At 65.4% G+C, this 57,671-nt stretch carries 49 protein-coding genes and 1 pseudogene (1 of these 50 running past the window's edge); 32 read left to right on the forward strand and 18 right to left on the reverse strand.

What is annotated here, in order from left to right; genetic code table 11:
• Positions 1 to 641 precede the first annotated feature (641 nt).
• Positions 642 to 1,031, forward strand: coding sequence for a hypothetical protein (locus NA8_RS23310; protein WP_063052484.1), 390 nt, complete (start codon positions 642 to 644; stop codon positions 1,029 to 1,031).
• Between the two features lie 125 nt (positions 1,032 to 1,156).
• On the opposite strand, the pseudogene NA8_RS35275 reads toward NA8_RS23310, so the two are convergent.
• The 4 genes and pseudogenes from NA8_RS35275 to NA8_RS23330 all read right to left on the reverse strand — a co-directional run.
• Positions 1,157 to 1,333 (reverse strand): annotated as a pseudogene (locus tag NA8_RS35275) (thiolase family protein); the annotation flags it as partial.
• 68 nt (positions 1,334 to 1,401) lie between these two features.
• A complete protein-coding gene (locus NA8_RS23320; protein ID WP_063052486.1) occupies positions 1,402 to 2,202 on the reverse strand; it encodes a crotonase/enoyl-CoA hydratase family protein in 801 nt (266 codons plus the stop codon).
• Positions 2,199 to 4,373 (reverse strand): acetate--CoA ligase family protein, encoded by a 2,175-nt coding sequence (locus tag NA8_RS23325; RefSeq protein ID WP_063052487.1) that lies wholly within the window; start codon positions 4,371 to 4,373, stop codon positions 2,199 to 2,201. The genes NA8_RS23320 and NA8_RS23325 overlap by 4 nt, the downstream gene beginning before the upstream one ends.
• Positions 4,374 to 4,383: 10 nt before the next feature.
• On the reverse strand, positions 4,384 to 5,157 hold the full coding sequence (locus NA8_RS23330) for an enoyl-CoA hydratase/isomerase family protein (RefSeq protein WP_063052488.1): 774 nt from the start codon (positions 5,155 to 5,157) through the stop codon (positions 4,384 to 4,386).
• A 302-nt stretch (positions 5,158 to 5,459) separates the two neighbouring features.
• Here NA8_RS23330 and NA8_RS23335 point away from each other — a divergent pair, with 302 nt between their 5' ends.
• Complete coding sequence (locus NA8_RS23335; protein ID WP_218019499.1) at positions 5,460 to 6,884, forward strand: amino acid permease; 1,425 nt, start codon at positions 5,460 to 5,462, stop codon at positions 6,882 to 6,884.
• A gap of 379 nt (positions 6,885 to 7,263) precedes the next feature.
• Entirely contained in the window at positions 7,264 to 8,163 is a 900-nt protein-coding gene (locus NA8_RS23340) for a MurR/RpiR family transcriptional regulator (protein ID WP_063052549.1), read from the forward strand.
• A 160-nt stretch (positions 8,164 to 8,323) separates the two neighbouring features.
• Here the strand turns inward: NA8_RS23340 and NA8_RS23345 are convergent, their stop codons facing one another.
• Entirely contained in the window at positions 8,324 to 9,259 is a 936-nt protein-coding gene (locus tag NA8_RS23345; RefSeq protein WP_218019500.1) for a LysR family transcriptional regulator, read from the reverse strand.
• A gap of 1,413 nt (positions 9,260 to 10,672) precedes the next feature.
• On the opposite strand from NA8_RS23345, the gene NA8_RS23350 reads away from it, so the two are divergent.
• The 17 genes from NA8_RS23350 to NA8_RS23425 all read left to right on the forward strand — a co-directional run bounded on the left by NA8_RS23350 (position 10,673) and on the right by NA8_RS23425 (position 30,051).
• Positions 10,673 to 11,809 (forward strand): cupin domain-containing protein, encoded by a 1,137-nt coding sequence (locus NA8_RS23350; RefSeq protein ID WP_063052490.1) that lies wholly within the window; start codon positions 10,673 to 10,675, stop codon positions 11,807 to 11,809.
• Positions 11,810 to 11,863: 54 nt separating this feature from the next.
• Entirely contained in the window at positions 11,864 to 13,972 is a 2,109-nt protein-coding gene (locus tag NA8_RS23355; protein ID WP_063052491.1) for a hydantoinase/oxoprolinase family protein, read from the forward strand.
• A gap of 23 nt (positions 13,973 to 13,995) precedes the next feature.
• Positions 13,996 to 15,945 (forward strand): hydantoinase B/oxoprolinase family protein, encoded by a 1,950-nt coding sequence (locus NA8_RS23360; protein WP_063052492.1) that lies wholly within the window; start codon positions 13,996 to 13,998, stop codon positions 15,943 to 15,945.
• Complete coding sequence (locus NA8_RS33980; protein ID WP_063052493.1) at positions 15,932 to 16,222, forward strand: hypothetical protein; 291 nt, start codon at positions 15,932 to 15,934, stop codon at positions 16,220 to 16,222. Before NA8_RS23360 ends, NA8_RS33980 begins: the two co-directional genes overlap by 14 nt.
• Positions 16,219 to 17,211, forward strand: a complete 993-nt coding sequence (locus NA8_RS23370; RefSeq protein ID WP_063052494.1) for an NAD-dependent epimerase/dehydratase family protein — start codon at positions 16,219 to 16,221, stop codon at positions 17,209 to 17,211. The genes NA8_RS33980 and NA8_RS23370 overlap by 4 nt, the downstream gene beginning before the upstream one ends.
• 3 nt (positions 17,212 to 17,214) lie before the next feature.
• On the forward strand, positions 17,215 to 18,003 hold the full coding sequence (locus NA8_RS23375) for a fumarylacetoacetate hydrolase family protein (RefSeq protein WP_063052495.1): 789 nt from the start codon (positions 17,215 to 17,217) through the stop codon (positions 18,001 to 18,003).
• Positions 18,000 to 18,935 (forward strand): ornithine cyclodeaminase family protein, encoded by a 936-nt coding sequence (locus NA8_RS23380; protein WP_063052496.1) that lies wholly within the window; start codon positions 18,000 to 18,002, stop codon positions 18,933 to 18,935. Before NA8_RS23375 ends, NA8_RS23380 begins: the two co-directional genes overlap by 4 nt.
• Complete coding sequence (dapA, locus tag NA8_RS23385; RefSeq protein WP_063052497.1) at positions 18,932 to 19,846, forward strand: 4-hydroxy-tetrahydrodipicolinate synthase; 915 nt, start codon at positions 18,932 to 18,934, stop codon at positions 19,844 to 19,846. The genes NA8_RS23380 and dapA overlap by 4 nt, the downstream gene beginning before the upstream one ends.
• 18 nt (positions 19,847 to 19,864) lie before the next feature.
• Positions 19,865 to 20,974, forward strand: coding sequence for a zinc-dependent alcohol dehydrogenase (locus tag NA8_RS23390; RefSeq protein WP_084467034.1), 1,110 nt, complete (start codon positions 19,865 to 19,867; stop codon positions 20,972 to 20,974).
• A 73-nt stretch (positions 20,975 to 21,047) separates the two neighbouring features.
• Positions 21,048 to 21,962 carry a PDR/VanB family oxidoreductase gene (locus tag NA8_RS23395; protein ID WP_063052499.1) on the forward strand — a complete coding sequence of 305 codons (915 nt, stop codon included), beginning with the start codon at positions 21,048 to 21,050 and terminating at the stop codon, positions 21,960 to 21,962.
• Positions 21,963 to 21,973: 11 nt separating this feature from the next.
• Positions 21,974 to 23,176: a cytochrome P450 gene (locus NA8_RS23400; RefSeq protein ID WP_063052500.1), complete on the forward strand. Its 1,203-nt coding sequence runs from the start codon at positions 21,974 to 21,976 to the stop codon at positions 23,174 to 23,176.
• 9 nt (positions 23,177 to 23,185) lie between these two features.
• Positions 23,186 to 24,838 (forward strand): long-chain fatty acid--CoA ligase, encoded by a 1,653-nt coding sequence (locus tag NA8_RS23405; RefSeq protein WP_063052501.1) that lies wholly within the window; start codon positions 23,186 to 23,188, stop codon positions 24,836 to 24,838.
• 79 nt (positions 24,839 to 24,917) lie between these two features.
• Positions 24,918 to 26,363, forward strand: a complete 1,446-nt coding sequence (locus tag NA8_RS23410) for an NAD-dependent succinate-semialdehyde dehydrogenase (RefSeq protein ID WP_063052502.1) — start codon at positions 24,918 to 24,920, stop codon at positions 26,361 to 26,363.
• Positions 26,360 to 26,548 carry a hypothetical protein gene (locus NA8_RS33985; RefSeq protein WP_157106873.1) on the forward strand — a complete coding sequence of 63 codons (189 nt, stop codon included), beginning with the start codon at positions 26,360 to 26,362 and terminating at the stop codon, positions 26,546 to 26,548. Before NA8_RS23410 ends, NA8_RS33985 begins: the two co-directional genes overlap by 4 nt.
• Complete coding sequence (locus NA8_RS23415; protein WP_063052503.1) at positions 26,545 to 27,951, forward strand: FAD-binding oxidoreductase; 1,407 nt, start codon at positions 26,545 to 26,547, stop codon at positions 27,949 to 27,951. Before NA8_RS33985 ends, NA8_RS23415 begins: the two co-directional genes overlap by 4 nt.
• 56 nt (positions 27,952 to 28,007) lie before the next feature.
• Positions 28,008 to 29,111, forward strand: coding sequence for an SDR family NAD(P)-dependent oxidoreductase (locus NA8_RS23420; protein ID WP_063052504.1), 1,104 nt, complete (start codon positions 28,008 to 28,010; stop codon positions 29,109 to 29,111).
• Between the two features lie 55 nt (positions 29,112 to 29,166).
• Complete coding sequence (locus NA8_RS23425; protein WP_063052505.1) at positions 29,167 to 30,051, forward strand: hypothetical protein; 885 nt, start codon at positions 29,167 to 29,169, stop codon at positions 30,049 to 30,051.
• A gap of 376 nt (positions 30,052 to 30,427) precedes the next feature.
• Here NA8_RS23425 and rbsD read toward each other — a convergent pair whose 3' ends face one another.
• The 5 genes from rbsD to NA8_RS23450 are packed head-to-tail and all read right to left on the reverse strand — an operon-like array spanning position 30,428 to position 34,520.
• Positions 30,428 to 30,814 (reverse strand): D-ribose pyranase, encoded by a 387-nt coding sequence (rbsD, locus tag NA8_RS23430; protein WP_063052506.1) that lies wholly within the window; start codon positions 30,812 to 30,814, stop codon positions 30,428 to 30,430.
• 24 nt (positions 30,815 to 30,838) lie between these two features.
• Complete coding sequence (locus NA8_RS23435) at positions 30,839 to 31,783, reverse strand: ribokinase (protein WP_063052507.1); 945 nt, start codon at positions 31,781 to 31,783, stop codon at positions 30,839 to 30,841.
• Positions 31,780 to 32,550, reverse strand: a complete 771-nt coding sequence (locus NA8_RS23440; RefSeq protein WP_063052508.1) for an ATP-binding cassette domain-containing protein — start codon at positions 32,548 to 32,550, stop codon at positions 31,780 to 31,782. The genes NA8_RS23435 and NA8_RS23440 overlap by 4 nt, the downstream gene beginning before the upstream one ends.
• A gap of 9 nt (positions 32,551 to 32,559) precedes the next feature.
• The gene (locus tag NA8_RS23445; RefSeq protein ID WP_245663961.1) at positions 32,560 to 33,528 is read right to left on the reverse strand and encodes an ABC transporter permease; all 969 of its coding nucleotides are present in this window, start codon (positions 33,526 to 33,528) and stop codon (positions 32,560 to 32,562) included.
• Positions 33,525 to 34,520: a sugar ABC transporter substrate-binding protein gene (locus NA8_RS23450; protein ID WP_245663962.1), complete on the reverse strand. Its 996-nt coding sequence runs from the start codon at positions 34,518 to 34,520 to the stop codon at positions 33,525 to 33,527. The genes NA8_RS23445 and NA8_RS23450 overlap by 4 nt, the downstream gene beginning before the upstream one ends.
• A 187-nt stretch (positions 34,521 to 34,707) precedes the next feature.
• Between NA8_RS23450 and NA8_RS23455 the strand changes: the two genes are divergently transcribed.
• Positions 34,708 to 35,691 carry a LacI family DNA-binding transcriptional regulator gene (locus NA8_RS23455; RefSeq protein WP_245663963.1) on the forward strand — a complete coding sequence of 328 codons (984 nt, stop codon included), beginning with the start codon at positions 34,708 to 34,710 and terminating at the stop codon, positions 35,689 to 35,691.
• A 153-nt stretch (positions 35,692 to 35,844) separates the two neighbouring features.
• Here NA8_RS23455 and NA8_RS23460 read toward each other — a convergent pair whose 3' ends face one another.
• The gene (locus tag NA8_RS23460) at positions 35,845 to 37,287 is read right to left on the reverse strand and encodes a flavin-containing monooxygenase (RefSeq protein ID WP_063052511.1); all 1,443 of its coding nucleotides are present in this window, start codon (positions 37,285 to 37,287) and stop codon (positions 35,845 to 35,847) included.
• A 201-nt stretch (positions 37,288 to 37,488) separates the two neighbouring features.
• On the opposite strand from NA8_RS23460, the gene NA8_RS23465 reads away from it, so the two are divergent.
• The 7 genes from NA8_RS23465 to NA8_RS23490 all read left to right on the forward strand — a co-directional run bounded on the left by NA8_RS23465 (position 37,489) and on the right by NA8_RS23490 (position 42,625).
• Positions 37,489 to 37,815, forward strand: coding sequence for a hypothetical protein (locus NA8_RS23465; RefSeq protein ID WP_063052512.1), 327 nt, complete (start codon positions 37,489 to 37,491; stop codon positions 37,813 to 37,815).
• A 25-nt stretch (positions 37,816 to 37,840) separates the two neighbouring features.
• Positions 37,841 to 38,209 carry a hypothetical protein gene (locus tag NA8_RS23470; protein WP_063052513.1) on the forward strand — a complete coding sequence of 123 codons (369 nt, stop codon included), beginning with the start codon at positions 37,841 to 37,843 and terminating at the stop codon, positions 38,207 to 38,209.
• A gap of 929 nt (positions 38,210 to 39,138) precedes the next feature.
• Positions 39,139 to 39,294 (forward strand): DUF6131 family protein, encoded by a 156-nt coding sequence (locus tag NA8_RS34455; RefSeq protein WP_169810549.1) that lies wholly within the window; start codon positions 39,139 to 39,141, stop codon positions 39,292 to 39,294.
• 196 nt (positions 39,295 to 39,490) lie between these two features.
• A complete protein-coding gene (locus tag NA8_RS23475) occupies positions 39,491 to 39,694 on the forward strand; it encodes a hypothetical protein (protein WP_063052552.1) in 204 nt (67 codons plus the stop codon).
• Positions 39,695 to 39,894: 200 nt separating this feature from the next.
• Complete coding sequence (locus NA8_RS23480) at positions 39,895 to 40,713, forward strand: RNA polymerase sigma factor SigF (RefSeq protein WP_063052553.1); 819 nt, start codon at positions 39,895 to 39,897, stop codon at positions 40,711 to 40,713.
• Positions 40,714 to 41,150: 437 nt separating this feature from the next.
• Positions 41,151 to 41,564, forward strand: a complete 414-nt coding sequence (locus tag NA8_RS23485) for a hypothetical protein (RefSeq protein ID WP_063052514.1) — start codon at positions 41,151 to 41,153, stop codon at positions 41,562 to 41,564.
• Positions 41,565 to 41,884: 320 nt separating this feature from the next.
• A complete protein-coding gene (locus NA8_RS23490; protein ID WP_084467035.1) occupies positions 41,885 to 42,625 on the forward strand; it encodes a TetR/AcrR family transcriptional regulator C-terminal domain-containing protein in 741 nt (246 codons plus the stop codon).
• 316 nt (positions 42,626 to 42,941) lie between these two features.
• Here the strand turns inward: NA8_RS23490 and NA8_RS23495 are convergent, their stop codons facing one another.
• Positions 42,942 to 43,694 carry a TetR/AcrR family transcriptional regulator C-terminal domain-containing protein gene (locus tag NA8_RS23495; RefSeq protein ID WP_245663964.1) on the reverse strand — a complete coding sequence of 251 codons (753 nt, stop codon included), beginning with the start codon at positions 43,692 to 43,694 and terminating at the stop codon, positions 42,942 to 42,944.
• A gap of 304 nt (positions 43,695 to 43,998) precedes the next feature.
• Here NA8_RS23495 and NA8_RS23500 point away from each other — a divergent pair, with 304 nt between their 5' ends.
• Positions 43,999 to 44,937, forward strand: a complete 939-nt coding sequence (locus NA8_RS23500; protein ID WP_063052516.1) for a tyrosine-type recombinase/integrase — start codon at positions 43,999 to 44,001, stop codon at positions 44,935 to 44,937.
• Positions 44,938 to 45,071: 134 nt separating this feature from the next.
• On the opposite strand, the gene NA8_RS34740 is transcribed toward NA8_RS23500, so the two are convergent.
• From NA8_RS34740 to NA8_RS23520, 4 genes are all read right to left on the reverse strand, one after another.
• A complete protein-coding gene (locus NA8_RS34740) occupies positions 45,072 to 46,715 on the reverse strand; it encodes a serine/threonine-protein kinase (protein WP_063052517.1) in 1,644 nt (547 codons plus the stop codon).
• Positions 46,716 to 46,797: 82 nt separating this feature from the next.
• Positions 46,798 to 47,487: a DUF5995 family protein gene (locus NA8_RS23510; RefSeq protein WP_063052518.1), complete on the reverse strand. Its 690-nt coding sequence runs from the start codon at positions 47,485 to 47,487 to the stop codon at positions 46,798 to 46,800.
• Positions 47,488 to 47,545: 58 nt separating this feature from the next.
• Positions 47,546 to 48,256, reverse strand: a complete 711-nt coding sequence (locus NA8_RS23515) for a DUF8020 domain-containing protein (protein WP_157106874.1) — start codon at positions 48,254 to 48,256, stop codon at positions 47,546 to 47,548.
• 194 nt (positions 48,257 to 48,450) lie between these two features.
• The gene (locus tag NA8_RS23520; protein WP_218019501.1) at positions 48,451 to 49,848 is read right to left on the reverse strand and encodes a flavin monoamine oxidase family protein; all 1,398 of its coding nucleotides are present in this window, start codon (positions 49,846 to 49,848) and stop codon (positions 48,451 to 48,453) included.
• Positions 49,849 to 49,981: 133 nt separating this feature from the next.
• Between NA8_RS23520 and NA8_RS23525 the strand changes: the two genes are divergently transcribed.
• Positions 49,982 to 50,548 (forward strand): TetR/AcrR family transcriptional regulator, encoded by a 567-nt coding sequence (locus NA8_RS23525; RefSeq protein WP_157106875.1) that lies wholly within the window; start codon positions 49,982 to 49,984, stop codon positions 50,546 to 50,548.
• A gap of 912 nt (positions 50,549 to 51,460) precedes the next feature.
• Here the strand turns inward: NA8_RS23525 and NA8_RS23530 are convergent.
• On the reverse strand, positions 51,461 to 52,717 hold the full coding sequence (locus NA8_RS23530) for a 2OG-Fe(II) oxygenase (protein WP_157106876.1): 1,257 nt from the start codon (positions 52,715 to 52,717) through the stop codon (positions 51,461 to 51,463).
• 1,052 nt (positions 52,718 to 53,769) lie between these two features.
• On the opposite strand from NA8_RS23530, the gene NA8_RS23535 reads away from it, so the two are divergent.
• Positions 53,770 to 55,800, forward strand: a complete 2,031-nt coding sequence (locus NA8_RS23535) for a polyprenyl synthetase family protein (protein WP_063052522.1) — start codon at positions 53,770 to 53,772, stop codon at positions 55,798 to 55,800.
• 227 nt (positions 55,801 to 56,027) lie between these two features.
• On the opposite strand, the gene NA8_RS23540 is transcribed toward NA8_RS23535, so the two are convergent.
• Positions 56,028 to 56,897: a DUF6924 domain-containing protein gene (locus NA8_RS23540; RefSeq protein ID WP_063052523.1), complete on the reverse strand. Its 870-nt coding sequence runs from the start codon at positions 56,895 to 56,897 to the stop codon at positions 56,028 to 56,030.
• A gap of 613 nt (positions 56,898 to 57,510) precedes the next feature.
• Between NA8_RS23540 and tsaA the strand changes: the two genes are divergently transcribed.
• On the forward strand, positions 57,511 to 57,671 hold the 5' end (the start) of the coding sequence (gene tsaA, locus NA8_RS23545; RefSeq protein ID WP_063052524.1) for a tRNA (N6-threonylcarbamoyladenosine(37)-N6)-methyltransferase TrmO. It continues 244 nt past the right edge of the window; 161 of the gene's 405 nt are visible here — the first part of the coding sequence; it begins with the start codon at positions 57,511 to 57,513; its stop codon lies off the right edge, out of view.

Raw genomic sequence — 57,671 nt, forward strand, 5'->3', positions numbered from 1 at the left:
GGCATTCCAAACAGCCTGTTCGGTGGATTGGGAGACAGAACCTAGCCTCGAGGTGGGCTGATCCCGCGGACGCTGGAGATCTCCGACGGCGGCATCGATCGACTTGCTCGGTCTCCACTGTTGCCAGACATGGGCAGTCCAACCCGTCGGCGAACCGCCGTGGGTGCTTACGCTGCAAGCCGAGCGGTCCGCGAACGAGGCGCCGAAGCACTCGAAACCTTCCCGGGCCGGACCGTGAGAGCCCTGGCGGTGGCCAGGAGAAAGAGAGTCCGAAGTGAATTTCCTGTCGATTCTGTCGCTGCTGCTCAGCGCAGGAAGCAGCGTACTGTCCCTCGGCAGCAGCGCGCTCTGATCGCGACGACCCGGCCCCGCTGACGCGCTGATCCGCACCGGGGCCGGATGGCCCGACATCTATCGAAAGAACTGCTCCCGCATGGTGCCCGGCCGGTAAGAGCTTCCGCGCCGTGCGGCACGGTTCCGACCACGGTCGGATCGGTCGTGCGCAGGCGGTTGCGGGTGAACAGGCACCAAGTGGATGATGCGGGCCTCGCCATCTTGACCCGCTCCGAGGCGATGGCGTATCGCTGATCGGGTGTCCGGGCCCAGCGTTTGTAGCGCCCGATCGGTTACATTGGGCCGTGATGGGGCCGAACACAACAGCGCACGAGGTGCCCGCCGCGCGCGCGTTCCGCTGGCTGATGGCCGTGGGCGCGCTTTTGGCCGCCGTCGCCCTGCTGCTATTGTCGCTGCTTCCTCTCGTGCCTTCGGAGGCGGCCGCGATGACAGCACTGCATCTGGCACTGCTGAGTTTCGCCGTTTCGGCCGTGGCGCTGGGTTGGTCGACGCGCTCCGGACTGCTCGGGCGAGTGGTCGGGCTCAGCGCAGCGATGGTGTTCGTCGCCGGCTCGTTTCCCTGGCTGATACCGAACTGGGGAAACTCGGCAGTCGCGGTGCTGCTGGGCGCATGGGGAGTATCCCTCGCACTTAACGGCTCGACTTACACCGGGGACTCCACGAACAGCGGCAGATGACCTTCGATGATACCGCCCTGCCTGGACCAGGCAATCCCACTGCGCAATAAGAAGTTACAGCTGGTGTCCCGATCGAGCACGCCGTAAGCGTCGCCGAAATACTCGTCCCACCTGCGGAGAGCGTCGCCGAGTTTTCGCGCTGTTGCTTTGCTCATCACCACGACTGCGGCCGCTCCGTCGGAGAGTTGTGCGGCAGATCCTGCGGTGATGGTGTCGGCAGCGTCGAAAGCGGGCGATAGTCGCGCCAGCGATTCGGCGGTAGTGCCTGCCCGAATACCTTCGTCCTCGGAGAAGGTGATCGGAACCTCGGCGATACCGGAGCCCGTGATGCCGCCGCCGATGACCTCGACTCGCAAGGGTGTGGTGGCGCTCATCGACCGCTGAACTGTGGGGTGCGCCGCTCGAGCATGGCCCTGACAGCCTCGTTATGGTCTTCGGTGTGGTGGGCCACCGCTTGCATGGCTGCCGAGAGTTCCAGAATGCTTTCCAGACTCTGATGCTGGCCTTCGCGCAGCAGCCGCTTGGTCATCCTCAGCACGTGCGGAGGGTTCGCCGACACACGTGTCGCGAGTTCGTGGGCGGCGCTGAGGAGGTCCTCGGGATCGACGACAGCCGAAACTATGCCCCACTCGAGTGCGGTCTGTGCGTCGATAGCGTCACCGGTGAATGCCATCTCACAGGCTCGAGCCATTCCGATGGCGCGGGGCAGCAGCCATGCGCCTCCGTCACCAGGGATGATGCCGAGCTTGACAAAACTCTCGGCGAATTTCGCTGTAGTGGAGGCGATACGCAGGTCGCACATCATCGCGAGGTCGCAACCCGCTCCGATCGCGGCCCCGTTCACGGCGGCGATCGTCGGGATCTCGCAGTGGTAGAGAGCTTTCGGGATCCGCTGGATCCCGTGCCGGTAGCTCTGGCGCAATTCGGCGGGGGAGCCACCGAACATAGCTTGTTTGTCACGCATGTGCTTGATGTTGCCGCCGGAGGAGAAAGCCGGGCCGGCGCCGGTGAGGATCGCCGCTCGCACGCTCGGGTCGCGGTTGACCGTGGCGACGGCGTCCTCGAGCGCTGCGATGGTCTCGGCCTCGGAGACGGGGTTGCGAAGCTCTGGGTTGTTGAGAGTCCAGACAACAGTGTCGCCGACGCGTTCGATAAGCAGGGGGGTGCTCAAGTAAGTGCTCCGAGGGTGTTTGCGGAAAGGACGATGCGCACGTCGACGGGGACGATGCCGGTGTCGGATGCGATGACGGGGTTGAGGTCGAGCTCGCCGATCTCCGGGTGCGCTGCGACGGTGTCTCCGATGCGGACGAGCAACCGTGCCAAGGCTGCCCTGTCGACCGCGGGCAGGTTTCGGTAGCCGTCGAGCATGCGGGAGGCGATGGTCTCCTGGATCATCTCGTGGGCTTCGGCCTCGGTGAACGGTGCGGCACGGAAGGTGACGTCTTGGAGGGCCTCGACCATCACGCCGCCGCTGCCGAAGGCCACTACCGGGCCGAAGATCGGGTCGTGGGTAGCACCGATGAGCAGTTCGGTGCCTGTGCCCGCCATCGGAGTGACGATGATGCCTTCGATGATTGCTTCGGGCACGTTTTCGGTGACCGAGCGAATGATCGCCTGTGCGTCTTCCTCTGCACTGGCGGCGGTGACGTTCAGTTTCACGCCACCGACATCGGACTTGTGGATCACCTGTGGAGACACGATCTTCAATGCGCATGGCTTGCCGTACCCCGCGACCGTGGCGGCGACCTCGTCGACCGCGCGGGCGAAGGTCCATTCGCCGATGTCGATGCCGGTCTCCTCGATGAACCTGCGGGCGCGGGGTTCATCGAGGAGACCGATTCCATAGGGCGCGGGGAGGGCGGGGGCAGGAAGTACCAGGGTCGACCGCTGCGCCGAGGTGGCCAGGCGCTGCCCGCGTCGGTGCAGGGCGGCGACAACGCGGACGGCGTGGTCGATGGAATTGATCACTGGAACCCCACCGGCCCGCAGCCGGTCATGGTTGGAGACAGTGTCGGCGGCATAGCAGCTCTGGACCAGCAGCGGAACTTCATGGGTAGCGCTCAGTTCGAGGAGTTTGCCTGCGGTGGCGTCCTCGGCGTCTCTGAGACTCGCGTCGAAACGCAGATGATAGCCGCCATACAGACCCACGATGAGCACCAATCCGACTGCCGGATCACTCATCAAAGCGTCGACGGCATCGATGAACACGGTGGGGTCGGCGTCGGTGGCTCCGGCCACGTCTACAGGGTTGACGACCGATGCCGACCCGCCGAGCAGATCCCGCAGGACTTGTCGGGTGCGGTCACCGAGCTGGGCGAGTTCGATACCGCAAGCGGTCAGTGCGTCGGCGGCCAAAGTGGCGTGGCCGCCGCCGTCGGAGAGAATGGCGACCTTGCGTCCAGAAGCGATCGGAGAGATGGTGGCCAGTGCGCCTGCGACGATGGCCAATTCGTCCGAGCGGTCAACGAGTTCCACGCCTGCCTGCCGCAGCACCGCGGTGGCGATGGCGTCGGACCCGGCGATCGACGCGGTGTGCGAAAGCGCGGTGCGCCGACCGACCTCGGAGCGTCCGCCCCGCAACACCACCACCGGCTTGTCCTGGACGGCGCGGGCCGCGGCGATCAGGAACGCGCGTCCGTCCGTGAAGCCTTCCGAGTGGATGGCGACGGCCCCGGTACCAGGGTGGCGGACGAGCTCGGTGAGGCATTCGTCGTAGCGGACGTCGGCTTGGTTGCCGAGGCCGACGTAGGCGTGGAAACCGGGGCCCTTGAGCGCGCGGTTGTCATTGACCAGGGATAGCAGCATGTTGCCACTTTGGGTGATTACGCTGATCGGCCCCTCGGGCACGCCTTCCAAGCCCACCAGATTGGCGCCAGTGGAGACGTTGAGCAATCCCGAAGTGTTCGGTCCGATGACTCGGACACCGGTTTCGGCGATCGCTTTGGCCAGTGCTTCGTCGAGTTCCGCGCCCGAGTCTCCGGTTTCCTTGAATCCGTTGGCCAGCACTACTGCTCCGGCGATTCCGACTGCCGCGCAACGGCGCAGGGCCTCGGGTACCGCGGCACCGGGCAGAGCGATCAGCGCGACGTCGATACCGTACGGCAGTTCGTCCACCGAGGGGACGACCTCGAGACCATGGATCCGGGTGGCTTTCGGGTTGACGGGGTATACGGGATGCTCATACCCGGCTTGCTGAAGTGCGCGCACGGCCTGAAAGCCTCGCTTGCTGGGATTGAGGGACGCCCCGACGATCGCGATCGAGTGTGGATCGAGAAGGCGTTCGAGCGCTGTGCGCGATGGTGCCGAATGAGTGGCCACCGCGGCGGGGTTGGGCTGTGCCATCGTGTGAGCTCTACTTTCCGTGGAAGATGGGGATCCGGCGCTCGCTGAACGCTGCTACGCCCTCAGCCCAGTCTTGCGTGCCCATCAGCGCGATAAGCTCCTGTGGTTCGGTCTCGAGCGCGACGTCGAGGGGATCGTTGCGCCGCAGCGCCGCCTTCATCCGAGCCAGCGACAGCGGGGCTTTGCTGGCGAGAGTGTTTGCGAGTGTGTTCGCCGTGTCGATCAACGCGTCGCCTGCAACGGCTGAGTGCGCCAAACCCCAGTCGTATGCCTGGCGGCCGGTGAAGCGCTCGCCGAGGACCAACATGTCGGTGGCGCGCCTCAATCCGACGAGGCGGGGGAGTCGGTTGGTGACGCCGCCGCCGACGAATGTGCCGATCCCGACTTCGGGGAACCCCATGTGGGCGTTCTCGGCGATGACGAGAAAGTCTGCGCTCACTGCCATTTCGGCTCCGGCGCCGAGGGCGTAGCCGTTGACCGCGGCGACTACCGGAGTGTCCATCGTCTGGATCTGCTCGCACGCCCTCTGGCCGAGGTCCAGGTAGTGTGCCTGTTCTTCGCGGCTGCGGGTGCCGGACTTGTGGGCTTTCAGATCGGCGCCGACGCAGAATGCGCGGCCGGTCCCGGTGAGGACGACCGCGCGCACGTTCGGGTCCGCGTCCGCCGCGACCAGTTCCTCGATGAGCGTCTGGTACAGCTCTTCGCTCACCGCGTTGAGGCGGTCGGGACGGTTGAGGACAAGGGTCACGGTCGAACCGGATCGGGTCGTCAGGACGGTCGTCATCGTGTCAACGCGTCTTTCTAATCGAACTGTTTATCAATACGTTTCGGCTACATGTCACCAGCGATGCGAGTTCGTCCGGAGCGCTGCCGTGCATCCCGGTCGTCACTTGCTCTCGGAACTGCGCGTGCCGGGTGCCTCGATCCGGACGGCCGTGGAGTTCGACCACAGCCTGGGTCTGCAATGAGAATTGCATAGCGTACTGACTTGTGCAAGTTTGCTTGCAAACACGGAGTGTGAGGTGTTCCATGGATCGGGCAAACAGTTAGCTGGGGCACATCCCCACGTTCTAGGAAGAAGGCATCGTGCCAACTTCGCTGTCCAACTCGGAAACTCTCGACCACTCCATCAGCACTCGTCAGATGACCATGATCGGGATCGGCGGTGTCATCGGCGCCGGCCTGTTCGTCGGCAGTGGCAGGGCGATCTCTTCTGTCGGCCCGGGGATCGTCCTCGTCTATCTGTTCACCGGACTTCTCATCATTCTGGTGATGCGGATGCTGGCCGAATTGGCCACCGCCAGCCCCGACACCGGTTCGTTCTCCACTTACGCTTCCCGCGAACTCGGGTCGTGGGCCGGACTATCCGTCGGCTGGCTCTATGCCTACCACTGGTGTGTGACCGTGGCCTTCGAGGCGATCGCCGGCGCTGCGATCGCGAGCGAGTTGGTTCCCGCCGTGCCTAGTTGGCTGTACGCACTGCTTTTCATGACCGTGCTGACAGGAGTGAACCTGGCGGCGGTGACCTCGTTCGCGCGGTTCGAGTTCTGGTTCAGCATGATCAAGGTGACGGCGATCGTGCTGTTCATCGGCATCGGCATCACCGCGATCGTCGGTGTACTGCCGCACTTCGACTCCCCGGGCACCTCGAACCTTCTCGGGCACGGCGGGCTGTTCCCGAACGGCATCACCCCGCTGCTGATCGCCAGCCTGACAGTGTTCTTCTCCTACTTCGGAACCGAACTGGTCACTATCGCCGCAGGTGAAGCGCGCGACCCCGTGCGGGCAGTTCGCCATAGCATGCGCAGTGTCGCGTGGCGGATTCTGATCTTCTATGTCGGCTCGATCCTCGTGGTGGTGACGCTGCTGCCGTGGGACACCACCGAGGTGACCAAGAGCCCATACGCTGCCGTGCTGAACCTGCTGGGCCTGCCAGGCGCGCAGACCGTGATGAACCTGATCGTGCTGACTGCGGTGCTGTCTTGCTTGAACTCGGGTATCTACTCTTCATCCCGGATGCTCTTTTCACTCGCGCGACGCGGTGAAGCCCCCCGGACTCTCGGTCGAAGCGGCAAGTCGGGAGTGCCCGTGAAGGCGGTTCTCGCCGCATCGAGCGCCGGTTTCTTCGCGGTCGTGGCGAACTACTTCCTGCCAACCGGCGCCGTGTTCACGTTCCTGCTCAGTTCCTCCGGCGCGGTTGCCGTCGTGGTCTACCTGTGCATCTGCGTGACTCAGATCGTCGGCCGCAGCAAGAAGACTCCAGCGGACGGCGCGCTACCAGTCAAGATGTGGTGCTTCCCCTACCTGTCGTACATGGTCGGCATCATGCTGCTCGCCATCATCGTCGGAATGGTTTTCACCCCTGACACCCGAACACCGTTGAGTCTGACCATGATCGCCACCATCGCGGCCGTCACCGCTGGGCTGATTCACCAGCGGCGCAGAACAGCGACAGCCGCGTTGCCGACCGCCGCCGACGACGTCGAACAGGCTCGGCAGCCTCAGCAGTGAGTCGAATGCATGACGATCGGTCGGTGCACCGATCGACAGCGCTGCCGTCCCGGTCGACGCGCCGACATTCCACCAGCCACCGTCGCGTGCAGCTTGCATGAGCCCGCTGGTCGGCTGCCGAACGACCCTCCCGATCGCTGGCGGCACTGCCCCGGCCGACCGCGATGCATTTCGCGCTCGATCGTCGCCGCGCGGCTGCACGGCTGGAGTCTGCTGTGCGGCACGTCCCAGAGATGGACCGACGCTCCGTTGGCTGCAGGACCGAGTCATGCCGCGTTCGGTGCGGTGCCCGAGTGATGGTCGTTTGCGCAGCACGCCGGTACGACTCGTCGGATAGATTGGGCAAATTCCTGGTGGTCGATGTGGTGGAGGAGGCGTGGTGGGCGCGAATGCGGAGCCGGCGACGGGTCCGGAAACGTTCGAGATTCTGGTGACCGATATCCGTGCCCGATGGGATTCGCTGTCGGTCTCGCATAAGAAGCTGGCCGAACGCGTGTTGTCGGACCCGGAGGCGGTGGCGTTCATGACCGTGTCCGACCTGGCGAGTGCGGTCGGAGTCAACGAGGCGACGGTGGTGCGGTTCGCGAACGGCCTGGGGCTCAAGGGATATCCCGGTCTGGCTCGGCTGTGCCAGGAGCGGCTGCAGGAGAAAGCACAGTTGCTGCGCCGTTTCGACAATCTCGAGCACATGGTGGCTCAGGGTACGGGCACGCGGGAGGCCCAGGTGGCGATGGACCAAGCGAACATCGCCCGCTCCTTCGCCAACATCCCGGACGCCACCTGGGACGCGGTGGCCGCCCAGCTCGCGCGCGCGCCGCGCGTGCACGTGATGGGACTACGCAAGTGCCACGTGCCAGCCTATTTGCTGGGCTATCTGCTGGGTTTGCTGCGTGAGGACGTCGCGACCGTGACCGGGACCAGGGGGTCGCTGACCGACGAGCTGCGCCGTGTCCGCTCCGGGGACTGTTTCGTCGCGATATCGATCCATCGCTACAGCCTCGACACCGTCCGCGCGGCACGGTGGGCCCGCCAGCGCGGCGCCCATGTCGTCGCGATGACCGACACCCCGGTCTCACCGCTGGCCGCGGCGGCGCACGAAACCTTCTATGTCGAGGCGTCGAGCGCGAGTGTCCTGCGCTCGATGACCGCCTTCACCTCGATCGTCCAGGCGATGTCCGCCGCGGTCGCGCACCTGCTCGGTCACGAGGGGCGGGAGAATCTGCTGGAAGAGGAGAGGCTACTGGCCGAATTCGACGTGTACACCGCGGATTCGGTCTGATCCATCCTCGGCTGCGGCATCGAAGCCGGTCGTTGCCTTTCGGCCCTGCTCGACTCTCCGTGGCAGAAGCTGTTGTCGCCGTTGGTACCTCTCTCCTCCTCGATGCTCGACACCGAGAGGAGCCGTTGCGAGACAGACTTCGGAAGGACACCGGAGCCGTTCATAATTCCCTGACGGTCTCCTCCCGGGGGATGACCGCAGCACGGACAGCGTCGATGGCGGCCTGTTGCAGGGGTGAGAAGTAGTTGTCAGGTCGGTAGAACAGCGAGATGGGTTCGTGAACGGCGGCGTCGGTGATGTCGATGCGGCGGAGCCGATTGGATGCCAGGTCGTTTTCTACGCAGTACTGGGGGAACAGTGCCGCCCAGCCGTGGTCGATGACGGCTTGTTTGATCGGCTCGGCGTGGCCGAGCCGGATGACGACGTTGAGGCCGGTGACGCCCAGATCGCGCAGCTGTGCTTCGAGTGCCTGTTGGTAGGCGACTTGGCGGGGAACCGCGACGATCGGTATTTCTGCCAGCTCGACAACGGTGATCGACTCCTGCTGCAGTGGTCCGCCGGGGCCGGTGCACAACACCAGCGGCTCGTCGCGTAGCTTCTCCCGTCGCACTGCGGTTGGGAGATCGTGGTCATGCCAACTGAGCACTGCGAAATCCGCTTCGCCGATCTCCACTTGGTGGAGAGCTTGCTCGGGTTGGGTGACGTGCATGGTGATGTCTGCGCCGGTGCGCTGTATTCGGAGTCGAGTCAGGATGGGCGGCAGCAGGCAGCTTCCGACGGCCATGCTGGATGCGATTACGACGCTGCCGCCGACACCTTGAGCGAGCTCTTGAATGTCGCGGCGGACTCGGACGCTGCGCGCAAGCATCTCTTTGGCCCATAGGTATGCCCGTTGACCGGCCTCGGTGGGGACGAGCCGGTTCGAGGTCCGGATGAACAGTTTCGCGCCGAGCCACTGCTCGAGTGCACGCAGCTGACTGGACACCGCGGGTTGGGCGATCATCAATCGTTCAGCGGCGCGGGTGACTCCGCCTTCCTCTACGACGAGACAGAAGACTTCGAGCCGCCGCAGCGATAACTGAGCTTCCATGGTCATAACCGATCCCTTATGTCTTCCTTTGAAATCTCTTAATTGATTTATATCACCATAGATCTTAGAGTCGATTTATCCCACAAAACGGACCAAATGGTTTGGTCAAGATCGGGGAGATCGGTCATGGTTGTTCGCAACTCTTCAAGGCGTGACGTCGGCACGACGGTACGCCTGGCCGGCCGGCCGACTATCGGTAAATGGCGCCGTGGCCGCGATCGACAACGTTGCCCAGTGGCCGGCAACCCGATAGAGCCTCGACCGTCGAGCTTGGGACGTGGACCTCGGCGCCGTCAAAGGCTCATGCCGGTGAGGCGATAAGCCATGTATCCGAACAGATATCAGCAAGCGAATTCACAGTCGGGCGACGAAAAGTCCTCGACCGGGACGGTACCGCTATTGGAGCCCGCAGATTTGTTGCGGGCAATCTCGGGCCACTGCTCCATCGCCTTGCCTCTAGTCCGGTGGGCTCGGGAGCTGGGCGATCTTCACGCGGAACTGATTCCATTCCGGCTCAACGGGGGCTCGCAGCCGAAGCGGGATGCCGATCAACTTCGCTTGGGAATCGATGGGGTCGTGGGTGAGATCGACGCATGGGCGGCGCGCAATATTCAGCGGGCGAGAAGCGCACGCAAGCACACCCACTCACTGGGCGAGGTGATCAGCCACATGGCTCGGTCCTACGCCGAGGCGTGGTGGATCGTGCTTCATTCGGCTGACGCCGAAACCTGGCATCGAGCATGGTTCCACTTGGGCGAGGCCCATGAGGGCTACGCAGAGTTGCTGAGAGCCCTGCGGGCACGGCATCTCCAATTGCCATTGGGGGCGTCAGCGTTCGGGGGAGCGCTCGATCGATGTCTGCGTGGAAGTTGAAGACGACACGCTCCATGGCCGCCGAATGAGCAATAAAGCGAAGCCTATGCGGCTCGGGTGTCGACATCTACCGAATTGGAGGATAGCGCTGGTAATAGTTCGGGAATCGTTCGGCTCGGGGTACGGAGATTCGGCACTCCTGCTGCCCGGCAACGACGCCGGTGACAGTCCACAGCGGCGTGGACTCCGAGGCATCCATGATCGAAAAGCGGTTCGGGCCGATCTACCACGCAACCCCACCTGCACGCGGATGTGGACGCTGCGACACCTGGACGAACCGACCTCGGCGCCGGCTGTCAGCGAGCCAACTCGACGGCTTCCCTGATCAGATGCTTACCGGGAAGGGGCGGGTGACCTCCATCGCCGTGCGCAGCCTCGGCACCAGGGCGCGTCCTTGCCGGACAGAACCGGAGGGGCGGGCCAACGGCATAACCGTTGACTTATGGGGTCCCAGGAAAAGTGTTAATTGATTTATATCATCCGACTTCTTATTGTCGGTTTACTTACGAAACGAGACAGCGATTTGTCGGTCGAGGAGGACCAATCATGTCCATTTCCGATTCTCCTGCGCGGGATATCGGCGTCGGGGTGCGGTTCGTCGCGCTGGCCGATCACCCATTGCCGACGCCGGCACCCTGGCCGCCGCTGAAGGTTTCTGCAGCCGAGATAGAGCAGGAAATTCAGCGCTTGGCCGAAGGGGAGCGTGGTCCGGACGGGCGGCGTGGGGGGTTGATCGTCCATCCTTGGTCGACTGCCCCTGGCCTGGGCCTGGCCCCTGGGGTGGACGTCACGATCGAGGTACTCAAACCCGGTGAGCGGACCGTGGCGGTACGCCGGAACTCCAGCCAGGTCGAGATCGGTGTGCGCGGTGGCGGCGTTGTTCAGGCAGGGGGACGCAATTTCCGCCTGGGCGAACTGGACATTTGCACCATTCCGTCGATGAAACCGTACCTGCATCACAATGACGGTAGCGACCTTTGGGTGCGGCTGAGTTATTCCAATGCGCCCCTTCTGACGAAGCTCGGTGTTCATTACGCCGAGCAACTACCAGCGGACGCCGCCACGCAATCGTTGGGGAACGAAAACCCCGGGCCGAACGAGGGCTACACTCGCGAAACTGCGCCGGACTTTCCGATCTCCGACTCCGGTGCCCGGTTGCGTGGTTACGAATTCCTGGTGGATATCGAAGCCGTGCCGAATGGTGCCTTGCATTGGCCGTGGGCGGATGTGTCGCAGCATCTATCCAGTGAGGTCGGCGACGGCAAACGCACGATTATGGCGCTGTATAACCCTGCGACGGGACGGCGCCAAGGCGCCACCCACAGCTTCTTCGTTACCGCGGCCCGCATGCCCGCCGGCACGCCCGCTCGACGCGTCGGTAGCGGACACCGGCACAGCTCGGTCGCGATCAACTACCACTTCGCCGGTGCCGGTTCCAGCGTCGTCGATGATCAAGAAATCGAATGGAGTGCAGGCGATCTGCTGCTGTCTGCCCCTGGCTGGCGGGAGCATTCGCACCATCCTGGGCCGGAGGGCTTCGGCATCTTCACCGTGCAGGACCATCCGCTGCAGATCGCGATGGAGTCGCTGATCTGGCAGGAAGACATGACCGGACCGATCCTCACTCTTGGCGCTGAGGCGGGCCAGACCGGCTACGTCGGACCACGTGAAGCCGGCGACTGACGAGACGACATTCCCGTGTGTAGTTCCCCTTTCTCAACTGTTTAAGGAACCAACGTGGCTTCCATCCTCGGAATTGACATCGGTGGCACGTTCACCGACGCGTTTCTCGGTGACGACAAAGGCAATGTCACCACGGCCAAGGTGCCGTCCACGCCGCCGAACTTCGCCGAAGGGCTGCTCAACGCGGTCGACGAGATCGGTCGCAAGCTCGGACGACCCCGCGAGAAGGCGCTGGCGGATGTGGACTTCATTTGCCATGGCACCACTGCGGCGCTCAACGCTCTGGTCACGGGCAACGTGGCCCGGGTCGGTCTGCTCACCACCAAGGGCCACCGCGACTCGATCTACATCATGAACGTCGAGGGCCGCTATGCCGGGCTGGGCTCGCACGAGATCCAGGACGTGACCGGCACCCGCAAGCCTCCGCCGCTGATCCCGAAGCGGATGGTCAAGGAGATCACCGAACGCATCGACTACCAGGGTGAAGTCGTTGTCCCGCTTGACGAGGAGGTAGCGCGCAGCGCCATCCGGGAACTGCTCGCCGAAGGCGTCGACGCGATCGCGGTGAGCTTACTGTGGTCATTCGTCAACCCGGAGCACGAGCAGCGGCTGCGGAAACTGGTCGAGCAGGAGTCGCCGGCCACCTACGTGTGCCTGTCCAGCGAAGTGGCGCCGAAGATCCGCGAATACACACGCACGGTCACCACAGTGATGAACGCACAAGTCGGCCCGACGCTACGGGACTATCTCGCCCCGCTGCAGGACGAGCTGGCCGCGCGCGGGTTGAGTGGGCCGCTGATGGTGATGCAAGGAAGCGGTGGAAGCGTCTCCGCGCAGAACGCGCCCGCGCAGGCGATCACCACGATCGGCTCGGTGCTCACCGGCGGAGTCGTCGGCGCCCGCAACCTCGGACAGCTGCTGGGACATCGCAACATCATTACCTCCGACATCGGCGGCACCACCTTTCTGGTCGGCCTGGTCGTCGACGGCGAGCCGGTGTTCGCCAACACGACAACGTTGAACCAGTTCACGATCAGCACGCCGATGATGAAGGTGACCTCCATAGGGTCGGGTGGCGGTGCGATCGCGTGGCTGGACGGCAGTAATTTGCGGGTGGGTCCGCGCAGCGCGGGTGCTCGTCCGGGACCGGCGTGTTATGGGCAGGACGGATCCGAACCGACGGTCACCGACGCCAACTTGGTGCTGGGCATCCTCGACCCGGATACCTTCGCCGAAGGTACCCGCAAACTCGACGTCGAGCGCGCCCGGCAGGCAATCGGCAGCCATATCGCAGAACCGTTGGGGCTCGGGGTCGAGGAGGCCGCGGCGGCGATCTTCGAGATCCAGAACGCGCAGACCGCCGACCTGCTGCGCAGCGTGGTCGTCGGGCAAGGGCACGATCCGCGGGATTTCGTCCTGTACGCCTTCGGCGGCGGCGGTCCCGCGCACTGCTTCGCCTACGGTGGCGACCTCGGGATCCAGGAGATCTACATCCCGCTGGGCGACACCAACGCCTTCTCCGCCTATGGGCTGACCACCTCCGATGTGGTGCTGTCCGCGGAGATGTCGGACCCGGCCTCTCACCCGTTCGACGCCTCCCGGGTGCACCGCCAGTTCGACGAACTGGAACAGACGCTGAACGAGCGCCTCAACGCACAGGGTATGCCCTTCACCGAGATCGAAATGCGTCGCGAACTCGACATCCGCTACACCGCGCAAATGTTCGAAGTACCCACCCCGGTGCGTGCGGGCGAACTCGGTGAGGGGGACATGGAGCAGGTAATCGCCGACTTCGAGGCGCTCTACGCCAAGCTCTTCGGCACAGGCACCGGCTACCGCGACGCCGGTTACCAGCTGATCAACCACCGCGTTTTCGGCATCGGCCGAGTCGGCTTCAAACCACAACTGCCCACGCTGGCCGAAATCGCACCCCCAGATGCCGGCGCCACCGTTCGGGGCACCCGGCCGGTGTTTCTGGACTCCCGCCTCGGCTGGGAGGACACCGCCATCTACGACTATCAGCAGCTCACCCACGGGCACACACTGACCGGTCCCGCCATTGTCGAAGCAGGCACCACCACGGTAGTCGTACCTCGTGGCGGGACCGCACGTGTCGACGCACTGCGCAACATCGTTCTCCACCTCGACGACCGGAGGTCGTGATGTCTCCCCAGCCTCTAACGCCGGTGCCCGGTTCGGAAGTGTTCCAGAGTCGGCCCTACACCCGCGAGCAGATCCGCGCCGACCTGCCCTCCAGCCTCGAGCTGTATCCGACCGACCTCGATGACGACGTCCCACCGCTGACCTACGAAGTGGTTCGCAACCGCATCTACGCCATCACCGACCTGATGGGCGATGCGCTGCGGCGTATGAGCGGTTCGCTGGCGGTCACCGACACCAATGACTTCGACGTCGCCCTGACCGACCCATACGGAAACATCGTCCAGGTAGGTCCCTACAACACCCAACTGGTCGCCTCCATCGGCTTGGCCATCGGATGGATCCTGCGCAACCGCGCCGACAACCCCGGCATCGAGCCCGGCGATATGTTCCTGTGCAGCGACCCGTGGGTCGGCGGCGGCCTGCACCAGAACGACGTCGCGTTGTTCGCACCGCTGTTCCATGACGGTGCACTCTTCGGGTGGACCGCCGCGGTCGCCCACCAGCTCGACGTCGGCGGTGTCAGCCCAGGTAGCTGGACGCCGCGCGCCCAAGACGTGTTCTGGGAGTCGTTGCCGATGCCGCCGGTGAAACTCGTGCGTGAGGGCCGCATCCAGCGCGACGCGGAGCAGGCCTACCTGCGCCGTTCCCGCATGCCCGAGCTGGTGGGATTGGATCTACGGGCCAAGGTGGGTGCCAACCTCGTCGGCCACGAACGGCTGGCCGCGCTGCTGGACAAGTTCGGCGGAGAGACGGTGCAGAAGGTGATGCAACGCCAGATGCGCGAGGCCGAGCAACGGCTGCGCGACAAGCTCGCAGCTATCCCCGACGGCACCTGGAACGCGATCAACTATCAAGAACAGTCCGGCACGGGCGACCGCGGTCTGCACGCGATTCGGCTGACGCTGACCAAGAGCGGCAGCGACCTGCTGTTCGACTTCACCGGTACCGACCCCCAGTCGGGCATGATCAACTGCACCTACACCGGCCTCTACGGCGGCATTCTGTCGGCGCTGATGCCGCTGCTGTGCGGTGATATCCCCTGGGCGCCAGGCGGATTGATGCGGTGCGTGAGCATCATCAGCGAACCGGGCACCCTCAACAACGCGACTTTTCCCGCCGCGGTCGGTAAGGGCTCGGTGGCCTCGTCGTGGACCACCACCAATGTAGCCATCGAATGCTTGTCGCAGATGCTGGACACCCACGAGACGACGCGGCCGTCGGTGGCCAGTGTGTGTTGCGGCGGTTGGGATCTCAGCGTGCTTGCAGGCTTGAACCAGCACGGCGCCCCGTTCGCCAGCGCGATCTTGGAGCCGATGGCGGGCGGGTTCGGGGCGGGCACCGACCACGACGGCGTGGACACCGGCGGTCTGGTGTTCATCCCGATGGGCAAGATCCCCGACGTCGAGATTAACGAGTTCACCATGCCGCTGCTGTATCTGTGGCGACGAGAGGAAACCGACTCTGGCGGGCCTGGCCGCCATCGCGGCGGGCTGTCGGGCAGCGTCGCGTTCACCCCACACCGCAGCCCAGCGCCTATATTTCACGTCATCTCCGGGTCCGGGAAGGCCGTCGCGATGAACCGCGGCCTGGCCGGCGGGCACCCAGGCGCCACACAGGAGGACCTGCGTGTGCGTGGCACCGATATCGAAGCCCGGCTGGCGGACGGCGCGATGCCCAGCACTGTCGAAGACGTCGGTGGGACCATCGAATTCGCCAGTAACCAGGAAGAGAGTGTCCTGATGCCCGGCGACGTATACGTGATGCGCTGGCAAGCCGGCGGCGGTTACGGCGACCCCATCCACCGTGACCCCGAACAGGTCGCCGCCGACGTGGCCGAGTTGAAGGTGTCCCCCGCGGCCGCGCGCGACGTCTATGGCGTCGTGCTCACCGCCGACAACACCGTCGACCACACCGCTACCGACGCGCAGCGCCGCGCGATCCGAGCCGAAAGGAAAAGTCGTGTCCACGCCTGAACAGATCGTCGACGACAACATCGTGCAGCGCGTCATCGACGGCGCCGCCCGCTACATGTGCCGGCACTGTGGCGCCGACATCTCCACGGCAGGGCCGCGCTGGCGGGAGGAGGTTGCGACCGTGTATCAGGGCGGGCCCAGCAGCGCCGGACCGCACCTGAACGACAATGCCCGCCACTATCTCGACGTGGATGTGGTTGTGCGGCAGGGGTATTGCTCGGGATGCTTCACCACGCTGTTCACCGAAACCGCACCCACGCAGGCGGTGCAACGATGAAGGTACTGGTTACCGGAGGGCTTGGCGTCAACGGCGCATGGACGGTGCGGCGACTGCTGAACGAGGGCCACGACGTCGTGGTCATGGACACCCGCCCGGAGTTCGATCTGTTGCCTGACATTCGCGATAACTTCGAATTCACCCAGCACGACCTGCGCGACGTCGACGGCCTCACTGAACTTATGGCCAGCCGCCGCATCGACGCCGTCGCCCACCTCGCGGCGATGGTGGGCCTGCCGGCCGACCTCTACCAAGCGTTCGCGATCAACGCCCAAGGCAGCGTCGGCGTGCTCGAGGCAGCGCATCGCGCCGGTGTGCGACGGGTCGTGTACACCAGCTCGAAGGCGGTGTACGCACCCATCGTCGGCAAGTACGCGCACCCCGGCTACGAGCCTGTCCCGGAGGACTATCCGCGCGGCCCGACACCGGGCCTGCGTGCCTACGGGGCCTCGAAAATCCTCAGCGAGGAGGCAGGCCAGGTCTACGCCGAACGGTACGGCCTCGAATTCGTCGCATTGCGCTTCGGCCTGATCTACGGCCCCGGCAAGAAGGCACGCCACGGCCCGATCGGGCTGCACAGCCGCATCATCGAAAACGCACTCCTCGGCCATCCCACCACCGTCACGCACGGGGGCGACCAGGGTGACGACATGATGTACACCAAGGACGTCGCCCAAGCCGTCACCAAGGCATGCACCGCGCAGCTGGGCACATGGGTGTACAACATCGGTACCGGCCGAGTCGCGACATTGCATGATTTAGCCGCCGCGGTGCGCATCCGATTCCCCGACGCGTCCATCAACATCGGACCCGGGTTCGAGTTTCTCGGGATCGGCCCCGTCCACTGCGTCATGGACATCAGCCGCGCGCAACGAGATCTGGGTTATGCGCCCGAGTACGACCTGAAGGCCGGTGTCGACGACTATGTCGAATCCATCGGGCAACTCGGTTTACAACCGCAGGCGCAGTCCACCGAAAGTTCTTGGTGATTAGTGAAAATCGCACGATTCCGCACTGATGCAGGCCTCGCCGCCACCGGCGTCGTCGACGGCGACAACGTCATCGAGATGCAGGATGGCCCCTTCGTGCCGCGGCGGCACCGGCTCGACGAGATCACGCTGCTGCCACCGATAGGCGACCACGCCAAGATCATCTGCGTCGGGTTCAACTACGCACCCCACGCACAGGAGACCGGTGTCGAACTGCCGACCCGCCCGACGTTGTTCACACGATTCCCCGACAGCGTCGTCGGGCACGATGCCCCGATCCTCCGTCCGGGCGACAGCGACTGCTTCGACTGGGAGGGGGAAGTCGCGGTCGTCATCGGACGCCCGGCGCGGCGCGTACCGCCGCGCCGGGCACTCGACCACATCGCGGGATTCACCTGCTTCGCCGACAACAGCATCCGGGACTGGCAGCAACACTCATCGCAGGCCACCGCAGGCAAGAACTGGTCAGCCACCGGCGCGTGCGGGCCATGGCTGGTCACACCCGACGAACTCGGTCACGGCGCGGACCTGAAGATCCGCACCATGGTCAACGGCATTGTCGTGCAGGATGATACAACGGCGCACTTGACATTCTCCGTCGCCGATCTCCTCGCCTACGTCAGCACCTTCACGCCGCTCGAGCCTGGCGATGTGATCGCCACCGGGACCCCCGCTGGAATCGGGCACCGCAAGAACCCTCCGCAGTACCTGGCCGCCGGTGATGTTGTGGAGGTCGAGGTCTCTGGCATCGGCACCCTCCGCAACGAGGTAGTCGAAGAAGTAATGGCATGACCGCATATTTGTCGGAGGCCGAGGTCGCCGAACTGGTGTCGCTGGCGGAGGTGATCGACGCAGTGCAGGACGCCGTCGAGCGCGAAACCACCGGACAGGCGGCCAACATCGCCAAGACCATGACGGCGTGGGGGCCCGCCAGCAGCGGCCACGCCCTCGGCGCGGTCGACACCACCAGTGGACTGCTGGCGTTCAAGACCTGGGTCAATACCCCCGTCGGCGCCAGCGCGGTGCTCACCCTGTTCGACATCGCCACCGGTCAACTGCTGGCCACCATGGCCGCTGGAACGTTGGGCGCTTTGCGAACCGCGGCGATCACCGGACTGGCTACCCGACTGCTGGCCGATATTCAGGCCGATGACCTCGCCATCCTCGGCAGCGGCCGCCAAGCGCTACGGCAGGTCGAAGCGGTCAACCTGGTGCGTCCGCTGCGCCGGGTGCGGGTCTGGAGCCCCGATGCCGAGCGCCGCGCCGCGTTCGCCCGGACAGTCGGCGACACGTTGGGCATCACGACAGTCGTAACCGACTCCGTGGAAGAAGCTACCCGCGAAGCACCGATCATCACCACCGTCACTCGTGCCCGCGAACCATTCCTGCGTCGCGAACATCTCGCTGCCGGAGCGCATCTCAACGCCGTTGGCGCGATCCTGCCCGCCAACGCAGAGTTCGCCCCCAACCTGCTGGCCGATGCCGGGCTTGTCGCCGTCGACAACCTCGACAATGCCCGCCGCTCGTCGCGGGAACTGCGAGAGTTCTTCGGCGAGGACTTCTCGACCGTACGCACGCTCGGCGAGCTGGCCGTCGGCACGGCGGCACGACCCATCGGGTCGGCGCCTACGGTTTTCAAGGGACTGGGCATGGGGTTGTCGGACCTGGCCGCAGCCACCGTCGTGGCCCGCCGCATCGGGCTGGAAAGGACTGCCACGCTATGAAATTTCGCAGCGAACCGCACCGGATCACCGGGTCCATCGCACCGCTGATCACCCCGTTCAGCGACGACGGCGACCTGGACCTGGAGTCCTTGCGGGCGTTGGTGCGCTGGCAACTCGACAGCGGATCCCACGGTATCTCCCTGGGCGGCTCCACCGGCGAGCCGGCGGCGCAAACGGTTGCCGAGCGTATTACCGCCATCGAAACCGTGGCCGAGGAGATCGCCGACGACGTGCCCTTCCTTCCGGGAACCGGCGCGGCGACCCTCGAAGCGACCCTCGAGGTGACTGCAGCCGCCCGCGACGCCGGCGCCGACGCGGCGTTGATCATCACGCCCTACTACGCGCGACCGACTCAGGAAGCGCTCTACCGGTGGTATGCCACCATCGCCGCGGAGTTTCCCGACCTGCCGATCGTCATCTACAACGTGCCCTCACGCACTGCTGTCGACATCGCACCCGAGACGGTGGCCCGGCTATTCCGCAGTGTCGACAACATCGTGGGAATCAAGGAAACCACCACAGATTTCGCACACTTCTCCCGCGTGCTGCACCAATCGGGGCCCGAACTGCTGGTGTGGTCGGGCATTGAACTGCTCGGCCTGCCGTTGCTGGCACTAGGCGGCCGCGGCTTCATCAGTGCCGTCGCAAACCTTGCCCCGGCGGCAGTTGCCCGTATGTATGAGGCGTGGACCGACGGTGACCAGGATACTGCCCGTGAGCTGCACCATGCGCTGCACCCGCTGGTGGATCTGCTGTTCGTCGAAACCAACCCCGCACCAGCGAAATGGGTGTTGCACCAGCAGGGCCGCATCACCTCAGCAGCGGTGCGGCCACCGCTGATCACCCCCACCGAGAACGGGCTCACCCAGATCCGCGCGCTGCTGGACCAGAGCGCCGACCTCGTGCGCTGAAACCAGAAAGGACCCGCCATGGTGGCAACGTCGCCATGCATGGTGCTGCACGCACCTCGAACATTGTCCGCCGCCGAATTTCCTCTACCAGCCCTGGGAGTCGATGACGGTCTGCTCGAAATCGAAATGGCCGGGATCTGCCATACCGACTACGAACTGTTCTGCGGCAACACCACTGGTGCCTTGCCGATCCTGCCCGGGCACGAACTCGTCGGCCGCATCGCGGCTATCGGCGACCGCGCCGCTGATCGTTGGGGCGTCACCATCGGTGACCGGGTCGCCGTCGAATCCATCGTCCGATGCGGCTTCTGCCCGGCGTGCATCCGCGGCAGCTACAAACACTGCCGCGAAATCAAGGTCTACGGCACGTACACCTCCTGCATGGAGCCACCGCATCTGTGGGGAGCATTCAGTCGCTACACCTATCTGGCGCCTGGTGCGATCGTGCACAGAATTCCGGATGACATGTCACCGGAATTGGCCACCCTGCTGTGTGTCGCTGTCGCGAATGGGCTGGGATGGACCATCACCCACGGCGGTGCCGGGGTCGGCGACATCGTGATCGTCCAAGGTGTCGGCCCTATCGGGCTATCCGCAGTCGCGGCCGCCCGGGAGGCCGGCGCCGCGATGGTCATCGCCACCGGCCGCAGCGCCGACAGTCAACGCCTGGCGCTTGCACCAGCATTCGGGGCCGACATCATCATCGACGTCGACCGGCAGGACGTGCGACGTGAGGTGCTGGCCGCTACCGGCGGCGAACTGGCGCATGTCGTGCTCGACACCACCGGAAGCCCAACCGCGATCGCCACCTCCACCACCCTGGTCCGCCCCACCGGCACCGTCGTCAACGCCGGTCTCACCGGTGACGCCACCTCCACCGCCCTGCGTCTGGACGCACTGATGCGGCTGGAGATCCGGCTGCAGCACGTGTTCACCTACGACTACGACGCGGTGCGGCGCGCGATGTCGGTGATGCGCAGCGGCCGATACCCATTCGACAAACTCATCACCCACCGGTTCCCTATTTCCGAGGCCGCCGATGCGATCCGGATTGCCGGCCGCGAGATTCCAGATCCCAGTGTCATCAAGGTCGTCCTCACCCCCGAACCCCCGGTGAATCAGCCATGACCACCACGCAGCACGCCCACCTCGCCGGACCGAGACCGGGCCATCGGACGGCGTGGGTACGGAGGTCAGGGACATGGATGTGATCGTCACCAGAAAGTTCCGAGCCGCCGCCGACGTCGTTGTTATCGAGTTCGCCGATCCCACCGGAGCGACACTGCCCCCGTGGACACCAGGTGCGCACATCGAAATCGAGCCTGCGCCCGGACTGCGCCGCTCATATTCGCTCATCGACGGCGACGAACGGCTTTGGCAGATCGCCGTGCTCCATGACCACAACAGCCGCGGTGGATCGCGCTACATTCATCAACAGCTGACTCCCGGCACGGTGGTGAGCGCGCGGGGCCCGCGCAATGACTTCCCGCTGTATAACGCGGACCGATATCTGTTCGTCGCCGGTGGGATCGGCGTAACCCCGATCCTGCCGATGCTGCGGCATGTGCACCGCCGCCGTGCCGACTGGCGCCTGCTCTACGGCGGCCGCCGCCGCGCGTCCATGGCATTCCTCGACGAACTCGACCAGTACGGCGACCGCGTGCGCATCCACCCCCAGGATGAAAAGGGCCTGCTGCCACTGGACCGCGCCCTCTCCGACCTGCCCGCCGGAACACTGGTCTACTGCTGCGGACCCGAACCACTATTGGACGCGGTCGGCCGCCATGGCCAGCAGTGGTCGCCGGGCACCCTGCACACCGAACGCTTCGCCGCCGCGACCACGGGCAATACCGCGTTTTATATCCACCTGGCTCGCTCGAACCTCACCCTGCACGTGCCGCCGGACCGGTCGATCCTCGACGTGATCGAGCAGGCCGGAATCGGTGTGCTGTCCTCATGTCGCAGCGGCACCTGCGGCACCTGCGAAACCACGGTCCTAGACGGCCGCGTCAACCACCGCGACACGGTCCTCACCGACGACGAACGTCGCGACGGCGCCACGATGATGATCTGCTGCTCGCGCTCCCAATCGCCCGTGCTCACCCTTGAACTCTGAGGAGGACAACCATGTCCACCGACACCCACGCCTGGCTGCAAACCCTCACCCCAGCCGACCTCGACCGCGACGCGGAAGCGATCTTCACCCGGCTGCGCCGCGAACAACCCGTGGCATGGACGCCGGCGCTGGGCGCCTGGATCGCCACCACATGGCGGCACTGCATGCAGATCGCCGAGGACGCCGCCAATTTCCACGGCGGTACCAGCCCCGCCCACGACCGACTGTTCGGCTGCCCCAACGTCCTCGGCGCCGAAGGCCACACCCATCAACGGTTGCGGTCGGTGATCGACCCGCCCCTGCGTCCGCGCGCCTTCCGCGCCATACTCGACAGCGCTGTTCGCGCTGCCGCGCGCACCGAACTGAGCACCCTCGCCGGACGCGACCATGCCGAGTTGATGGCAGACTATTTCGAACCGGTCAGCGTCCGCTGCGTCGCCGACCGATTCGGATTCGCCGACGTCCCCACCGCCCGGTTGCGAGACTGGTTCCACGACCTGTCCTACAGCGCCGCCCACGGCGTCGCCGACCCGGACGCCTTCGCTCCCGGTGATGCCGCGAAGACCGAGATCTCCGCAGTGGTTGCCGCCATGGTGGACAGGCTGTCGGCCGCACCCGACGACTCAGCGATTTCCCATTGGCTGCACGACGGCATGCCCGCAGGTCACACCCGCGACATCGACAGTCTCTTCCCGTCACTGCTGATCATCTTGCTTGGCGGCCTACAAGAACCCGGCCACGCCTGCGGCTCTACCTTCCTCGGCCTCACCACCAGACCCGACCAGCTGCACCGCGTCGCAACCCAGCCTTCTCTGTTGCCGAAAGCCATCGCCGAAGGGCTGCGGTGGATGTCACCGCTGTTTACCGGCGCCGCCCGAGTCGCGGTAACCGACATCGAGATTGCCGGTGCCCGCATCCGACGCGGCGACACCGTGTGGCTGTCCTACGGCTCGGCCAATCGAGACGAAAGCGAGTTCGACCAACCCGATCGCTACGACCTCGACCGAGCTACCCACCCACACCTGGCATTCGGCACCGGCCACCACGCTTGCGCCGGCAGTGCCTTCGCCCCACAGATCGCCCGCATCGCCCTCGAGGAATTGTTCATGGCATACCCCGGCCTCACCGTCGACCCCGAGCAGACCGTCGAAGTCCGCGGATGGATGTTCCGCGGCGCCCAGCAGCTTCCTGTCCGCCTGCCTCGCGAAACCTAGGAAACACCTGTGCACAGCACCATGCAGAACATCGGACTCCAGATCCGGCGACTCCTTGACCACGGCGCAACCGTCCACAGCACCAGCCAGGTCATCACCGCAGACCCAACCCCAGACCAGCCGCACCGCGCCGGCTTCGCTGACATCGCCTCCAATGCAGCACGGCTGGCAGGTGCCCTGCGCGCACTCGGAGTTCGCTACGGCGACCGCATCGCCACCTTCATGTGGAACAATCAGCAGCACGTCGAGGCGTACTTCGCTGTCCCGGCGATGGGCGCGATCCTGCACCCACTCAACATCCGCCTCACCTCCGATCAGATCAGCTACATCGTCGACCATGCCAAAGACAAGGTCGTCATCGTCGACCACACGCTCATCGACGCCTTCTCGAGGATCCTGCCCCAGCTGACCAGCGTCGAACACGTCATCGTCAACGGGACCACCGACACCACACGCCTGCACATCCCCGGCGTGCTCGTCCACACCTACGCCACACTCCTGGAAAGCCAACCGGAAACTATCGACTGGCCCGACATCGACGAAAACTCCGCTGCCGCGATGTGCTACACCTCCGGTACCACCGGGAATCCCAAAGGCGTCGTCTACAGCCATCGCTCGATCTACCTGCATGCTTTGGCCAGTTCCCTACCCGACGCGTTCGATCTGTCCGCCCGCGACACCGTCCTGGCGGTGGTGCCTCAGTTTCATGTCCTGGCCTGGGGCCTGCCCTACAGCGCCTTCCTTACCGGCGCCTCGCTGGCCTTGCCCGACCGGTATCTCAGCCCGGAGCCGCTGACCCGTTTCATCACCGCCGCCGACACGAGCAAAGGCGCGGCCGTGCCGACCGTATGGACCGGGTTGCTGCGCCACCTCGACCAGCGCCCGTCCCGGGAGCCGTTGCCGTTGCTGGAAGCCATCGTCGGTGGATCGGCCATGCCCGCCTCCTTGCTCGAGGCGTTCGCCCAGCGCCACAACATCACCATGGTCCATGCCTGGGGAATGACCGAAATGTCGCCACTGGGCACCGTGTCCCGGCCGCCGGCGCACGCTGCCGCCGACCAAGCCACTCGCTATCAGCTCACCCAGGGCAGACTGCTGGGACCCGTGGAAGCCAAACTCCTCGACGACTCGGGCCGCGAACTGCCCTGGGACGGTACAACCGTCGGTGAGCTCTTGGTGAGGGGGCCGTGGATCACCGCCTCCTATTACGGCGACAGTGAACCCGATCCGGATAAATTCCTGGACGGCTGGCTACGCACCGGCGATGTCGGCCGACTCAGCAGCAACGGATATCTCACAATCACCGATCGCACCAAAGACATCATCAAATCCGGCGGCGAATGGATCTACTCGGTCGAACTGGAAGGTCTGCTCATCGGCCACCCCGCCGTCGCGGAGGCAGCCGTGATCGGAGTCCCCGACGACAAGTGGGGCGAACGACCGCTTGCTGCAGTGGTCCTCGCCGACGGGCACACCGCCACCGCCGCCGAACTGCGCAACTACCTCTCCACCCACGTTGCACGCTGGCAGCTGCCCGATAAATGGTCGTTCATCAGAGAAGTGCCGAAAACCTCTGTCGGCAAATTCGACAAAAAGGCCCTACGCAGCCAACACGCAGCCGGCCGCCTCAGCGTCGAACACTTGTACTCGACACACAATTGACACCGTAGAGCCCGCCGCGTTGCGCCCTGCAAGTCCTCCGGCCTACGGCATCTGCAAGCACGCGAACAGAAGGTTTCACATGGTCACCCCCGACACCCCGAACGGCCTTTTCATCGGCGGACACTGGACCATTGGCTCCGGCCGCCTGTTCAGCGTCGACAATCCCGCCGACGGGCAGGTCATCGCCACTGTCGCCGACGGCGATGCGACCGACGCCGCACACGCGGTGCAAGCGGCCGCCTCAGCGGCAACCGGATGGGCCCGAACGTCGCCGCGCCGGCGGTCGGAAATTTTGTACACCGCCTTTGAAATCATGCTTCGAAGCCGTCGGGAACTGGCAGAACTCATCGTCGCCGAAAACGGAAAATGCGGCGCTGACGCCGGCGCAGAGGTAACCTATGCCGCGGAATATTTGCGATGGTTCGCCGAAGAAGCCGTCCGAAACGACGGCACCTACACCCACGCCCCGGCTGGCGGTACCCGCTCCATCGTCCGCCGTCAACCGATCGGCATCGCCGCCCTGGTCACACCATGGAACTTTCCCGCTGCAATGGTTACCCGCAAAGTCGGGCCCGCTCTGGCCGCCGGCTGCACCGTCGTCCTCAAACCAGCAGCCGAGACGCCACTGACAGCCCTGAGTCTGGCGAAGATCCTGTCTGAAGCGGGGTTGCCCGACGGTGTCGTCAACGTCGTGCCGTCCACTGATCCCGCCGTAGTTGTCAGCACATGGCTGCATGATCCCCGCGTCCGGAAAATCTCGTTCACGGGCTCCACCCCTGTCGGTCGGCTGCTGCTACACCAAGCCGCCGACCGTGTCGTTAATTCCTCCATGGAACTCGGCGGCAACGCACCGTTCATCGTCACCCGTGACGCAGACCTCGACCAGGCCGTCGCCGGTGCCATGATCGCGAAATTCCGCAACAGCGGCCAAGCCTGCACTGCGGCTAATCGGTTCTATATCCACCAGGACGTCGCAGCAGAATTCACCACACGCTTCGCCGACCGCGTCTGCGGGCTGCGCGTCGGCCCCGCCTGCGACCCAGACAACCAAATCGGGCCTCTCATCAACGCCGAAGCCGTCAGCACCATCACCAACCTCGTTGACAAAGCAGTTCAACATGGTGCCCGCATCGCGGCGCGCGCAACCTGCCCCGCAAATAGCACCGGATACTTTTACCCGCCCACCGTGCTCATCGACGTCTCCGCCGACGCCGACATTCTCGGCCAGGAAATCTTCGGTCCCGTCGCGCCCATCGTCACCTGGAACGATGAGCGGACCCTCCTCGACCACGTCAACAACACCGAAACCGGGCTGGCTGCCTACATCTACGCAGGCGATCTCCAACACGCTCTACGACTCGGCGAATCTGTCCAAGCCGGCATGATCGGCGTCAACCGCAGCCTCATCTCTGACCCCGCTGCCCCCTTCGGCGGCATCAAACAAAGCGGACTAGGCAGAGAAGGCGGACACGAAGGCCTCCACGACTACACCGAAATCCAATACCTCAGCGTCGACTGGCCGTGACCACCAAGGGCGCAGCAGCCGACCGCCGGCCCATGGCCCTCGGAACGTTCGAAACCGACCTCGCCGAGTACGTCGTCAATCGATCGACCGATGCGCCGATATTTCAGCGACCTGCCGCCGCTGACCACGAAGTCGATGTCAGCGACCTGCGTAGGCTTCAACAGAGGAGAAATACCGATCCATGAACGACAATCCCACCACGGGCACCGCCCGGTTCACTGGAACGATGTTCGAGCGCGGCGACGAGGGTTACGAGAACGCTCGCGTCGGAAGGGTGTTCCACAGCCGCTACCCTCACCGATTTCCACCGGCTGTCCTGATAGCCGAGACCGAGAACGACATCGTTGAGGGCGTCCGGCTGGCCAAGGAGCGCGGTTGGAAGGTCGGCATGAGGTCTGGCGGCCACAGCTTTCCGGTGTGGGGCGTGCGCGACGACGCACTGCTGATCGACCTCGGAGGTTATAAGGAGATCTCTTTCGATGAGGACACCGGCATTGCCAGCGTTACACCGTCGGTCCAGGGCGGCAGCGAGCTGGGTGTCTACCTCGAGCAGTTCAGACGCTTCTTTCCCGGCGGGCCGTGTCCGACCGTCGGCATCGGCGGGTTCCTACTCCAAGGGGGCATGGGGTGGAATCATCGGGGCTGGGGCTGGGCATCAGAGCAGGTCGTGGCGATCGACGTCGTGACTGCCGATGGCAACCTTGTTCGAGCAGACGCGCATCAGAACTCTGACCTATTCTGGGCGTCTCGCGGGGCGGGGCCCGGTTTCTGCGGGGCCATCACCCGATTCCACCTCCAGACCAGACCGCTGCCCAAGGCTCTCACCGGGACGATGCAGGTCTATCCCGTTGAGCGCTACGCCGAAATTCTCGAGTGGCTCGGCGACGCCCAGAAGGACATCGCACCCAGCGTCCACCTTGTCGCAGTCGCGATGAACCCACAGTTCGATATCCCCGGCCACGAGGGCGGCTACGTCTTCGCAGTATGGGGACTCGCCTTCTGCGACACCAAGGAAGAGGCCGAAGCAGCGCTCGCTCCTTTGGCCAGCGCACCGTACCTCGAGCACGCGCTGATGGTGAACAACGCGCAGCCCACGACAATGAAGCGCGAGTACGAGTTCGTCGACGTCACACATCCCAAGGGCCTCCGATACCGAGTCGAGTCGGCATGGCTGGAAGGACCGTACGACGAAATCGCGGCGGCAGCACGCACGCTGGTCATGGATCGGCCCAGCAGCGAGCCGGGACATACCTTCTTCCAGTTCACCCTCCCGCACGACGGTCCCGACCAGGCGATGTCGATGCTGACAGATGTGATGGTCGGCGCCTACATCATCTATGGCGACGAGGCGGCCGATGAGACCTACCGTCAGTGGTCGCTCGGTGCCATGAAGCCCTTGGAGCCCTTCACAAAGGGGCAGTACTGGGGCGACTCCGACCAGGAGCATCGCAGGGTCAAATGCCTGACAGATGACGCTTGGGAGCGCCTGAAGGCGATCCGCGCCGAGCGCGATCCGGCCGGGGTCTTCGTCGACTACCTGGCCGGTGTCGGCGGCTATCAGAACGTCAACGAGTGGGAAACGGCCTGAGCTCGCAGCTCCTGCCAGCGCCGTAGGTCACGACAACCTTCGTGAAAGGCAAATGAATGGATCTTCGAAACAAGACAGCGGTCGTCATCGGGGGAGGAGCCGGCATCGGCAAAGCCGGTGTCCTGGCGCTCGCCCGTGCCGGCTGTGACGTCGTCGTCGCAGATATCGACGAGGCGGCAGCCGAGGCGGTCGCGTCCGAGGTCGAACTCCTCGGTCGGCGCTCCCTCGCCGTCGCCTGCGACACCACCCGAAGGGAGGATCTCGCTGACCTGCACCGTCGGACATCCGAGAAGATGGGCCAGGCGGACATCGTGTGGAGTCACGCGGGCACGTCGGTGGCCGGTCCGCTGGAGCAGATCCCGCTCGACCGGTGGGAGCACGTGCTGGATGTCAACGCCATCGGCGTTGTCCGCACCTTTCTCGAGTTCGGTCCCGAGATGCTCGCGCGCGGCGACGGGCACATCATCATCACAGCTTCGAGCCTCGGACTGTTCCCGGAGCAAGTGCCTATAGGCGGGGCCTACACGTTGTCGAAGTCCGGTCTCATCGGACTCGCCCGCACACTGAATGCCTATCTGCGACCGCAAGGTGTCGGCGTCACTCTGCTCTGCCCCGATATCACCAACACCCGGCATACGCTCGAAGTCCCCTTGGTCGGTATCCCGACCGAGGTCTTCGAGGCAGAACTTGACGTGGACGCTATGCAGAGCCCAGACGAGGTCGCGGACGCCATGCTCGCCGGCTTGCGTGATGACACCTTCATGGTCTCGCTCACCCCGGGCGTCCGACAGAGGCTGCATGATGACATCGACCGGATGTTCGGCTCCGGGCCGGTGCCCGGCGATGAAGTCATCGTGCAGAGCGGGCGCCTCGTGATCGACGAGGAGTTGCATGACCGCGCCCGCGCCGTCATCGCGGAACTCGTTGCGAAGTCGGTCCACGACGCGGGCAATATCTCGTTCGCCGTCAGTGCTGACCTGTCCGAGCGAGGTGTCTTCCACATTTACGAGGAGTGGGCGTCGAAATCGGCCCTTGATCGACACGCGGAGTCGGAGCACGGCCGGGCATTCGTCAAGCAGCTCCCCTCGCTGGGTGTGAGGAAGCTGTCGCTTCGAATCCACCGGGTAGTGTCAAGCCAGGATGTCGCTCTCCCAGCCTGACGGCCCTGTCCGCCGCGACTGCATCCCAGTGGCGTCAGCTCACTAGGCTGGCTGGGTGGAATTCACAACGGATTTCGAGCGCGGTGGGTGGCTGCTGGCGCGTGTCGGCGAACGCGGGGTCGGAAGTGTCGCTGGTACCGGTTTCGAGGCTTATGCGCGGATCCTGCACCCGGTCGAGGCGACCCGCCGCGACGTCACGGTCACCGACGAGTGGGGCAATCCCGAGATCGTGGAGGAGGCGATGTGGCCGTGGGCCGAGGTCGCCGCGCGCAACGGCAGAGTGATGCATCCGCTGGTGCAGTGGCGCAACCTCACCGACGATGAGGACGAGGCGGCGATGTCGTTCGACGACGGCTGGGAAGTCGGCCAGACTGTCGAGGGGTGGTTCGACCCGAGCCTGCTGGCCGCGCTCACTGTCCACCTGCGCGTAGCCAGCGAGGCACCGGAAGAGGTGGCGGCTGGAGTTTGGAATGGATTCGGCGAGCTGAACACATCCTCGGGTGCGGTGTTCGTCGCGTCTACCGACGGCGATCCGCAGAATCTCGAGCGCGAGCGAGTTCGAATCGACGCCGAGCTGGCTGCCTCTGTCGCGCCGCAGGTCAGACGGGCGGTCGAGGCAGGGCCTTTCCTGCAGTGGCCGGGACGCGACTTCATGCTGTTCGACACCAGTCTCTCCGAACTCGCCGACCCCGGCTGGGTGCATGCGGCGGGCCTGGGATGGACGACCGACTTCCCCGGAGTGACGCCCCAGCTGCTCTGGCCCGCCGACCACGCATGGGTCGTGGCCAGCGAGATCGACTTCGATTCCACGATCGTCGCCGGCTCACGGGCTCTGATCGACGCGGTTGTGGCCGACGAACGTTTCGAGGCTTTCGAGATCGCCGAGGAATCGGATCTGAGCTGGGACGGCGACACAATCAACCCCGCGCCGAAGGACTGAGATGTCGGCGAGAGCTCGACCGGGCGTGCGGCCGCCGACGCCGTCGAAGAACACGTCGACGGCGTCGGCGGCCAGCTCGGTCAATCGCAGATCTGATGTCGTCGCGCTTGTAATCGATGGCCGCGCCCATGCCGGGCCACGAGCGGGCGCACCGCTTCCGGGACCGCGGGCTGCTCGGCGAGTGCTCCTTCGGTTGCCAAGCGCACAGACCGTCTCAGCTTTCCGAATCGGACTGCCTCCCTCATGGCAGTGCGATCTGGTCGCGGTACACACCTGGTCGGAGTTCTTCCGGCTTCCGGAACAGCTCACCGGGAATCCGTGCACCAGCCGGCCGTGAGGTCCATCTCTACCGCTTCCTCCGACTCGTTTCCGAGCGCTACAGCCAGGGCACCCCGGCCCGCAGCAACACATTGGCGTACGGCCGGGCCTCGCCGGTGCGCACCACGAACCGGCAGGCTCCGATGCGCTGTTTGAAGTCGTCGTGGTCGATCAACTCGGCGTTGAGGTCGCTGAGCAGGGCAGCGGCCTCCGGATTAGCGTCCGCGACGTCGCGGCTGCCCCAGGCGGCTTCGACAGTTACCTCTCCCAGGATCAGCTCGAGGATCGGCTCGAACCGGGGAAGTCCGTAAGTGATGCCCAGGTCTATGACCGGCACGCCGGCGGGTGCCGGCAGACCGGAGTCACTGACGGCGAAGAGGTCGGTATGGCGCAGCGCCGTGAGTGCGGCGAGCAATTCGGCGTGAATGAGTCCGCTGGTGCGCAAAGTTCGATTCCTTGTCGAAGAGGGTCAGACGAGGGGCCGGGCTACGGGGATGGCCGCGAGCGCCGTGACGATCTGGTCCCCGGTGGGGTAGGAGGCGTGGGTTCCCGGTGTCTGGACGGCGAGTGCACCGGCCGCGGTGGCGTACGCCACGGCGCCACCGAGCGGCATTCCATCGGCGAGTGCGACGGCCAGCGCGCCGACGAAGGCATCACCCGCACCGGTGGAATCCACCGCATTCACCTGTGGCGCAGCCTGATATCCCCCGGAAACCAGCACCGGCGCATCGCAGCGGTGCGCCCACACCGCCCCGGCGGCCCCCAATGTGGCGACGACGGACTCCACCCCCCGCAGGCACAGCGTACGGGCCACGTGGAATGCCTGCTCGGGTGTCCGCGCGGTGGTTCCCGTCAGCGCCGACAGCTCGGATTCGTTGACGATCAGCGGATGGCAGCGGCGCAGCAGCTCATCCGGCAGCGCCGTCGCCGGAGCGGCATTCAGGACGAACCGCCGCGCCCGCCGCGCGGCCCATTCGACCACGTTGGGTGGCACTTCCAACTGCGCGACGACGACTTCGGCCGACCGCAGCAAGTCGGCCTCGGCCCTGGTATCGAGTTCGGATTCGGATTCCCAGCCGAAGTTTGCACCGGGATCGACCACGATCTGGTTCTCGCCGTCGGCGACGGTGATATAGGCGGTTCCGGTCCGCGCGTCCTGCACCTCGCGCAGTGCAGTGAGCTCGACACCGAACTCGCGCAACGCTTTCCGAAGTCCGGGATCGGCATCACGGCCGATTCTGGCAATGAATTCGACCCGGCCGCCCGCTCGAGCCGCCGCTACGGCCTGGTTGGAACCCTTGCCGCCCAAGTTGGTTCGCGAGCGCAGTGCCAGCACGGTTTCGCCGGGCCGCGGCAGCTGTTGCACCTCACAGACGATGTCCTGGTTGACCGAGCCGAGGACGACAACCGTCACGACTCGGCTCCGTCCGGGGTGATCTCCAGATTGCCGGGTGCGGCACCGGTGATCAAAGCGACCAGCCGGTCGCCGTCCACTTCGGCGATCCGATGTGCCGCAACGGATCTGCCGCGTCGCAGGACCACGACGTTGTCGCAGATCCGCATGACCTGTGCCAGATCGTGGCTGATGATCAATACGGTGATCCCCCGCTCGCGCAGGCCGCGCACCAACTTCTCCACCGCGGCGGTCTCCCGTACGCCCAGCGCGGCGGTCGGCTCGTCCATGATCACCATGGATTTGCCCCAGGCCACCGCACGGGCGATGGCGATGCTCTGGCGTTGTCCACCGCTCATCCGGCGCACGGTGGTGCGCACCGAGGGCACATCGACATCCAGATCGCGCAGGATCTCACCGCTGCGGACGATCATCGTCCGTCGGTTGACGATGCCGAGCGGGTATACCAGCTCGCGGTTGAGAAAGAGGTTCTGCCATACGGCCAGATCGTCGATGAGTGCGAGATCCTGATACACGGTCTCGATGCCCATCTTGCGGGCATCCTCCGGTGAGCGCAGGCGCACCGGTTCGCCCTTGAACAGGATCTGCCCGGTATCCGGTGTCTGCACGCCGGTCAGGCAGCGCACCAATGTCGACTTGCCCGCGCCGTTATCGCCGACCAGTGCGGTGACCTCACCCTCCGGGATCGTCAGCGAGACCCCGGCCAGCGCACGCACCGAGTCGAAGGACTTGGTGAGCACGCGCGCCTCCAGCAATGGAATCGTCATGTTCTTGGTCTACTTTCGGAAGCGGGCGATCCCGGCGGCCAGCAGCAGCACCGCGCCGACGGCGACGGGCTGGTAGTACTGCGAGATGCCGAGAATGGTGAACCCGTTGATCAGCGAGGTGAACAGCACCGCACCGCAGACGGTGCCCAGCACCGACGCCTTCCCGCCGGACAGTGACGAACCGCCGAGCACCACCGCGGCGATCGAGCTCAGCAGGTAGGTGGTCTGGAGCGACGGATCCGCACCGCCGTTGCGGGCAACCAGCATGACACCGGCTATGCCGCAAAGTAATCCGGACATGGCGTAGGCGAACAGCCGGATCCGGTTCACCGAAATGCCGGTGTCGCGCGCGGCCTCCAGTCGTCCGCCGGTGGCGAGCAAGTGGGTGCCGATGCGGGTGCGGAAGACGATGCCCGCCACGACCAGTGCGGCGACCAGCGCCAGCAGCCAGAACCAGCGCACCGGTCCGATGCCGTCGAGTGCGAGCCGTTGCAGGAAGGGGGAACTCACAGCCTGGGTATTGCCGTGCGTGAGCAGCAGGGTGATGCCGTTGAGCACGCTCAGCATGCCGAGTGTGACTACGAAATCGGTCATATGCAGTCGGCCGACCAGCACGCCGTTGACGATGCCGACCACCAGTCCGGCGAGGATCGCCGTCCCGATGGCGACCGCCATCGGGTAGCCGTGGCTGGCCAGATACCCCAGAACGGCTGCCGCCCATGGCAGATTGGCGCCGACCGACAGATCGATGCCGCCGACGGTGATCGCGAACTGCTGACCGAGCGCGAGCACAGTGAGGATGGTCGAGGCGACGAGCAGATCGCCGATATTGTCCGCCGTCAGGAAGTTCGGGGTGGCGATGAAGAACGCCAACCACAGCACGACCAGGGCTAGCGGTGCTGCGAATTCGGCGATCTTGGCGAGGATCTCCGTGTGCCCCTCACGCGCGCGGAGTTCTTCGGTTGCCTCTGCGGTCACTTGTTCAACAGCCCTTCCACCGGGTTGTCGAAGGCGACGATCGGACGCGGGAACGCCGCGATCTGCTGGTCGACATTGTCCTTGCCGATGAAGGCGATGGGGGAGACCACGCGCTCGGGCAGCTTCTTGCCCTGGTGTTCGGCTAGGCAGCTCTGCACCGCGAGTTGTCCTTCGGCATACGGGTATTGGGTCACCGTGCCGGTCAGCGTGCCCGCCTTGACGGCGTCGAGGGCGGCTTGGATGCCGTCGACGGAGATCACCTTGATCTGGCCGGTCCGGCCCGCGTTCTTGATGGCCTGTGCCGCGCCGAGGCCCATCGTGTCATTGGCTGCGAAGACACCCGTGATATCCGGATGCGCCTTCAGAATCGCCTCGGTGACCTGCAGGCCCTTGTCCTGTTCGTAGTCGGCGGGCGCCTTCTGCACGATCTCCAGCTTGCCCGCGACGGCATCGGTGAAGCCCCGGTCGCGGTTGATGCCGTTCTGCTCGCCCGCGATGCCCTGCAGGATGGCGACCTTGCCGGTGCCGCCGAGTGCCTCGAGCATCTTCTGCCCGGCGATGCGGCCCGCATCGAGATTGTCCGAGCCGATGAAGCTCGCATACGACACCCCGGCCTGCGCGGAGGCCTTCGCATCGATCTGGGTGTCGAGATCGAGGATAGGAATGTTCTTGCGCGCCAACGGCGTCAGCGGGGTGATCACATTCGTGGCATTGACCGGCACCACGCCGAAGCAATCGTAGCCCTGCGCGGCCAGGGTGGAGATCTGGGCGTTCTCACCGTCGGCGTCGGTCTCGGACTGTCCGGCCTGCACCGTGACTTTCACCCCGAGCCTCTGTCCCTCCGCGAGGGCACCGTCACGCAATGCCGCCCAATAGGGGTTGGTGAAGTTCCGGGTGACGATCGCGATCTTGAAATCGCCATCGCTCCCGTCCTGCCCACCGCGACCGCAGGCAGCGGCGGCAAGCGCGCCGATGAGGACAAGCGGCGCCATTGCACGCCTGAATCGAGCATTCATCGTCAGTTCGACCTATCCATCTCAGGTATCAACTCGTGTTGATCAACGCGAGTTGATGAGTAGTGTGTGACCCGAGTCACCGGCTGTCAAGTCACTTGCGCGGAGTGCTTGGATGGACGGTCGGAGCAAGGAGAGATTTCCGATGGCAGTTACACGAGCCGACGTGGCACGGCTGGCCGGTACGTCACCGGCGCTGGTGAGCTATGTGCTCAACGGCGGACCGCGGCAGGTCGCGCCCGCGACCAAGGCCCGGATCGAGGCGGCCATTGCCGAACTCGGCTACCGGCCCAATATGTCCGCGCGCAGCCTGCGCATGAACCGCGGACATGCGCTGGGCATGGTAATTCCGGACGGCGCAAACCCGTTCTTCGCCGAACTGTCCGCGGTGATCGAGGCGGCTGCCTTCGCGCGGGGGTATCCGCTGTTCGTTGGCAATGCCGCCGGTGACGAAGATCGCGAACGCGCCTATGTGCGCACCTTCATCGACCGCAGAGTCGAAGGGCTGCTTGCGATTTCGTCGTCGTGGAAGACCGGCATCGCCGACGCCTGTGCGGAGGCGGGCATGGTTTTGGTGGCACTGGACCGCGTCATCGACCCGGCGCGTTGCGCGCACGTCATGTGCGATTCGGTCGCAGGCGCAGAACAAGCCGTCGCCCATCTCATCGGACACGGCCACCGCGAAATCGCTTGCCTGAGCGGCCCGCACGTGTCCACTGCCGAGGACCGCGTGCAGGGCTATCGAAATGCTCTGGCGGCCGCAGGACTTGCCGAAGGACGTATCGTTCGCACGGATTTCGGCGGTGCTGCGGGCTACCGCGCACTGGCCGACCTTATGGCCGATTCACGCCGCCCCACGGCGGTTTTCGTGACCAGCGACCTGCAGGCAATGGGTATGCTCCGCGCCGCCTACGATGCCGGGCTGCGAGTCCCCGACGACCTCGCGGTGGTCGCCTTCGACGGAATCGAATACTCCCGCTACACCCGCCCGGGCCTGACCACGATGGCCCAGCCCACCCGTCTCATGGGCGAGACCGCGATTGATCTGCTGTTACGACAGCTCGAAGAACACATGCCCCGCCCCGGAGTGGTAAATCTCGAAGCAGTACTTCACACCCGGGGTTCATGCGGTTGTCCCGACGAATTCTGAGGGCTACTGGTCGACGGTGAGATCCTCGGCTTCCAAGGATCGCGGCGGGAACCGTCGGGGTTAGGCCCAATACCTGTTCGCGCGGCTGGGGCGTGTGACTGGCCGGTAGGGCTTGGTAGTGCCGAGGCACTGCTGGACCCCCGAAACTTTTGCCTACGACATGAGCCGGTAGTCCGCGATCTCGACTCGGCGGGTGCGTCGGTCGTATTCACTGACCAGTCCGGGCCAGTTCGCCGTGATCCGACCGGTTTCGGAGCGATACCAGCTCGCACAGGAAGCCCATACCGTCGAGGCGAGCCTGCGCTGCACCTCGGCGTCATAGCGTTGCTCGATGTCGGCGCGAACGTCGAGCGCGGTTCCCGGACGAGCGTCGAGATGCTCGATGAGCTGGCGGATGTAGCGCGCTTGGCGTTCGAGCATGTAGATGATCGACCCGGAGCCGAGATTGGTGTTCGGGCCGTACATGATGAACAGATTCGGAAAACCGGGAACCGCAATGCCCAGGTAGGCCCGCGCGCCCGCGGCCCAGACATCGTGCAGGTCGCGACCGTTGTGATCTCGGATCTTCATCGGCGCCAATAGTTCCTGCGCCAGGAAACCTGTCCCGTAGATAATGGCGTCGACCTCGTGCTCGACACCGTCGGCAGTCCGGATTCCCCGGGGGGTGAGCTCGGTGACTGCCGCGGTCACCACGTGCACATTGGTTTCGGTGAGCGCGGCATAGAAGTTGTTGCCGAATAGCACACACTTGCCTCCGATCGGATAGTCCGGGGTCAGCGCCGCCCGCAGTTCCTCGTCCGGAATTTGTATGCGCAGATTCCATTTCGCGATCCAGCCGACAAAGCGGGCGATGCTTCGAGCCCGCACAAGGCCCAAGGCGCCGAGTTCCCCACCCGACCAGCACAGTAGCCGCTCCACGCTTTGCAGCAATGGCCTCCGCCGAACAGTTGAACGGTGCAGACGACCGTACGCGGCGTCCGGCTTCGGCAAGATGTAAGGAGCCGATCGCTGAAAGACCGTCAGATCGGCCACCACCGGCTGGATGCGCGGCACGAACTGGACGGCGCTCGCGCCGGTTCCGATGACCGCCACCCTCTTGCCGGCGAGTTCGTAGTCGTGATTCCACTCCGCGGAATGGAAGCTGACGCCCGCAAACGACTCCCGGCCCGAGATTGCCGGAATTGCCGGTCGGGACAGCTGGCCGGTGGCGGGCACGAACACATCGGCATCCAAAATCTCGCCGGTGTTCGTCTCGATTCGCCACCGTCGCGTTGTCGCATCGAACTCCGCGCCGGTTACCTCTGTGTCGAACCGGATGTGCGGGCGCAGACCGTAGTCGTCCATCAGCCAGTTCAGGTAATCTTTGATATCCCGCTGCTCCGAATACCGTCTCGGCCAACGTGGATTCGGAGCGAATGAGAACGAGTAGTACGGCGACGGAACGTCGCATGCCGCACCAGGATAGGTGTTCTCCCGCCAGACGCCCCCCGCCTCGGATGCCTTCTCCAGGATGACGAAATCATGGTGACCGGAGCGCACGAGCTCCAACGCCATCGCCAACCCACCGAAACCGGCACCGACGATGACCACAGCCACAGACCCAGCCTAGCGCCGTATCCTCGAGTACTGCAGCCCAATGCGCGACGTCGTGGATGCGCACTTGGCGCCGCGAAGTCCCAGTCGATGAATGCCACAGCGCAGAGTGTGTTGTCGGTGCATTGAGCGTGTTCAGGGTGCGGGTTCGCTCGGTCGCCATCCGGCCCGGGCGACAGTGAGGATGCGCAGTGCGGCCCGCAGTTGGCCGCGGCGCCGATCGCACAGGTCGTCGAGGTCGGTGGCGAGGGTGGACCGTGCCACGGTGCGGAGCTCGAGCGTGTTTACGCGCTGGACAAAGAGGCGATGGAGCATGTCTTCGTGCCGAAGCATGAACTGGATGGACTGGTGAAGTCGCCGGGTGGCGAAGAAGCGACGATGACGAAGATCATCGAGAGCGTTCACGGCGTTCCGGGCGGTGTGTATAACGGCTCGAATCCGTTGGTGCGCACAATCAATGGCCAAACCGTCCATATTCGCGGCGCAATGATCGACGGTGTCTTCAAAATCGGCACCGCATACATTCCATGATGTAGCGCGAGAACCGAGGAGATTGATGAGTAGTACACCGATTCCGCCGCGAGCGTTGAACGACCTCGAAATCAGCGTCGTCACCAAGCTGCTGTCGGCGGGCGCCCCCGCCGCCTCCGAGTATCTGGCGCAAATGCCGTATGCGCAGGTCGTCGCAACCTGGGGTGTCGGTTCACCCAGTGTCGATCTGGCGGTGCGGCCCGGTGCGATGCAAGCATCCGGTTCGCCGGGCGGAATCTTCGCCAGCGGAGCGGTCGCCGACCGCAACGGAGCTCCGATCGGCGAGGTCATGCTATGGGTCGAGAACGGCTGGCTCAGTGGAATCGAGTACGCCTGGTATACGAACGAACGCCCACCCGCACTGCCCGAGCCCGGTCATATCGAGCTTCTGTAGCGCAAGATAATGATTGGGCCGTAGGACCTCACGCGCCGCGGCCATCCAGTGCCGATTGTCCTCGACGTAGGGCATCGCTTGTTTCACCCGTCCGTTACCCGGCGTGCACCAGTTCCTGCACGCGTCATCTCCGCCATCGGCAACATCGGCAACTGTAGGTGTGGCGCCCGGCTCGCCGCGCAAAGCGGCGGCCTACGCCGAGGAGCATCGGGCGCATGTTCCCAGCGCTCGGACATTCCGCGCCGACGCGGCGTGCTGGGGGCCGCCGGTATCGGCGCGACGATGATCCTCACCGCCGATCTCAGGCACGCGCCGGAGGAACCGCGCTCGCCCACCCGGCGCGCAGTGCCGAATTCGGGCGAGGTGTCATACGCAGACCGCGACGAATGCACCGGATGCCAAGTGTAGACCTACACTGTTGACATAACGCTCCGGGCGGCGTCTACTGAGGGGAGCAACCGATCCGGGCCAAAGCTTCGAGGATCGCCATGATCATCACTGTCAAACCGGCCGAGTCGAGTGCATCTGCAAGTCGGCTCGAGCGTCACCGCTCGACGTCCGGCGGGCGCCCGTGGCGAACGCGACGCCGACGCTACGACCGCGGACTGGTCGGTTCAGCCCGCGGCGGGCCGCAGCCCTTCGACTGCACCTTCGCTCGACCCGGACACCCCGGCATCGCCGCCGGTGCGTCCGGCAAACGCCGCCGGGCAGCGGCCGAAAAATGGCCCACGTTCCGCGGCAGGACCCCTGTTCGATGACAGGTCGCCCGTCTCGGGCCGTTCGTGGGGACCGACGCCGGTAACCGCGAGCCATCTCACTGCAGACAAGGACGCCGCGATGAGTATCAGAGCAAGATTCGCCCACCGAACCCGAGCCGCCTTCAAGCACTGACCCCACCCCATCCTTCCGCACCGAATCAGGTACCGCTCATGATCATTCTCGGAATCGTCCTCCTCGTCGTCGGATTCCTCCTCGGCATCCCGTGGCTCGTCACCGCTGGAGTCATCGTCGCGCTCATCGGCGTGGTGCTGATGATCGCGGGCATGGCCGGCCATGCCGTCGGCGGCCGACGGCACTACTACTGACCGATCCCGCGCAGCCGGGCCGAGTTCCGGCTGCGCCGCGATTCGCCTACGCGGCATGCGAATGCAGGGAGAACACGATGCGACACTCCACTACTCACAACACGATCGAGACAACGACGATCCGCGACAAACGAACTCGATGCCGCGGTCAGGCAAGCTCTGTGCCTGACCCGCCGGAATTCGGTGGAGGTGCATGATGCGTCGTTTAGTGCCGTTGCTTCTGCTCATCTGGTTGATCATCGGTGTCATCGCCGCCGGTCAACGCGGATACTTCACCGAGCGCGACCAGAACTGCGCCAGCGCGGCAACCATCGCGGTCACCGTCATCGCGGGCCCGCTGAACTATGCAGGCGTCAATCCCAAGGTGAACGATTGCGATCTGCCCCAACCCAGCCCGTAACACGACACCGCGACGGATCTCCCGGCCCCACCGGTGCCGGCATCCCTGTACTCGTGCCAGGCCGAGGCGATTCCGGCCTGGCGCCACGTCGCGACTTCGCGACCTTCATCAACCTCAGGTCGCCGCTGCACACCCCGTTCACCAACGCGGTTGTCCGGGTGCCCAACCTCCGCCGATTCAGCTGGATCCGAGGTAGACCGATGACCGATAAGTCGACACGGACTCTCCCTGCGAGGACGCCACACACCCGCCGCGGCACCGACAACTACGACCATCTCGAACCACTGTTCGCCCAGCTCGCCGAACTGGACGTGGACGACCCGCGCCGAGTTACTTTGCGGGAGAAGCTGATCGGGCGATGCCTGCCACTGGCCGAACACATCGCCCGCAAGTACGCAGGCCGCGGCGAGAACTTCGATGATCTCCTGCAGACCGCCCGACTGGGCATGGTGACCGCCGTCGACCGGTTCGACCCCGATTACGGGACAACGTTCCTGTCTTTCGCGGTACCGACCATCATGGGCGAGATCCGCCGCCATTTCCGTGACTTCACCTGGGCACTGCGAGTACCACGGCAAGTCAAGGAAATTCAGCAAAGCCTCGGCCCGACGATCGAAATGCTGTCGCAACGACTGGGTCGCATGCCCAAAGCCGGCGAGATCGCCGAGCAGCTCGGCGTCGGCGTCGGCGATGTCACACAGGCAATGATCGCCCACAACGGCTACCAGACCTCTTCGATCAACGCGACCGCCGACTATGACAACGAGAACGCGCCGCTGTCGTTGCTCGACATTCTCGGCGCCGAGGAACCGGACTACTGCACCATCGAGGACTGCCTGACGGTGAAACCTCTCATCGCCGCGTTGCCCGAGCGTGAACGCGAAGTGCTGTTCATGCGCTTCTTCGAATTCCAACCCCAAACCCAGATCGCCGAGCATTTCGGCGTCTCCCAGATGCACGTCTCACGCATCCTGGCCAAGACGCTGAACTCGTTGCACGAGACGGCATTACGCGACTGAGCAGCCTGCTCGAAAACTTTGGAAGCCCTGAGAACCCGGCCGATCAGGCCGGGGGAGCGCACGCATCCAGCCTGTTCGACCAGCAAATCGGATCGTCCAGCGGTCGAATCGTTCGAAGCGCTGTTCTGGGCCCGCCATGGACGGCGAATACTCGTCCGAGGCCGACAACGATGCGCCAGAGGGCGTCGAGGACGGATTGTCGTCAGAGACGAGGCTCGCCCGGTATCAGTGGGGTGAAGCTCCGCCGGAACCACCTGAACGGTTATCGAAGAGTGTCCGTTGTGTGGCTGTGCCGCGCTGTCGGCGCAGCCCCGCCTTTACCGGCCGGAGGTCGAATGCGGGGCAGGTTCCGTCTAAGCGTCCATCGGTCATTTTTCCAGTTCAGGGCTAGTGCATCGGCGTTAGGGTAGAGGGGGGAGAGTGCGAGGAGTCGAAAGATGAGCACCACCATTGTGATCGTGATCGTCGTCGCGGTTGTTGTCATTTTGCTTTTGGCCGGTGTATGGGTGTTGATGCGCAAACGGCGCGAACACCAGCGGGTCGAAGCCGAAGGCATTCGTAGCCGCGCGGCGGAACAAGAACTCGAGGTCGGTCAGCGGGAGGCGCGGGCGAAGGAGACTGCCGCCAAGAGCCGGGCGGCAAAAGCCGAAGCCGAGGCCAAGGCGGCGCAGGCCGAGCAGCTTGCTCAGCAGGCGCACGTGCATCGCGGTGCGGCGGCGGAATCGCGAACCGAGCTGGACAAGGAGTGGGAGCGCGCGGATAAGGTCGATCCGGACTCGAAGGCAGGTGAGACGCCACGCGGGGCTGATCCTGAACGGCCGTCGCCGCCAAGAACCGGTGGCGTTGCGTGAACTCCACACCCCTGGACGCGCTCGTACGCGACAATGCCCTCGTCCGTTTCGAATAATCTCTGGGCCGCCGATGGAACAAGTCATCGACGTAGTAGGCCCCGGCCGTCGGAACGCGCCTGATAGGCGTGGGTGGAAGCGGCGTGAAGAGCTTCCAGGACAGTCCATGGTCACGGGCGACGACTTCGTTCTTCCTCGGATCTCCTACCCGACCGCTGCGCGAACCGGTCGCCCATCTCAGGGTCTAGATACATTGTATGTCTACGATGTAGACTTACAACGGTAACAGATCAGAGTTCCGACCGAGAGGAGGCGTCGAGTCGATGAGCCGTGTCAAGGCCGGACCAAGCGGTTCCGCGGACGCCTCAGCGGACCGCGCCGCCCGAGAGGACCACGCGGCAAGCCCGCTGACCCGGTCCGCGATGTTGGCGGCCGCCCTCGAGATCATCGATCGCGATAGTGTCGAACATCTGTCGATGCGGCGCCTCGGCCGGGCGCTCGACCGCGACCCGATGGTGCTCTACCGGCACGCGGCCAACAAAGCCGCACTTCTCGACGGAGTCGCCGAAATCGTGCTCGAACAACTCACCGTCGACCCCACCGACCCGGACTGGCGCCGTCAACTGCGCATCATCGCCCGCGACTTCCGCCGACTGGCAGTAGCCCACCCGAACGTGGTTCCCCTGCTGGTCACCCATCCGCTGTCCACCCCGCTCGGACTGCGGCCGCTCGGCACCCTGCGGCCGCTGGAACGCACCCTCGACCTGCTCACCCGGGCCGACTTCAGCAGTGCCGACGCCCTGCACATCTACCGCGCGCTGTTCGGATTCCTCTATGGTCACGTCCTCAACGGGCTCCAGGAAGTCATCGAACGCCCCGAAGAGACCGACGACGTGCTGCGTCTCGGCTTGTACCGCCTACCTGTCGACGAATTTCCCTTGCTTCGCGGCCTCGCCTCGGATCTGGCTGCCTACGAAGGCGGAGTCGAACTCGAACGCGGCCTCGACATTTTGATCAGCGGTCTCACCGAGACGATGACACCAGCCGCCACGCGGCCGAGATAGGAACGCCGCAACTGACCCCAACCACCCAGGGGCGGCCGGTGCCGTCCACCACTCGCCCGCGGCTCGAGTTCGACGCAGCGGGCACCGGCGGGGTGTGGCGGCCGCGCGGCAACGAGCAAACTCGCCAACGGTGGGCGTCAGGTTCGGCTCGACGGCTACCGGCACAAGCCCGCGCACACCGTCGATGTCCTCGGGGTCAGCGGTGACAAACGCACTCTGCGAGTGCACTTTCCGTTCGCCGACAACGGCGAAATGCCGCGCAGCACTGTTGGGATTCCGAAGGCGGCTCCCTCGACGCGGACTGAGCGCCACACCATCACTCTGATCCGGGCAGCCTGGCGGTGAGACCGGTGAGCAGGATGTCCAGGCCGCGTTCGAGTTCGGCTTCGCCGTCGTAGGCGGCCAGGACGGGCGCGAGTTCGCGCAGCAGTGGGAATTCCGCTATCGGTAGGCGATGCAGACCGAGCCGCAGTACATCGTCGGTCTCCTCGGGACGCTCCACGATCTCCTGCAACTCGTTGAGAACGTGCCCGTACAGGAAGCCGAACACCGCACGGTAGACGTGCAGCGCGTCGGCGCCGGAGAACCCGGCACGGGTGAGCAGCTGGAGGATGTCTTCCAAGGGGCGGATCACCGCAGGCGGCCGCAGCCCCAACGGTGTGGCCAACGGCCTGGTTACCAGCAACGGCACCACCCGTGGATGCGCCAGCGCCAGTCGCCGGAAATCCCGGGCGAGGGCGCGCAGTTGTGTCGCCCAGTCCGGGGCGGCGGGATCGACCGACAGCTGCGCCAGCACCAGTTCGGTCACACCGTCGAGCACAGCCGCCTTGTTCGGCACATGCCGGTAGATCACCATCGGATCCCGCCCTACCGCCTCGGCCAACCGCCGCATCGACAGCGCATCGACACCGTCCCGATCGATGATCTCGAGCGCCGCGGTCAGCACGGTCGTCCTGGTGATCGCACCGTTGCCCCGGCCGGTGGCGGCGCGGTCGGGCCGTCGGTTCCCAGAGCGAGAGCTCGGGCGATCGATCGGAACTTCGGCCATCTCGGATGCCTCCCTCGTCATCAGAATCTCCGATGGTGTAACTAGTGTAGACCTACATCGTTGACATCTCGTAGTTCAGGGCACGTGGGGTCCAGTTGAACGAAAACTGGTGTTAGCGGCGCGCGTGACGGAAATGCCCTGCTACGTCGGTTGATTCGTGTGGTTCTGTGGAGGGGGCGTCCACTTCTGCGGAAACTGGCGCTAAGCAATTACCGCACATAGTGACTCACTATGTGCGGTAACGTTGGAGGTGTACTGGCGAGATGTACCACCGACGCGGCGGCGACTCGGGAAACTATCTGCGATAGTGGTAGAAGGGTGCGTGATGGGGCAGGTGCGCAGGCTTCCCCGGCGGGCCGGTGGTGTCCGGCTGCGGGACGCGGTGGACATCTTCACCGCGACGATCACGGTCGAGAACACGCGATCGACCTATGCGGTGGCGCTGGAAAAGCTGGTGGCCGATTTCGGGGCCGACACCGATGTCGCGTTGCTGGGCGAGGAGCCGGATCGGGTGAGTGGCTGGTTCACCTTCGTGTGGGGCGGCAAGGCGGCCAAGACCTTCAACATCCGGCTGACCGCGCTGGGTTCGGCGTGCGAGTACTGGCGCGCCCAGGGGTGGCTCGCGGGGGATCCGCTGGTTCGGTTGCGGGCGCGGCCCGCGCCGCCGGACACCAGCAAGGCCCTGTCCAGGGGCAGGGTCATCGAGATCTTGGGATCGGATGCGCCGCTGCGGGAGCGGGTGCTGTGGCACATGCTGTATGAATCCTCCGCGCGCGCCGAGGAAGTGCTGAATCTGAACGTCCCGGATCTGGATACCGTGAACCGGTGCGCGGTGGTGACCCGCAAGGGCGGGGCGCGGGAGGTGATCGCGTGGCAGACCGGCACTGCCCGGCTGCTGCCGCGCATGCTCGCGGGCCGCCGCACCGGCCCGCTGTTCTTGACCGATCGCCGTGCCCGCCCCACGGTGGCCAGCAATGACATCGACCCGGAAACCGGGCGGGCCCGGCTGTCCTACCGGCGTGCGGCCGAACTGTTCGAAACCCACACCACGCACTACGACGACGGCCCTTACGTCCTGCACCAGCTGCGACATTCCCGGTTGACCCACGCCGCCGAGGACGGTGCGTCCACACCGGTGTTGATGAAGTTGTCCGGGCATACCTCGGTCCGCAGCCTCGCCAAATACGCTCGGGTGTCCGACGAGGGGCTGCGCCGGTACCAGGCCGACAGCGACCCGGCCGCACGCCGGCGACCGGGTCGCTGAGCTCTGGGCTACGGCCCGTAAGGCGCTCCGGTTTGGTCAGCGCGCCATGCGGCAGGCTGGGCACGTCGACTTCCGAACTGGCGTGGGGGGCGGCCGGTTCGGAGGTGCGGGGTCCTGCCCGGTTGGCGGGTTGGTCAGGCCGAGCGGCGGTAGTAGGTGATGGAGACGGTGACCGGGCCGTCGTCGGAGGCGGTGGTGAGCGTGTGGATGATGGCGATGTCGAGGCCGCCGTGGGAGCGGACGCAGAAGCTGCGCTCGGCGCCCACAGTGGTGAAGGGCAGGGTGGTGGTGGGCTGGGTGTCGATGCCCTCGAGACAGTCGCGGAGGGTGAGGGTGCCGGTCGGTGCGATGTAGGCGTCGCTGTCCTCGGGGATGTAGAACTCCCCGGCCTCGCGGCCCAGGTACCAGCTAGAGGTGTTCTGGGTCACTTTCCCGGCTTTGAGGTCTAACTCGTAGTCGCTGTCGGGGGAGGTGAGTTCGAGGTTGGTGTAGGCGGCGGTGTATTCGGGGACCGTGGCCGGCTGCGGGGACGTGGAGGGGGAGGGCGGGTTGGCACCGACGGACGGGGTGGTGCCAGCGGACGGGGGGAGGCTGGCGGTGGCGGAGGTGTTCTGGTCGTCGGGGTCGTCGAAGTAACAGGAATCGAGCAGGACGAAGGTCGTGGCGGCACCGACGAGGAGGGCGAGTGTTGTCAGCAGCGCGGTGCGGGCGCGTCGGCGTGGGGCGGGCGCGGTTGTGTGTCCGGTGGGGGCTGGTGGTAGCAGGGTGGGTTGCGGGGCGGGCAGGAGGTGTGCGGTGGGGGTGTGGGCCGCTGTCCGCGGGTTGAGGACGGTGGGGAGCGGGACAGGTGTGGTGGGCAGGTCGGTGTGGCGGTGGATGTCGTTGTTGACCTGTTGGGGCAGCCAGCCGTCGGAGAAGCGGAGTTCGCCCCCGGTGGCCGGGTGGCGGCGGGCGGCCTCGATCAGCCAGGCGGTGCCGGGCCGGTCGTCGGGGTTTTTGGCCAGACAGAGCCGGACCAGCTCGTGCAGGCCGTGCGGAAGGCGGGACAGGTCGGGCTCGTCGTGGATCGCCCGGTAGAGGGAGGCGGGCTCGGGTCCGTCGCCGAACGGGGGCGTGCCCGAGCCGGTGTAGGCGATGAGAGCGCCCAGGGCGAAGACGTCGGTGGCCGGGGTGGCGGGCAGGCCGCTCACCTGTTCGGGGGCCATGAAGCCCGGTGATCCGACCAGCAGGCCGGTGCCTGTGAGGGGGCTGGCGTCGGCGGCGCGGGCGATGCCGAAGTCGATGACGCGTGGGCCGTCGGCGGCGATGAGGACGTTGCCGGGCTTGAGGTCGCGGTGCACGACGCCCGCGGTGTGGATCGCGTGCAGGGCCTCGGCGATGCCGGCGCACAGCAGCAGGACGGTCCGTTCGGGCAGCGGGCCGTAGCGGTGGACGACCTGATGCAGAGAGGGACCGGGCACGAAGGTGGTGGCCAGCCAGGGGGCGGCGGCGTCGGTGCCAGCGTCGACGACCTGGGCGGTGTACAGCCCGTGGATACGCCGGGCGCTGGCGACTTCCTGGGCGAAGCGGTGCCGGAACTCGTTGTGCTCGGCGAGCTCGGGCCGGACCACCTTGAGCGCGACCGGGCGCCCGCCGCGGGTGTAGGCCAGGTAGACCCGCCCCATGCCGCCCGCGCCCAGCCGCGCGCACAGGCGGTAGCCGCCGATCTCGCGAGGGTCGTCCGGGGACAACGCCTGGAAGGCCGACGGCGATGAGGCGAGGAAGGGCGATGCGGTCATGCTGACTTTCTGCGGGTTGAGCGGTAGGAACGGGATGCAGGCTCACAGAGCCGTCGCGGCCGTCGATGCCGGCGCGAGTTTCTCAGATCCGACCGAGGGCTTCCAATCCGTCGAACACGGCTTCCGCGGTGTGGGTAGAGGGTGCGCATGCCAGCCTGGGCGGTCGGGCAGGTGGCCGGTTCTGCATGGCGATTCCGGAGGCGAGGGCACTCGCGCGTACGCTCTGGAACATCACGTGGCTGGTGTTGGCTTGGCCGATGAGCCGGTCCGCGGCTTTGCCGAGGAAGTACAGCTGGAAGAACCCGGGCAGCGTCGCACCGGATGTGGCTTGGAGTTCGTCGGTGATGCGGTTGGTGGTGGTGATCAGTGAGTTGCCGATGGTGAAGAAGTCTCGGGTGTGCTCACCGTGGGTGTCGGTCGCGGCGATCGCGGCAGGGAAGTCGATGAGCAGGTGGGCGTCCAGGGCGGTGGCGGCAGTGCGGCCCGGTGAGCGCGCTGGATCGGCGGCCATGGCGTAGTAGCGTTGCCAGCCCGCGGTGACCGGCCCGCTGGTGAGGTGGCCGTGCAGGTTCTGCAGGTATTGCCGGAAGAATTCGATGCTGACCGCCCGCGCCCACTGGGGGTCGTCGAGATCGCCGGCGTCCAGCAGCGGGTTCGCATCGCGCAGGATCTCGCGGTAGAAGACCGCGAAGATCCCGCGGCGATCGTGGCTGCCGGTGAGGATGGCGGTGATGCGGCCCATGCGCCGCTCACCGTCGTGCAGATCGGTCACATCGATGGATTCACCGGCCCCGGGTATCCCACTGCGTTCGGGACACCCGGGGTGCGGGTCACGTCTGCGGGGTGGTCAGGGTGTTGAACATCTGGATGGCGCTGATGATCACCACGGGAGTACCGACTGCGATGGTGCCGATCGCGGTGCCGAGTCCGGCGGCCAGGGCGGCTCCGGCGATACAGCCGCCGGGCGCGCCCACCAGGAACGCGGGCGGCATGAGTGTGGTGCCGACGATGGCTCCGGCGACACAGCCGATGCCCAACCCCAGTGCGGCGCCGACCATTCCGCCGATGGCGGTGGCCAGGCCGATCTGGATTCCGGCCACACCGAGTGCGCCGTTGAACTCGTCCTGCGTCGCGATGTGCGTCAGCTGCGGCCCCGGCGCGGTAATGGCTGCGGCGGGGTTTGTGCTGGGGGTGAGTGTGACGGTGCGGGCGTCGGTGTCGATGTGGGCGGCGATCGGCCAGGTCTTGTTGTCGAGTTGGTAGGTCAGCGGCATACCGAACGCGAGATTGCCGGTGTCGTCGAGGATTTCGAACCGATCACCATGGGTGCTCAACCGGCCCGAATCGGTGCGCAACACGATCGAGCGGTCGACGAGGGTGGCGTTGTAGCCGATGCCCGCGGAGACGTTGCTGATCGCGGTGTCCGGCCGCGGCGCGTCGGCGTGATCCTGTGCCCAGGCGGTCGCGGTGGTTGCGGCGGTGATTATGGCCGCGGCAAGGGTGACAGCGACGGTGGCACGGAAACTCTTCGGATTCTTCATCAGGAATTCCTTCTCGGACATCTATCCGCAGGGACTCGCGGTCGGTGTGAACCGCTGGAGTGGAACGGGTTTCGCTATGACCACTCGGCTGCGGCCGACGACGACGCCCGGGTGACGAGGTCGAGCGCCAGCCAGTTCCGGGCCGAGGGAAGTGCCGCCAGGGCCCTGGTGCGCGCGCTGACCATTTCTGCCAACTAGCCGGTGATTTCCTTGGCGGCGCGTAGTCCGGAGTTGTAGGCGCCGTGGACGGTGCCGAAGGATGTGCGGTTGGTGGCTTCTCCGGCGAAGTGGACGCGGTCGTCGATGTCGGCGGCGAGATGGTCGCGCATCTGGGGGGTGGAGCCGACTTTGTTGAAGGAGTACGAGCCGTGGGCGTAGGGGTCGGTAGACCAGCGGGTGATCTGGTAGTCGATGGGTGCGGGGATGTCGGGTCCGTAGATGGTGCGCAGGGTTGCCATGGCGCTGGCGACGAGGTCGGTGTCGGACCAGGTTTCGCTGGTGCGGCCGAAGTCGGCGGCATTGAACCCCAACAAAATTGGCTGGTCGGCGGCGCGGGCGTAGTTGATCCACTGCCCCCACCGTCCGGCCTTGTCCAGGCTCGGCACGTAGTTCAGCCAGTCGGTGTCGGCCCAGAACTCGGTGGGGAATCGCAGATAGCATTTGTCGAGCACACCCATACCGAGCTTGCCGATCGCGGTGGTCTTGTCGGCGGGCAGGCCGGGACCGAATTCGACTGCGCCGCTCTGCAATACCCCCAGTGGTAGCGTGACCACGACGTGGTCGCCGTCGAAGGTGGCGGTGGCGGTGGCGGTGACGACGGTGACGCCGCTATCGTTCCAGTCGATATTTTCGACGACTTGTCCGGTGTGGACGGTGAGCCCTCTGGCGAGGTAGTCGGTGATCGCGCCATAGCCGCTCGGGAACAGCACGTCCTTGCCTCTGATCTTGTCGCCGTCGTCGAAGTACAGGCTCGACAGGTCATCGACGCTGCCGGAGTACTCGTGCTCGTAGTCGTTGAGCAGCGAGTCGACCAGCGCCTTGTCACGGCCGGACAGCGCCGGCCAGTTCACCGCCCGCTGCGCCACGGCTCGCAGTGACGCATCCCGAGCCTCGTCGTCGTCCTCTTCCTGGGCGTCGGTGAGGGCTTCGGCGATCTGGGTGCGCCAGTGTTCGATCGCCGCGGCGGTGGCCTTGTCGACCTCTTCGCCGTCGGTGCCGTACTCGGTGCCGCTGTCGAGGCTGGTCGCCACCGTGCGCGCGCCGGCCTTGCGGGCCAGCTCGGTGATGGGGTTGCCGTCGACGCCGTGGATCCAGGACGCGCCGAGGTCGACCGGGACATCCGCCCATTGGGTGCTGGTCCAGATCCGGCCGCCGATACGGTCGCGGGCCTCAAGCACCACCACGTCCTGACCGCGATCGGCCAGGGTACGGGCCGCGGCCAGCCCGGCGATCCCCGCGCCGACCACGATCACTCGACGCCGCCCGCCCGCCGGAGTGGTGCCGGAATCGTCGTCGCCGCAGGCGGCCAAAGCCAGCAGCGCAAGAGCCGATAGACCGGTCGTCTGCAGGAACCGGCGACGGTGCATCGTCATGGCCACCGAACCAATCTGTCGCCGACTTCGCCCGCGGGCTCGGTCATCACGACCTCGTAGTGAAATACTGATTCGCAAAAGAATATATTGATACATCCGTGTGTCAAATGAGACCTATGGAGTTCGTGTAACGATGCGTACCGATGCGGCGCAAGTGCTGGATTCGGCGATCCCGGTCCTGGCCAAGGACCGCGGAGCGTCGATGCAGGTCATCGCCACCCGCGCGGGGATCAGCCGCGCCACGCTGACCCGCATGTTCCCGACCCGCCAGCTACTCGTGCAGGCCATGGCCGCCAAGATCCTCGACGACTGCGACCAGGCTCTGACCCGCGCCGAAACCCACACCGGCTTCACCGACCAGGTCCTGGCCACCCTCGTCGCCGAGTACCGGCCCTTCGCGCAACTGTGGAACCTGGTCTACGTCGAACCCGACGTGCTCGGCGCACCAGAGGCGACCGAACGCGCCGAGGAGATCTTCGCCCGCACCGTCGCGCTGCTGGCCACCGGGCAGGACGCGAGGGTATTGCGCAGCGACATGCCCGCCACCTGGCTGGCCTCCACCTTCTGCGGACTGGCCGAAACCGCGTGGGAACTCACCCTCGAAGGCCACATGGGCACCCGCCAAGCCCCCGACTTCATCACCACCGTCCTGCTCCACGGCCTGCGCACCCCCACCGCGTTGGCACCCCGGGCACGGTGACCACGCCACGCCCCGCCGGCAGCACCAGATATCGCATCCGGGGCCACCGCCACCGGGATGACCGGAAACGTGCAATGCCGTAGGTTACTCGCGGGTATCACTAGGAGGTACATCGTGCCCGGCATGATCGGCACAGCCGACGCGACACCGGTCGCGATCACGGGCACGACCCTGATCAAGCCGCGGCTGCGCGGCTGGATCCACACCTGGGCGGTCGCCGTCACGGCGATCGGGATGATCACATTGGTCGCCGAACCGCTCCAGCTCGACCCGCGACAACACACCGAACCGGCCGTACCCGCCCCCGCCCTCATCACCCACAAACCGACATGCAATCACCACACGCCCGCCAGCGCCCGCCGATCCAGCGAATTGACCTCCACAGCAAAGCGTTTCGGCTACCAGCACCCACTAGCGCCAGTTTCCGCTCAACTGGACCCCACATGCCTTCAGGGCACCCAGTGCGATCGCGGAGACGGGATGTCAGCGGGTTCACCTCCGCTGCGGCTGGCTCGGACGGTGCGCCATGGGCATCTCGACCATGCCGCCGACTGCCGCTCGGGGGGTGTTGTCGGGGTCGGGAGGCGGAAGGAGACCGGTGTTGTCCATAACCATGACCTGTCGGCGTCAGTGCGCCGACCGCTGACTCCGGCCACGCGCGCAGCGGCTCGCCCATCAGTACGTCACCGTGGCCGGCGCGGACGATATCGACGTCCAGCGCCTCGGAAGCGGCACAACCTCGGGGAGGAGAGAGCGGCCAGTGAAACTTCCGTCCGGTTCCGATTCCCGTAGGTGGCCAGTTCGCGTAGATGGGCACATTGTCAGCAAATACTTTGAACGCGCGGTAATGGCCTTGGCTGACAGGTCGTTCCGCGTCGAAGGTCGACGCCGGGGATTGCTTGCCGGGCCGTTCTACTGACGGGGCCGGATGATGATCGCCGCGCGCCTGTACCAGAAATTTGCGGTGTTTCCTTCATTGCCCATGTAACCCTCGATCTCCGACGCGAACGGCTCGAACGCGGAATTCGATCCGCCCGTACACAACTCCTCATCCCGGACCTCCCGCACGGCGGGCTCACCGGCCGCCCCTGACCGGTCGATCAGCCACGTCAATGTGATGGTCGACCAGCGCAGCTCGCCGAGATCTTCCGATCCCGGGACCAAAGGAAGGCTGGAGCGCACCGGAAAGCTCGCGGGGTCATCGGGCACAGGCTCCACCATTTCCCCGTCTTCATCGAACTCCATGTCAGCGCTTTCGACGCATTTCCACCCGTCCTCAACGCGCTCCCAACGTTGACGATAGATCATCATCCACGAGGTGTAGTCCTCCTCGTAGGAGTCCTCGACCTCCGCGAGCGCCAGCGACGTATCGTATCCCGCGATGTCGGCCGCCGCGAGCATCAACCCAGCACGTGCAGCATCGCCGCCCTTGAGCTGATCCCACCCGAATCCGTGCTGGGAATACTGATGATCCAACAGGTAGACGAGTTGACGAGGTGGGCGTTTCGCCGGCTCACGGTGCAAAGGCCACGTCGACAATTCCATCGGTGTGGTGAAATGCGCGCGTAACTGCTCGGCAAGTAACGCGACCGACGGATGCATGGCGAAAGCGGCGGGGTCCGGGCCGGTACGCCCCTTCGCCACCAAGTTGTAGGTCAGCGTGATCCGGAAACCGTCGGTGACCGGCAGCACCTCATGCTCGCAGTCGCCATAGAACGCGACGCAAGACAGCTCCTCCGGCGAACCCTGGTCGGTGACCTTCGTCCCCTGCTGCTCGATCACCAGCTCCCCGCCGGCGAACGCCGAAGGCAGAGTCACCACCAACGTGCCGATCATGTCGTCGGCCTTCTCCGAATCCTGATGACGCTGAAAGAATTGTCCCGGCTCATACACCAGCATCGAATGCAGCTCCGCCGACAACTCGCAGTCCGGCGCCAGACCCAGCTCGGCCCGCAGTTTGTCCAGCATGGGCAGCAACGTCTCGCGCCACTGCCGCTCGTCGACCGTTACCCGGTCCGGCGGAACCTCCCATGTGTCGCGCACGTTCGCGTCCAATAGGGTCTGCTCGCGCAATCCATACCGCGCCGGCCGCGCGACCTCGCACAGTCGCCGCGCCTGGGCCGGCGTCACCGGCAACCGGATCGGCCCCACCCCATCTACCTCGATCACCAGGTTCTCCGCCGACACCGTCCGCCGCGCAGCAAAATGAACCCGTCGACGGCACCGAACCCATGAGCTCGCCGATCACCCGTAAAGCCTTGTCCGTCATGCACTTCTCCCATGCTCGAAAACGTTCGCGGGCATACTCTCAGGGCCCACTGACGATCCAGCCCCTATACCGCAAAACTTCGGAATATCGGGGACTGTGAGTTCGGTCGAGCCCCGGGCCGGTCTGCACCGTACGCAGGTAAGCCACTACCGCACTACAAAGGCCCGGTTGCAGGGTCTCAGCTCGTCGATCCGCCCACCGGGACCCCGGACGCCACTCCGGGGTCGTGGAGCATGGCGCGAACGACCGCGACCAGTTGCGCGCGACTGGGGATGGATCCGGGCTATTCCGTTGACGACCACACTCCTACGAATCTGTCGAGTGGACAGCGGTGGTAGCTGGTGCCGTGAGAAGGTGGATCTATCGCTCGGCAAGTCGGCCGGCAGACCACCCCGCATGACCGAACGCGATCAGCCGTTCGACGACAGCGATCCGCCTTCTGGGAAGACGACCGCCTGCGTATCGAACAGTCCGCAGGCGTCGCGGGTGAGATTCAATTCGGCTTCCAACGCGGCTGCGTCGCAGTCGACGGTGTACCGACCGTGGCGGCCGGCCTCACCGAGCAACCAGGTGCTGCCGACTCAGTTCGTGTGCGGGTGGTTCTTGTGCGGGTGCCTGATGGAGCTGGCATCTGTTCCTCGGACAGAAGCGGATGATGTTCGTCGTCGACTTGCTTTCCCAGCGCAGCCATCAGACGCGGAGATAGGGGATCCCAGTAGAACCCGCCGCCTCGTGTGCGCAGCCGGACAAGGCAGTTGTCGCCCGCACCGCCAAGTGGTGGGCGATTCGGTCGAGGTTCGTCGCCCAACGGCGCTCATGGATGGTCATCACCACCGTTACAGTGAACGTCGAAATTCGTCGATACCAACATCTTCCGCGCGATGGTGGTGTCGAATTGCCCTTGATCGACGGTGTTTGTGGATGGCCGATGTAACTAGTTAGGAGTACCCGCGTGCGACGTGGAATCGATTCCGCTGTCTTCCCGCACCTGGAGGCGGACCTCGACCGCGTCCGTGACGTTCTCGGACCCGTGCGGTTCGAGGGCAGGCCAGAGTTGAACGCACTCACCGACGAAGGGCCCGACACCTCCCGCCGCATGGTCCGCCCCACCTTGACGTTGCTGTCGTATTATCTGCTCACCGATCCCGCGACCCCGGCCGACGACCGGGCGGTGCGCGCCGCCGCCGCCGTGGAGTTGCTGCATCTGGGCTCGCTGTATCACGATGACGTCATCGATCACGCCTACCAGCGCCGCGGCCGTGCCAGCGCCAACGCGGTGTGGGGACCGCACATGGCCGTACTGGCTGGAGACTCCGTGACGACCGAGGGCGGGCGCGTATTGATCGAACTCGGCCGGCGCGAAGGGCTCGCGGGATCGGCCGCGAGTGCGCAGATGTGCGCGGGCATGGTGCTCGAGGCCGCCGACCAGTACGTGGGCTCCCGCAGCGAGCGGTCCTACCTGGAGTCGATCGACGGTAAAACGGCGGCGCTGCTGTCGCTGGCCTGCCGGGTGGGCGCGATGCAAGCCGGCCGCCCCGAGGATCAAGAAGAGGCGTTGGCGGTGTTCGGACGCCAGTTCGGCATGGCCTACCAGTTATATGACGACATCTCCGATTTGACCTCGACCGCCGAAGAGATGGGCAAGCCAGTCAACGCGGATCTGCCCGAGGGCATCTACACACTTCCCGTGATCCGCGCCGCTGCCCGCGACCGGGACCTTGCCCGCCTGCTGCGCAGCAGAATGACCGGTGAGCAAGCCGCACGTGCCCGCGAACTCGTCGTCGCCTCCGGCGCCGTGGACGAGGCCCTGGCGCGAGCCGAGGAATTCATGGACCAGGCTGCCGGTCAGCTCGCCGCCCTACCCGTCGACCCGCGCACCCGCCACGCGATGACCGCCTACGCCCGGTCCATACTTGATCGGCGAACTCCTGGTCCCACGGTCTCCCGATCCTCGACGCAGCCACCCCAGAGCCACAGTGAGGTGGTCTCTGCGGAGGCCGCGTCATGGTTGCGGAGCTGGCTGGTGGACACCGGCCTGGCCCTCACACCGACCGAGGCCGACTATAACCGGTGGACGGGAGGTCTCCGGATCCCCGCACACACCTGCGTCCCAGCAGCGGACGCGGCCCGTGAACAGACCTTCGCCGGCATGTTCACGCTGGCCCTTGTGTGGGACGACCTGTTCGAAGATCCGCAGCTGACCAATCCCGAAGCCGTCACCGCGTTGCGGCGTGGCCTGGTGGCCATGCTGCGCCAGGACCCGCAGGCGCCGTTGAGGCCTGGCGCGATCCCGACGGCGTGGGCGAGCTTGTGGCCGCGCCTGCGCGAGGGCCGCGGCACCCGCTGGCAGCAGCGGTTCCTCGACAACCTCGAGGGGTGGTTCGAAGCCTGCGAACGCGAAGCCCACCATCGCATCAACGGCTACGTCCCCTCCACGGACGACTACCTGCCGCTGCGGAAGTCGACCAGCGGGTTCGAAACCGCAATCGCCTGCCTGGAGGTCTACCAGGACCGTGAGGTGCCATCGATGCTGCGCAACCACCCCGTGATCCGCCGTCTCGAAGAACTGCTGTTCTTTGTGGTCTTCGTGGAGAACGACCTGGCGGGGCTGGATAGGGACGAGGCCGGCCAAGTCCCCTACAACCTGGTCCGCGCAGTCCGTCACGAGACCGGCTGTACCCGCCGCGAAGCCGTCGAGCACGTGCAGCGCCAACTGGCCGAGCAACGCGCCCAACTCGAGACGGTGATCTGCTATATCCCGGCGCTGCTTCGAGCGCTTCCCGGCCTGTCCGGTCGGGGGAAGGACTACGCCGAGATGTACGCGAACATAACGAGCGGGGGGCTCTGGGTGAATCAGACCGATCGGTACACGCAAACCTCCGATTCCGTGGCGCCGGACCTGGAACGCTTGCGCCGTGAGATCTACTATCGGGCCGCCGAACCAGCTCAGGCCGCGTCGCAATCCCCCGCAACCGGTCCGTGATGCCAGGTCCGAGCAGGCCGATCCGGCAAGTATCACGTGTCGTTCAGGCTGCGGTGGCTCGGCTCGCAGGTGGCTGTAGATGGTTTCGTGGCTGATGCCGAACTCGGCGGCCAGCACGGATTTTCGCTCCGTAGCCCGCGCACGCGGCTGCTGTACTTGTTAGATATACCGACACGTTCGGCGGTATCGGCGATGTCAGAGCATGTCTCATAGGGATGCATGGTCTGTCAGTAGTGCTCTTCGCGGTAGATGCCGTTGGCGTCGACGCCACAGCCCCACTCACCAAAGCTCGTGTTCGCCAGCTCCATGTTGACAGCGAAGGAACCGGCCGCTGCGAGGGTGATCCTGAACGGCCCGTCGTCATCGTCGGGCAGGTTGTTCACGGCCAGCAACGGGAACTCCACAGAGGCCAGTGCCCGCTCGTCGGCGATGAGGACGAGAGTACCGCCGGACCGGCCGTTGTCGTCGCGCCCGATCCGGGCCTGAATCTGATCCGCCGTGAAGCCCGCGTAAGCGCGATTGTCGATGACGGTGATCGACTCGTAGTGCTCCGAGCCTCCCTCCAGGGCTCGGAGCAAGCGTGCCCACTTATCTGGCTGCTCGAAGAACGTCCGCACGAGGAGCGGACCGGCGGCCTGCTCGATCGTGGAGGAGGGCGGTTCGGGCTCGGCCCCCGCACGCTCGCCGGGGACGACCTGGATGAGGAAGCGAGGCTTCTTGCCGTCCGACGACCGGTCACTGGCATGGACGCGGATCAGGTAGGGGCCGGCTCCTGCGGTGGCGAGATTCTCTTTGCGCACGGGCTCGTATCCGCTGTCGCACAGGGCGAGGAAGCCGGTTGTGGAGATCACAGTGATCTCTTCGACCTCGTCCCAGCCGCTGTCTGCTCCCGGGTCATCTCCGGCGTAGAGGGTGACGATGGGGTTCTCCAGGGCGCTGCCGGCATCAATGTGCAGCCAGTCTTTCTCGGCGGCCAGGAATCCGCGTCCGCGCGGTGGCTTGTCGGCGTCGGGGTCCATGACGGCCAAATCGCCCCACTCCTTCATCTCGAGCGGCCGGGTGCGGCCGGCAAGGAGCGGCCAGTTCGAACGGTGCATGGAGAACCCCTCGTGCTTGCATGCCTGCCGGTTGAGTCCTTGGAAGGGGACTGTAATTTGTTCCGCCCGCTGTTGCGATTGCGTGAAGGTGAACCGGTGGGTGGACGTCTACAACGACACCGGTGTTCCTGAGCAGCTGCATTGGCACGGGCAGACGGTGCCGGTGGAGGTGGACGGGTCAGCCGAGGAGGGGCACCCCATACATCGAGCCGAAACGGAATCCCGGCGCTTACGACCGGGAAGTATTCCTAACGCTCGAGGAATTCGAACCATCGTTCAACAGCGAAGAGGAGATGGCCACCGACTTCCCTGGCCGGGGAACCGGTCGCCGAGCTGCGCAAGCGTGGAGAGGCGACGATGGAGGCGTCGCTGGCCTTGGGGAAGCCGCACGGTTACGCGGTGGGGTACGAGACGTTCACGATCAACGGCCGCATGCTCGGCCACGGTGATCCGCTCCGGGTCAGAGAAGGTGAGCGGGTGCTGTTGCACATACTCAACGGCGGCGCGACCGAGAACCGTAGCCTGGCTTTGCCCGGGCCCACCGAATCTGTCTCTGCTCGGCGATTCACGCCCGGTTCAGGGGGCTCGACCCCGGCAAGGAAGGTAGAACATCATGACCGATTACATGCTGCGCCCGATCGGGCACGTCGAATCCGCGCTGACCGACCCCTCCACCGCTCCCCGGCAACCCGATGAAGGTGCCCCGCCAGCGTGGCTGGTAATCGATGACCGATATGCCCCCGCCCTCGAGGGCCTCGCCGCCGGCACCGACAT

Origin of the sequence: Nocardia arthritidis NBRC 100137, from assembly GCF_001612765.1 — a bacterium.
GTDB lineage: Bacteria > Actinomycetota > Actinomycetes > Mycobacteriales > Mycobacteriaceae > Nocardia > Nocardia arthritidis.

What these genes read in the sequence shown, in the direction of transcription:
- NA8_RS23475 (WP_063052552.1), top strand. Translation starts at nt 39,491, where the DNA reads ATGCGTCGTTTAGTGCCGTTGCTTCTGCTCATCTGGTTGATCATCGGT.
- dapA (WP_063052497.1), top strand. Translation starts at nt 18,932, where the DNA reads ATGAAATTTCGCAGCGAACCGCACCGGATCACCGGGTCCATCGCACCG.
- NA8_RS23420 (WP_063052504.1), top strand. Translation starts at nt 28,008, where the DNA reads ATGGATCTTCGAAACAAGACAGCGGTCGTCATCGGGGGAGGAGCCGGC.
- NA8_RS23495 (WP_245663964.1), bottom strand. Translation starts at nt 43,694, where the DNA reads ATGACGAGGGAGGCATCCGAGATGGCCGAAGTTCCGATCGATCGCCCG.
- NA8_RS34740 (WP_063052517.1), bottom strand. Translation starts at nt 46,715, where the DNA reads ATGACCGCATCGCCCTTCCTCGCCTCATCGCCGTCGGCCTTCCAGGCG.
- NA8_RS23330 (WP_063052488.1), bottom strand. Translation starts at nt 5,157, where the DNA reads ATGACGACCGTCCTGACGACCCGATCCGGTTCGACCGTGACCCTTGTC.
- NA8_RS23410 (WP_063052502.1), top strand. Translation starts at nt 24,918, where the DNA reads ATGGTCACCCCCGACACCCCGAACGGCCTTTTCATCGGCGGACACTGG.
- NA8_RS23390 (WP_084467034.1), top strand. Translation starts at nt 19,865, where the DNA reads ATGGTGGCAACGTCGCCATGCATGGTGCTGCACGCACCTCGAACATTG.
- NA8_RS23470 (WP_063052513.1), top strand. Translation starts at nt 37,841, where the DNA reads ATGAGTAGTACACCGATTCCGCCGCGAGCGTTGAACGACCTCGAAATC.
- NA8_RS23310 (WP_063052484.1), top strand. Translation starts at nt 642, where the DNA reads ATGGGGCCGAACACAACAGCGCACGAGGTGCCCGCCGCGCGCGCGTTC.
- NA8_RS23345 (WP_218019500.1), bottom strand. Translation starts at nt 9,259, where the DNA reads ATGACCATGGAAGCTCAGTTATCGCTGCGGCGGCTCGAAGTCTTCTGT.
- NA8_RS23415 (WP_063052503.1), top strand. Translation starts at nt 26,545, where the DNA reads ATGAACGACAATCCCACCACGGGCACCGCCCGGTTCACTGGAACGATG.
- NA8_RS23490 (WP_084467035.1), top strand. Translation starts at nt 41,885, where the DNA reads ATGAGCCGTGTCAAGGCCGGACCAAGCGGTTCCGCGGACGCCTCAGCG.
- NA8_RS23350 (WP_063052490.1), top strand. Translation starts at nt 10,673, where the DNA reads ATGTCCATTTCCGATTCTCCTGCGCGGGATATCGGCGTCGGGGTGCGG.
- NA8_RS23325 (WP_063052487.1), bottom strand. Translation starts at nt 4,373, where the DNA reads ATGGCACAGCCCAACCCCGCCGCGGTGGCCACTCATTCGGCACCATCG.
- NA8_RS23395 (WP_063052499.1), top strand. Translation starts at nt 21,048, where the DNA reads ATGGATGTGATCGTCACCAGAAAGTTCCGAGCCGCCGCCGACGTCGTT.
- NA8_RS23515 (WP_157106874.1), bottom strand. Translation starts at nt 48,256, where the DNA reads ATGAAGAATCCGAAGAGTTTCCGTGCCACCGTCGCTGTCACCCTTGCC.
- NA8_RS23480 (WP_063052553.1), top strand. Translation starts at nt 39,895, where the DNA reads ATGACCGATAAGTCGACACGGACTCTCCCTGCGAGGACGCCACACACC.
- NA8_RS23450 (WP_245663962.1), bottom strand. Translation starts at nt 34,520, where the DNA reads ATGGCGCCGCTTGTCCTCATCGGCGCGCTTGCCGCCGCTGCCTGCGGT.
- NA8_RS23485 (WP_063052514.1), top strand. Translation starts at nt 41,151, where the DNA reads ATGAGCACCACCATTGTGATCGTGATCGTCGTCGCGGTTGTTGTCATT.
- NA8_RS34455 (WP_169810549.1), top strand. Translation starts at nt 39,139, where the DNA reads ATGATCATTCTCGGAATCGTCCTCCTCGTCGTCGGATTCCTCCTCGGC.
- NA8_RS23540 (WP_063052523.1), bottom strand. Translation starts at nt 56,897, where the DNA reads ATGCACCGTTCGAACTGGCCGCTCCTTGCCGGCCGCACCCGGCCGCTC.
- NA8_RS23500 (WP_063052516.1), top strand. Translation starts at nt 43,999, where the DNA reads ATGGGGCAGGTGCGCAGGCTTCCCCGGCGGGCCGGTGGTGTCCGGCTG.
- NA8_RS23525 (WP_157106875.1), top strand. Translation starts at nt 49,982, where the DNA reads ATGCGTACCGATGCGGCGCAAGTGCTGGATTCGGCGATCCCGGTCCTG.
- NA8_RS23370 (WP_063052494.1), top strand. Translation starts at nt 16,219, where the DNA reads ATGAAGGTACTGGTTACCGGAGGGCTTGGCGTCAACGGCGCATGGACG.
- NA8_RS23380 (WP_063052496.1), top strand. Translation starts at nt 18,000, where the DNA reads ATGACCGCATATTTGTCGGAGGCCGAGGTCGCCGAACTGGTGTCGCTG.
- NA8_RS23400 (WP_063052500.1), top strand. Translation starts at nt 21,974, where the DNA reads ATGTCCACCGACACCCACGCCTGGCTGCAAACCCTCACCCCAGCCGAC.
- NA8_RS23440 (WP_063052508.1), bottom strand. Translation starts at nt 32,550, where the DNA reads ATGACGATTCCATTGCTGGAGGCGCGCGTGCTCACCAAGTCCTTCGAC.
- NA8_RS23520 (WP_218019501.1), bottom strand. Translation starts at nt 49,848, where the DNA reads ATGACGATGCACCGTCGCCGGTTCCTGCAGACGACCGGTCTATCGGCT.